The organism is Streptomyces sp. NPDC008137, assembly GCF_042957035.1.
Lineage (GTDB): Bacteria > Actinomycetota > Actinomycetes > Streptomycetales > Streptomycetaceae > Streptomyces.
On sequence record NZ_JBIBHN010000009.1, the window covers coordinates 287,135 to 340,011 of the forward strand.

The 52,877-nt window shown below is 70.1% G+C and carries 47 protein-coding genes and 3 tRNA genes (1 of these 50 cut by a window edge); 30 read left to right on the plus strand and 20 right to left on the minus strand.

What is annotated here, in order from left to right; genetic code table 11:
• From ACFZBT_RS18200 to ACFZBT_RS18220, 5 genes are all read left to right on the plus strand, one after another.
• On the plus strand, nucleotides 1-71 hold the final stretch of the coding sequence (locus ACFZBT_RS18200; RefSeq protein WP_391104326.1) for a DciA family protein. Its footprint begins 475 nt before the window's first position; only the last 71 of its 546 coding nucleotides appear in the window; its start codon lies beyond the left edge, outside the window; it ends in the stop codon at nucleotides 69-71.
• Between the two features lie 399 nt (nucleotides 72-470).
• Nucleotides 471-2,531: a DNA topoisomerase (ATP-hydrolyzing) subunit B gene (gene gyrB, locus ACFZBT_RS18205; RefSeq protein WP_391104329.1), complete on the plus strand. Its 2,061-nt coding sequence runs from the start codon at nucleotides 471-473 to the stop codon at nucleotides 2,529-2,531.
• A gap of 42 nt (nucleotides 2,532-2,573) precedes the next feature.
• Nucleotides 2,574-5,168 (plus strand): DNA gyrase subunit A, encoded by a 2,595-nt coding sequence (gene gyrA / locus ACFZBT_RS18210; protein WP_391104332.1) that lies wholly within the window; start codon nucleotides 2,574-2,576, stop codon nucleotides 5,166-5,168.
• 18 nt (nucleotides 5,169-5,186) lie between these two features.
• The gene (locus ACFZBT_RS18215) at nucleotides 5,187-6,035 is read left to right on the plus strand and encodes a DUF3566 domain-containing protein (RefSeq protein WP_391104335.1); all 849 of its coding nucleotides are present in this window, start codon (nucleotides 5,187-5,189) and stop codon (nucleotides 6,033-6,035) included.
• 124 nt (nucleotides 6,036-6,159) lie between these two features.
• Nucleotides 6,160-6,236, plus strand: a tRNA-Ile gene (locus ACFZBT_RS18220).
• A 158-nt stretch (nucleotides 6,237-6,394) separates the two neighbouring features.
• Here ACFZBT_RS18220 and ACFZBT_RS18225 read toward each other — a convergent pair.
• Complete coding sequence (locus ACFZBT_RS18225; RefSeq protein WP_391104338.1) at nucleotides 6,395-6,721, minus strand: DUF6344 domain-containing protein; 327 nt, start codon at nucleotides 6,719-6,721, stop codon at nucleotides 6,395-6,397.
• A gap of 337 nt (nucleotides 6,722-7,058) precedes the next feature.
• Between ACFZBT_RS18225 and ACFZBT_RS18230 the strand changes: the two genes are divergently transcribed.
• Nucleotides 7,059-7,187: a DLW-39 family protein gene (locus ACFZBT_RS18230; protein ID WP_003999697.1), complete on the plus strand. Its 129-nt coding sequence runs from the start codon at nucleotides 7,059-7,061 to the stop codon at nucleotides 7,185-7,187.
• 170 nt (nucleotides 7,188-7,357) lie between these two features.
• Nucleotides 7,358-8,743 carry a hypothetical protein gene (locus tag ACFZBT_RS18235; protein WP_391104341.1) on the plus strand — a complete coding sequence of 462 codons (1,386 nt, stop codon included), beginning with the start codon at nucleotides 7,358-7,360 and terminating at the stop codon, nucleotides 8,741-8,743.
• 70 nt (nucleotides 8,744-8,813) lie between these two features.
• Here the strand turns inward: ACFZBT_RS18235 and ACFZBT_RS18240 are convergent, their stop codons facing one another.
• The gene (locus tag ACFZBT_RS18240) at nucleotides 8,814-10,334 is read right to left on the minus strand and encodes a protein kinase (RefSeq protein WP_391104344.1); all 1,521 of its coding nucleotides are present in this window, start codon (nucleotides 10,332-10,334) and stop codon (nucleotides 8,814-8,816) included.
• A 303-nt stretch (nucleotides 10,335-10,637) separates the two neighbouring features.
• On the minus strand, nucleotides 10,638-11,186 hold the full coding sequence (locus ACFZBT_RS18245; RefSeq protein ID WP_391104347.1) for a helix-turn-helix domain-containing protein: 549 nt from the start codon (nucleotides 11,184-11,186) through the stop codon (nucleotides 10,638-10,640).
• Between the two features lie 181 nt (nucleotides 11,187-11,367).
• Here ACFZBT_RS18245 and ACFZBT_RS18250 point away from each other — a divergent pair.
• Nucleotides 11,368-11,440 (plus strand) — tRNA-Ala (locus ACFZBT_RS18250).
• 274 nt (nucleotides 11,441-11,714) lie between these two features.
• On the opposite strand, the gene ACFZBT_RS18255 is transcribed toward ACFZBT_RS18250, so the two are convergent.
• Entirely contained in the window at nucleotides 11,715-12,416 is a 702-nt protein-coding gene (locus ACFZBT_RS18255) for a DUF5324 family protein (RefSeq protein WP_391104350.1), read from the minus strand.
• A 354-nt stretch (nucleotides 12,417-12,770) separates the two neighbouring features.
• Here ACFZBT_RS18255 and ACFZBT_RS18260 point away from each other — a divergent pair, with 354 nt between their 5' ends.
• Nucleotides 12,771-13,298 carry a peptidylprolyl isomerase gene (locus ACFZBT_RS18260; RefSeq protein ID WP_391104353.1) on the plus strand — a complete coding sequence of 176 codons (528 nt, stop codon included), beginning with the start codon at nucleotides 12,771-12,773 and terminating at the stop codon, nucleotides 13,296-13,298.
• 218 nt (nucleotides 13,299-13,516) lie between these two features.
• A complete protein-coding gene (locus ACFZBT_RS18265) occupies nucleotides 13,517-14,407 on the plus strand; it encodes a rhomboid family intramembrane serine protease (protein ID WP_391104356.1) in 891 nt (296 codons plus the stop codon).
• Between the two features lie 304 nt (nucleotides 14,408-14,711).
• Here ACFZBT_RS18265 and crgA read toward each other — a convergent pair whose 3' ends face one another.
• The gene (gene crgA / locus ACFZBT_RS18270; RefSeq protein ID WP_391104359.1) at nucleotides 14,712-14,966 is read right to left on the minus strand and encodes a cell division protein CrgA; all 255 of its coding nucleotides are present in this window, start codon (nucleotides 14,964-14,966) and stop codon (nucleotides 14,712-14,714) included.
• A gap of 139 nt (nucleotides 14,967-15,105) precedes the next feature.
• Between crgA and ACFZBT_RS18275 the strand changes: the two genes are divergently transcribed.
• Genes ACFZBT_RS18275 through ACFZBT_RS18300 form a run of 6 tightly spaced genes read left to right on the plus strand, consistent with a single transcriptional unit; the run spans nucleotide 15,106 to nucleotide 19,398 of the window.
• Nucleotides 15,106-15,888, plus strand: a complete 783-nt coding sequence (locus ACFZBT_RS18275) for a DUF881 domain-containing protein (RefSeq protein ID WP_391104362.1) — start codon at nucleotides 15,106-15,108, stop codon at nucleotides 15,886-15,888.
• Nucleotides 15,889-15,908: 20 nt separating this feature from the next.
• Complete coding sequence (locus ACFZBT_RS18280; protein WP_391104365.1) at nucleotides 15,909-16,586, plus strand: class E sortase; 678 nt, start codon at nucleotides 15,909-15,911, stop codon at nucleotides 16,584-16,586.
• A 17-nt stretch (nucleotides 16,587-16,603) separates the two neighbouring features.
• Nucleotides 16,604-16,801, plus strand: a complete 198-nt coding sequence (locus ACFZBT_RS18285) for a hypothetical protein (protein WP_189727378.1) — start codon at nucleotides 16,604-16,606, stop codon at nucleotides 16,799-16,801.
• Complete coding sequence (locus ACFZBT_RS18290) at nucleotides 16,798-17,436, plus strand: aminodeoxychorismate/anthranilate synthase component II (protein ID WP_391104368.1); 639 nt, start codon at nucleotides 16,798-16,800, stop codon at nucleotides 17,434-17,436. The genes ACFZBT_RS18285 and ACFZBT_RS18290 overlap by 4 nt, the downstream gene beginning before the upstream one ends.
• A complete protein-coding gene (locus ACFZBT_RS18295) occupies nucleotides 17,433-18,632 on the plus strand; it encodes a class E sortase (protein WP_391104371.1) in 1,200 nt (399 codons plus the stop codon). The genes ACFZBT_RS18290 and ACFZBT_RS18295 overlap by 4 nt, the downstream gene beginning before the upstream one ends.
• A 13-nt stretch (nucleotides 18,633-18,645) precedes the next feature.
• Nucleotides 18,646-19,398: a class E sortase gene (locus tag ACFZBT_RS18300; RefSeq protein ID WP_391104374.1), complete on the plus strand. Its 753-nt coding sequence runs from the start codon at nucleotides 18,646-18,648 to the stop codon at nucleotides 19,396-19,398.
• A gap of 95 nt (nucleotides 19,399-19,493) precedes the next feature.
• On the opposite strand, the gene ACFZBT_RS18305 is transcribed toward ACFZBT_RS18300, so the two are convergent.
• The 7 genes from ACFZBT_RS18305 to ACFZBT_RS18335 all read right to left on the minus strand — a co-directional run bounded on the left by ACFZBT_RS18305 (nucleotide 19,494) and on the right by ACFZBT_RS18335 (nucleotide 28,945).
• On the minus strand, nucleotides 19,494-20,525 hold the full coding sequence (locus tag ACFZBT_RS18305; protein WP_391104377.1) for a restriction endonuclease: 1,032 nt from the start codon (nucleotides 20,523-20,525) through the stop codon (nucleotides 19,494-19,496).
• A 196-nt stretch (nucleotides 20,526-20,721) separates the two neighbouring features.
• Complete coding sequence (gene pknB / locus ACFZBT_RS18310) at nucleotides 20,722-22,737, minus strand: Stk1 family PASTA domain-containing Ser/Thr kinase (RefSeq protein ID WP_391104380.1); 2,016 nt, start codon at nucleotides 22,735-22,737, stop codon at nucleotides 20,722-20,724.
• 169 nt (nucleotides 22,738-22,906) lie between these two features.
• Nucleotides 22,907-24,385: a penicillin-binding transpeptidase domain-containing protein gene (locus tag ACFZBT_RS18315; protein WP_391104383.1), complete on the minus strand. Its 1,479-nt coding sequence runs from the start codon at nucleotides 24,383-24,385 to the stop codon at nucleotides 22,907-22,909.
• On the minus strand, nucleotides 24,382-25,830 hold the full coding sequence (locus tag ACFZBT_RS18320; RefSeq protein WP_391104386.1) for an FtsW/RodA/SpoVE family cell cycle protein: 1,449 nt from the start codon (nucleotides 25,828-25,830) through the stop codon (nucleotides 24,382-24,384). The genes ACFZBT_RS18315 and ACFZBT_RS18320 overlap by 4 nt, the downstream gene beginning before the upstream one ends.
• A gap of 27 nt (nucleotides 25,831-25,857) precedes the next feature.
• Entirely contained in the window at nucleotides 25,858-27,411 is a 1,554-nt protein-coding gene (locus ACFZBT_RS18325; protein ID WP_391104473.1) for a Stp1/IreP family PP2C-type Ser/Thr phosphatase, read from the minus strand.
• A 138-nt stretch (nucleotides 27,412-27,549) separates the two neighbouring features.
• Nucleotides 27,550-28,062, minus strand: coding sequence for an FHA domain-containing protein (locus tag ACFZBT_RS18330; RefSeq protein ID WP_190199225.1), 513 nt, complete (start codon nucleotides 28,060-28,062; stop codon nucleotides 27,550-27,552).
• A gap of 10 nt (nucleotides 28,063-28,072) precedes the next feature.
• Nucleotides 28,073-28,945 carry an FhaA domain-containing protein gene (locus ACFZBT_RS18335; RefSeq protein WP_391104391.1) on the minus strand — a complete coding sequence of 291 codons (873 nt, stop codon included), beginning with the start codon at nucleotides 28,943-28,945 and terminating at the stop codon, nucleotides 28,073-28,075.
• Nucleotides 28,946-29,428: 483 nt separating this feature from the next.
• Between ACFZBT_RS18335 and ACFZBT_RS18340 the strand changes: the two genes are divergently transcribed.
• From ACFZBT_RS18340 to ACFZBT_RS18360, 5 genes are all read left to right on the plus strand, one after another.
• Nucleotides 29,429-29,512 (plus strand) — tRNA-Leu (locus ACFZBT_RS18340).
• A 1,422-nt stretch (nucleotides 29,513-30,934) separates the two neighbouring features.
• Nucleotides 30,935-31,267, plus strand: coding sequence for a hypothetical protein (locus ACFZBT_RS18345; RefSeq protein ID WP_391104394.1), 333 nt, complete (start codon nucleotides 30,935-30,937; stop codon nucleotides 31,265-31,267).
• Nucleotides 31,268-31,415: 148 nt separating this feature from the next.
• A complete protein-coding gene (locus ACFZBT_RS18350) occupies nucleotides 31,416-32,555 on the plus strand; it encodes a pyridoxal-phosphate dependent enzyme (protein WP_391104396.1) in 1,140 nt (379 codons plus the stop codon).
• A complete protein-coding gene (locus ACFZBT_RS18355) occupies nucleotides 32,555-33,856 on the plus strand; it encodes an MFS transporter (RefSeq protein ID WP_391104399.1) in 1,302 nt (433 codons plus the stop codon). Before ACFZBT_RS18350 ends, ACFZBT_RS18355 begins: the two co-directional genes overlap by 1 nt.
• 97 nt (nucleotides 33,857-33,953) lie before the next feature.
• Nucleotides 33,954-35,174 carry a DUF1015 family protein gene (locus ACFZBT_RS18360; RefSeq protein WP_391104401.1) on the plus strand — a complete coding sequence of 407 codons (1,221 nt, stop codon included), beginning with the start codon at nucleotides 33,954-33,956 and terminating at the stop codon, nucleotides 35,172-35,174.
• A gap of 33 nt (nucleotides 35,175-35,207) precedes the next feature.
• Here the strand turns inward: ACFZBT_RS18360 and ACFZBT_RS18365 are convergent, their stop codons facing one another.
• Nucleotides 35,208-35,855, minus strand: a complete 648-nt coding sequence (locus ACFZBT_RS18365) for a TetR family transcriptional regulator (RefSeq protein ID WP_391104404.1) — start codon at nucleotides 35,853-35,855, stop codon at nucleotides 35,208-35,210.
• A gap of 118 nt (nucleotides 35,856-35,973) precedes the next feature.
• On the opposite strand from ACFZBT_RS18365, the gene ACFZBT_RS18370 reads away from it, so the two are divergent.
• Both ACFZBT_RS18370 and ACFZBT_RS18375 read left to right on the plus strand, forming a co-directional pair.
• Complete coding sequence (locus ACFZBT_RS18370) at nucleotides 35,974-37,539, plus strand: DHA2 family efflux MFS transporter permease subunit (protein WP_391104407.1); 1,566 nt, start codon at nucleotides 35,974-35,976, stop codon at nucleotides 37,537-37,539.
• On the plus strand, nucleotides 37,536-38,972 hold the full coding sequence (locus ACFZBT_RS18375) for a DHA2 family efflux MFS transporter permease subunit (protein ID WP_391104410.1): 1,437 nt from the start codon (nucleotides 37,536-37,538) through the stop codon (nucleotides 38,970-38,972). The genes ACFZBT_RS18370 and ACFZBT_RS18375 overlap by 4 nt, the downstream gene beginning before the upstream one ends.
• A 106-nt stretch (nucleotides 38,973-39,078) precedes the next feature.
• Here the strand turns inward: ACFZBT_RS18375 and ACFZBT_RS18380 are convergent, their stop codons facing one another.
• From ACFZBT_RS18380 to ACFZBT_RS18400, 5 genes are all read right to left on the minus strand, one after another.
• Nucleotides 39,079-39,240, minus strand: coding sequence for a hypothetical protein (locus tag ACFZBT_RS18380; RefSeq protein ID WP_391104413.1), 162 nt, complete (start codon nucleotides 39,238-39,240; stop codon nucleotides 39,079-39,081).
• Complete coding sequence (locus tag ACFZBT_RS18385) at nucleotides 39,237-39,455, minus strand: cation transporter (RefSeq protein WP_391104415.1); 219 nt, start codon at nucleotides 39,453-39,455, stop codon at nucleotides 39,237-39,239. Before ACFZBT_RS18385 ends, ACFZBT_RS18380 begins: the two co-directional genes overlap by 4 nt.
• A 233-nt stretch (nucleotides 39,456-39,688) precedes the next feature.
• Nucleotides 39,689-40,225 carry a winged helix-turn-helix transcriptional regulator gene (locus ACFZBT_RS18390; protein WP_391104418.1) on the minus strand — a complete coding sequence of 179 codons (537 nt, stop codon included), beginning with the start codon at nucleotides 40,223-40,225 and terminating at the stop codon, nucleotides 39,689-39,691.
• A gap of 65 nt (nucleotides 40,226-40,290) precedes the next feature.
• Nucleotides 40,291-42,753, minus strand: coding sequence for an FtsX-like permease family protein (locus tag ACFZBT_RS18395; protein ID WP_391104421.1), 2,463 nt, complete (start codon nucleotides 42,751-42,753; stop codon nucleotides 40,291-40,293).
• A gap of 79 nt (nucleotides 42,754-42,832) precedes the next feature.
• On the minus strand, nucleotides 42,833-43,555 hold the full coding sequence (locus ACFZBT_RS18400) for an ATP-binding cassette domain-containing protein (protein WP_391104424.1): 723 nt from the start codon (nucleotides 43,553-43,555) through the stop codon (nucleotides 42,833-42,835).
• Between the two features lie 159 nt (nucleotides 43,556-43,714).
• Here ACFZBT_RS18400 and ACFZBT_RS18405 point away from each other — a divergent pair, with 159 nt between their 5' ends.
• The 3 genes from ACFZBT_RS18405 (at nucleotide 43,715) to ACFZBT_RS18415 (ending at nucleotide 47,069) form a co-directional block, all read left to right on the plus strand.
• Nucleotides 43,715-44,986, plus strand: coding sequence for a sensor domain-containing protein (locus ACFZBT_RS18405; RefSeq protein ID WP_391104427.1), 1,272 nt, complete (start codon nucleotides 43,715-43,717; stop codon nucleotides 44,984-44,986).
• A gap of 12 nt (nucleotides 44,987-44,998) precedes the next feature.
• Nucleotides 44,999-45,658, plus strand: a complete 660-nt coding sequence (locus tag ACFZBT_RS18410) for a response regulator (RefSeq protein WP_391104477.1) — start codon at nucleotides 44,999-45,001, stop codon at nucleotides 45,656-45,658.
• 157 nt (nucleotides 45,659-45,815) lie between these two features.
• On the plus strand, nucleotides 45,816-47,069 hold the full coding sequence (locus tag ACFZBT_RS18415; RefSeq protein ID WP_391104430.1) for a cytochrome P450: 1,254 nt from the start codon (nucleotides 45,816-45,818) through the stop codon (nucleotides 47,067-47,069).
• 8 nt (nucleotides 47,070-47,077) lie between these two features.
• Here ACFZBT_RS18415 and ACFZBT_RS18420 read toward each other — a convergent pair whose 3' ends face one another.
• Together ACFZBT_RS18420 and ACFZBT_RS18425 are read right to left on the minus strand one after the other, a co-directional pair.
• On the minus strand, nucleotides 47,078-48,001 hold the full coding sequence (locus ACFZBT_RS18420) for an NAD-dependent epimerase/dehydratase family protein (RefSeq protein WP_391104433.1): 924 nt from the start codon (nucleotides 47,999-48,001) through the stop codon (nucleotides 47,078-47,080).
• Entirely contained in the window at nucleotides 47,998-49,041 is a 1,044-nt protein-coding gene (locus ACFZBT_RS18425; protein WP_391104436.1) for a ScbA/BarX family gamma-butyrolactone biosynthesis protein, read from the minus strand. Before ACFZBT_RS18425 ends, ACFZBT_RS18420 begins: the two co-directional genes overlap by 4 nt.
• A 172-nt stretch (nucleotides 49,042-49,213) precedes the next feature.
• Between ACFZBT_RS18425 and ACFZBT_RS18430 the strand changes: the two genes are divergently transcribed.
• The 4 genes from ACFZBT_RS18430 to ACFZBT_RS18445 all read left to right on the plus strand — a co-directional run bounded on the left by ACFZBT_RS18430 (nucleotide 49,214) and on the right by ACFZBT_RS18445 (nucleotide 52,773).
• Nucleotides 49,214-49,876, plus strand: coding sequence for a ScbR family autoregulator-binding transcription factor (locus ACFZBT_RS18430; RefSeq protein ID WP_391104438.1), 663 nt, complete (start codon nucleotides 49,214-49,216; stop codon nucleotides 49,874-49,876).
• 154 nt (nucleotides 49,877-50,030) lie between these two features.
• Nucleotides 50,031-51,434, plus strand: coding sequence for a DUF2252 family protein (locus ACFZBT_RS18435; RefSeq protein WP_391104440.1), 1,404 nt, complete (start codon nucleotides 50,031-50,033; stop codon nucleotides 51,432-51,434).
• A gap of 60 nt (nucleotides 51,435-51,494) precedes the next feature.
• Complete coding sequence (locus ACFZBT_RS18440; RefSeq protein ID WP_391104443.1) at nucleotides 51,495-52,364, plus strand: hypothetical protein; 870 nt, start codon at nucleotides 51,495-51,497, stop codon at nucleotides 52,362-52,364.
• 79 nt (nucleotides 52,365-52,443) lie between these two features.
• Nucleotides 52,444-52,773 (plus strand): rhodanese-like domain-containing protein, encoded by a 330-nt coding sequence (locus ACFZBT_RS18445; RefSeq protein ID WP_391104480.1) that lies wholly within the window; start codon nucleotides 52,444-52,446, stop codon nucleotides 52,771-52,773.
• The last annotated feature ends 104 nt before the right edge of the window (nucleotides 52,774-52,877 follow it).

Below are 52,877 nucleotides of genomic sequence, written 5' to 3' on the forward strand. Positions count from 1 at the left end.
GTGTCCCCACCCGCCGCTACGGCCCCCTGCGCGCCCCGGGCAGCAGTGGTCCTGGCGATACCTACAGGTGACTTACCTCACGTCTCATGGGGTCGGCGGGGCCCTGTCGCAGCCGTTCCGAGCACCCGTTTCCGCCACCGCACACGGTTGCGAACAGCGACCTGACTCCGAAGTAGCCAAGGGTTGACGGCCGGAAGCGCTGAGTGCCTCCGTGAGCCTCTTGGAGCCCCCATCCGCATATCGGGAGTCGGGGAAGACCCGTCGAGGGCGGCACATGCGGACTCAGGTACCGGCAAACCCCCATCAGTGTCAGTGCTACCGGTAGACTGGAGGCAATCCCGCCCCACTCGCTGGGGACCGTCCGGGAAAAGCTGAGCAACGCTGATCAAGGCTTACCAACGCAACATGCCGCAGCCGCTCCGGCAACCCGCCGACGAGCCCGGCTCGTGCTGTGCCAGAAAGGGCGCTTCGTGGCCGATTCCGGCAACCCCAACGAGAACATCCCGTCCACCGACGAAGGCGTGAGCAGCGAGGCGATCACCTCCAACGGCGAGGTCACCGCCTCGTACGACGCCAGTGCCATCACCGTCCTCGAGGGTCTGGACGCGGTCCGCAAGCGGCCCGGCATGTACATCGGCTCGACCGGTGAGCGCGGCCTGCACCACCTGGTGCAGGAGGTCGTCGACAACTCCGTCGACGAGGCGCTGGCCGGGCACGCGGACACGATCGACGTGACGATCCTCGCCGACGGCGGCGTACGGGTCGTGGACAACGGCCGTGGCATCCCGGTGGGCATCGTGCCGACCGAGGGCAAGCCGGCCGTCGAGGTCGTGCTGACCGTGCTGCACGCGGGCGGCAAGTTCGGCGGCGGCGGCTACGCGGTCTCCGGTGGTCTGCACGGCGTCGGCGTGTCCGTGGTGAACGCCCTGTCGACCAAGGTCGCCGTCGAGGTCAAGACGGACGGCTACCGCTGGACGCAGGACTACAAGCTGGGCGTCCCGACGGCCCCGCTCGCCCAGCACGAGGCCACCGAAGAGCACGGCACCACGGTCACCTTCTGGGCCGACCCGGACATCTTCGAGACCACGAACTACTCCTTCGAGACGCTGTCGCGGCGCTTCCAGGAGATGGCGTTCCTCAACAAGGGGCTGCGGATCAACCTCGCCGACGAGCGCGAGTCGGCGAAGGCCACGGCCGGTGCGGACGAGGCCGGCGAGGACGAGAAGCACGAGGTCAAGGCCGTCTCGTACCACTACGAGGGCGGCATCGTCGACTTCGTGACGTACCTCAACTCCCGCAAGGGAGACGTGGTGCACCCCACCGTGATCGACCTGGAGGCCGAGGACAAGGACAAGCACCTGTCCCTCGAGGTCGCCATGCAGTGGAACGGCGGCTACACCGAGGGTGTGTACTCCTTCGCCAACATCATCCACACGCACGAGGGCGGTACGCACGAGGAGGGCTTCCGGTCGGCGCTGACCTCGCTGATCAACAAGTACGCGCGCGACAAGCGGCTGCTGCGCGAGAAGGACGACAACCTCACCGGTGACGACATCCGCGAGGGTCTGACCGCGATCATCTCGGTCAAGCTGAGCGAGCCCCAGTTCGAGGGCCAGACGAAGACCAAGCTGGGCAACACCGAGGTCAAGACCTTCGTCCAGCGCGTCGTCTACGAGCACCTGGCCGACTGGCTGGACCGCAACCCCAACGAGGCCGCGGACATCATCCGCAAGGGCATCCAGGCGGCCACCGCGCGCGTGGCGGCCCGCAAGGCGCGCGACCTGACGCGCCGCAAGGGCCTGCTGGAGACGGCCTCCCTCCCGGGCAAGCTGAGCGACTGCCAGTCGAACGACCCCACCAAGTGCGAGATCTTCATCGTCGAGGGTGACTCCGCCGGCGGCTCGGCCAAGTCCGGCCGCAACCCCGAGTACCAGGCGATCCTCCCGATCCGAGGCAAGATCCTCAACGTCGAGAAGGCGCGGATCGACAAGATCCTGCAGAACCAGGAGATCCAGGCGCTGATCTCCGCCTTCGGCACCGGGGTCCACGAGGACTTCGACATCGAGAAGCTCCGCTATCACAAGATCATCCTGATGGCGGACGCCGACGTCGACGGCCAGCACATCAACACCCTGCTGCTGACCTTCCTGTTCCGCTTCATGCGGCCGCTGGTCGAGGCCGGGCACGTGTACCTCTCCCGTCCGCCGCTCTACAAGATCAAGTGGGGCAAGGACGACTTCGAGTACGCGTACTCCGACCGCGAGCGCGACGCCCTCATCGAGATGGGCCGCAACGCCGGCAAGCGCATCAAGGACGACTCCGTGCAGCGCTTCAAGGGTCTCGGTGAGATGAACGCCGAGGAGCTGCGCATCACGACCATGGACCAGGAGCACCGCGTCCTCGGCCAGGTCACCCTCGACGACGCCGCCCAGGCCGACGACCTGTTCTCGGTCCTCATGGGCGAGGACGTCGAGGCCCGCCGCGCGTTCATCCAGCGCAACGCCAAGGACGTCCGCTTCCTCGACATCTGAGTCGGTCTCAGCTGACCGCACCAGGAAGGACCTTCACCAGCAATGACCGACGAGAACACTCCTGTGACGACGCCCGAGGGTGACGCCCTCGCCATGCGCGTCGAGCCCGTCGGGCTCGAGACGGAGATGCAGCGCTCGTACCTCGACTACGCGATGTCCGTCATCGTCTCGCGTGCGCTGCCGGACGTCCGGGACGGCCTCAAGCCCGTCCACCGGCGTGTCCTGTACGCCATGTACGACGGCGGCTACCGCCCCGAGCGCGGCTTCTACAAGTGCGCCCGCGTCGTCGGCGACGTCATGGGCAACTACCACCCGCACGGCGACTCCTCCATCTACGACGCGCTGGTCCGCCTCGCGCAGCCGTGGTCGATGCGCATGCCGCTCGTCGACTCCAACGGCAACTTCGGTTCCCCGGGCAACGACCCGGCCGCGGCCATGCGGTACACCGAGTGCAAGATGGCGCCGCTGTCGATGGAGATGGTCCGCGACATCGACGAGGAGACCGTCGACTTCACGGACAACTACGACGGCCGCTCCCAGGAGCCGACCGTCCTGCCGGCCCGCTTCCCGAACCTGCTGATCAACGGCTCGGCCGGTATCGCGGTCGGCATGGCGACCAACATCCCGCCGCACAACCTCCGCGAGGTCGCGGCCGGCGCCCAGTGGTACCTGGAGAACCCCGAGGCCTCGCACGAGGACCTCCTGGACGCGCTGCTCGAGCGCATCAAGGGCCCCGACTTCCCGACCGGCGCGCTGGTCGTCGGCCGCAAGGGCATCGAGGAGGCGTACCGCACGGGCCGCGGCTCCATCACCATGCGCGCGGTCATCGAGGTCGAGGAGATCCAGAACCGCCAGTGCCTGGTGGTGACGGAGCTGCCGTACCAGGTCAACCCGGACAACCTCGCGCAGAAGATCGCCGACCTGGTGAAGGACGGCAAGATCGGCGGCATCGCCGACGTCCGTGACGAGACGTCGTCGCGCACGGGCCAGCGCCTGGTCATCGTGCTGAAGCGGGACGCGGTCGCCAAGGTCGTCCTGAACAACCTGTACAAGCACACCGACCTGCAGACGAACTTCGGCGCCAACATGCTGGCGCTGGTCGACGGCGTGCCGCGCACGCTCTCGCTCGACGCGTTCATCCGCCACTGGGTGACGCACCAGATCGAGGTCATCGTCCGCCGTACGCGCTTCCGGCTGCGCAAGGCGGAGGAGCGGGCGCACATCCTGCGCGGTCTGCTGAAGGCCCTGGACGCCATCGACGAGGTCATCGCGCTGATCCGGCGCAGTGACACCGTCGAGATCGCGCGCCACGGCCTGATGGACCTCCTGGAGATCGACGAGATCCAGGCCAACGCCATCCTCGAGATGCAGCTGCGCCGGCTCGCCGCCCTGGAGCGCCAGAAGATCGTCCAGGAGCACGACGAGCTCCAGGCGAAGATCAACGAGTACAACGAGATCCTCGCCAGCCCGGTCCGCCAGCGCGGGATCGTCAGCGAGGAGCTGGCCGCGATCGTCGAGAAGTACGGCGACGACCGGCAGACCAAGCTGATCCCGTACGAGGGCGACATGTCCATCGAGGACCTGATCGCCGAGGAGGACATCGTCGTCACGGTCACCCGGGGCGGCTACATCAAGCGCACCAAGACCGACGACTACCGGGCCCAGAAGCGCGGCGGCAAGGGCGTGCGCGGCACGAAGCTCAAGGAAGACGACATCGTCGACCACTTCTTCGTGTCCACCACGCACCACTGGCTGCTGTTCTTCACCAACAAGGGCCGCGTCTACCGCGTCAAGGGCTACGAGCTGCCCGACGCCGGCCGGGACGCGCGGGGTCAGCACGTCGCGAACCTGCTCGCCTTCCAGCCGGACGAGGCGATCGCCGAGATCCTGGCGATCCGCGACTACGAGGCGGTTCCCTACCTCGTCCTGGCCACCAAGGCCGGACTGGTGAAGAAGACGCCTCTGAAGGATTACGATTCGCCCCGTTCCGGCGGTGTGATCGCGATCAACCTCCGTGAGCAGGAGGACGGTTCGGACGACGAACTGATCGGAGCCGAACTGGTCTCGGCAGACGACGATCTGCTTCTGATCAGCAAGAAGGCCCAATCGATCAGGTTCACCGCGTCGGACGAAACCCTGCGACCCATGGGCCGTGCCACCTCGGGTGTCAAGGGCATGAGCTTCCGCGAGAGCGACGAGCTGCTCTCGATGAATGTTGTTCGACCCGGTACGTTCGTGTTCACTGCCACAGACGGCGGGTACGCGAAGCGGACCAACGTCGACGAGTACCGCGTCCAGGGTCGCGGCGGCCTCGGCATCAAGGCCGCCAAGATCGTCGAGGACCGAGGCTCCCTCGTCGGCGCGCTGGTGGTCGAGGAGACCGACGAGATCCTCGCCATCACGCTGTCGGGCGGTGTGATTCGTACGCGAGTCAACGAGATCAGGGAAACCGGCCGTGACACCATGGGCGTCCAACTGATCAATCTGGGCAAGCGCGATGCCGTGGTCGGCATCGCTCGCAACGCCGAGGCGGGACGCGAGGCGGAAGAGGTCGACGGCGACATCGTGGTCGACGAGACCGCCGAAGGCGCCGCGACCACCGGCACGGACGAGGGTGAGGCGCCCTCGTCCGAGTAGCACGAGGAGTGAGTCAGCGTGAGCGGAGCCACGGGCGCCGGACCGAGCGGTACCTCGACGGGTACGGACACGGACGACGGCGGCCGTGGCTCCGCCGCGCGTGCTGCGGACCCGCACACGACCAACCTGAAGGCGGTCAAGCCGGCCGACAAGGACGACTCGACCTCGCCTGACACGCAGAAATCCCAGGGGGGAAGTGTGACGGACACCCGAGGTCCGCAGACCCAGCAGCACAGTGCTGGAGCGGGCCCGGCCGCATCCGGCGCCCAGCCACAACCGCAGCCCCAGCCGCAGCCCAAGGGGGCCGAGACGGCTTCTCCGCTGCCGGGGGAACGGCAGGCACAGCAGCAGGCCGGGCCGTACCACCCGCCGCAGGCCTATCCGGCACAGCAGCAGGCGGCGGCCGGTGCCGGTGGCGGCGCGGGCGGGGTGGGTGGCGCGGGTGCTTCCGCCGGGGCCGTACGGCGTCCCCGTACGGGAACGCGCACGGTGCCCCGCGTCCGCAAGGCGCGGCTGCGGGTGTCCAAGGCCGACCCCTGGTCGGTGATGAAGGTCAGCTTCCTGCTCTCCATCGCGCTGGGCATCTGCACGATCGTCGCGGCCGCCGTGCTGTGGATGGTGATGGACGCGATGGGCGTCTTCTCGACGGTCGGCGGCACGATCTCCGAGGCCACCGGCTCGAACGAGTCCAACGGCTTCGACCTGCAGGCCTTCCTGTCGCTGCCCAACGTCCTGATGTTCACCTCGGTCATCGCGGTCATCGACGTCGTCCTGGCGACGGCCCTCGCGACCCTCGGCGCGTTCATCTACAACCTGTCCGCGGGCTTCGTCGGCGGTGTGGAGCTGACGCTCGCCGAGGACGAGTGACATGACGCGTGACACGGCTCTTTGACATGGATTGACGTAGTCCCGACAACCGATTTTGGGACTGCCCATGTCGTGCGCTAATCTTCAGGAGTCAGCGCGCGGGACACACCCCGCACAGCGCGGCGGGGCTATAGCTCAGTTGGTTAGAGCGCATCCCTGATAAGGATGAGGCCACAGGTTCAAATCCTGTTAGCCCCACCAGCATGGTGAACCCCCAACCGGTAGCGGTTGGGGGTTTTCTGCGTCCCGAGGGGGGCGTGGCGTGGGCGGGGTAGCGGGACATGAAGAAGCCCGGCTGCTCTGTCGAGCCGCCGGGCCTGTACGCAGGGTCGCCGTTCGGATGGGATGGTCCGGGGATTTCAGCGCTGGAGGGGAGCGAGGTAGTCCGCCATGGGGTCCGACTCCGCGTCGGTGCCCGCGAGCGGGCGGTGGCGGCAGCGGGGGGTCTTGCCGTGGGCCTCGGCCCGGATGCGCTGTTTCATCGTGGGGGGCAGGGCTTTCGCCAGGGATGCGGGAGACGTCGCCGATGCCGTTCGCTGGTGCGGGATGCGCTCGATGTTGCGCCCCGGCTCGCTCTGCGCTACCGCCGGAGTGGCGGTCGTGCTGACGAATCCGAGCTTCGTGCACAGCGCCAGGAAGGCGGTGACGATGGCGGTCCACAGCTTCATGACCTTGTTCCGGGCCATGGCCCCTCACTTTCGGGTCGGGCGATTTGCGTACTTTCCTCATGATGTGTATGAGGGCTGAGAAGTGGTGGACCGACGCCCGTGGCGCGGCGATGTTCCGATGAACACCACTCGGATGGGCGCAAGAGGGGTGAAAATGTGAGGAGAGAGGAGAAGGGGGCCCAAAGTAACCGTCCGTCGGGGTGTGATCACCCTCCGATCGGAGCGGCGAACTCCGCTTCTATCCCGGTTCCCGGGAAGGGAGTTGAGGTCCGACTCAGGTCACCGATCGGTATCGGTCGGTGTGTATAGTCGGGCGCCAGAGGTCCCCTACGTCAACGAAAGACGAGGTCGCGCGGTGAAGAAGCTTCTCCTGGTCGCACTGGCCGCCATCGGCGGGCTCCTCGTGTACCGCCAGATCCAGGCGGATCGCGCCGAGCAGGACCTGTGGACGGAGGCGACCGACTCCGTGCCCACGGGTTCGTGAGTCACGACATCCCAGACCGAGCACACCCCCGGCCGCCTCGCGGTCGGGGTTTTGTGTGTCCTGGAGCCGGCCGTGCGGGCAGGATGGGCCACGGCTCGCGGGTTCATGGTGGTGCGGTCCGGTGACGTGGAGCCCGGTGACGTGAGGTCCGGTGACGTGAGGGGTGGCGCGTGAGGGGACGGTGTCGTACGGCGTGGGGGCGCGAGGGCGTGCGGCGCGGTCGTCCGGTGGTGGCCGTGCGCCTGGGGGGCGTGCGCCTGGGGGTCGTCGGGGTGGTGCTGGGCGCGATGGCTTCCGTGACGCCTGTACCGGCCGCCCTGGCCGCTGCCGGGGCCTCCGGGGAGGCCTCCGGGGCGGCCGCGACGCCGGGCCCGTACGCCTTCGCCGACGGCGCCCGGAGCGTCGACGGGGCGAGGAGCACCGCGGACGCCGAGATCCTGCAGCCCGGCACCGCCTACAAGAGCTCGCTCCCGAGCAGCGGCAAGGTCAGCTACAGCATCGAACTCGACGCCGCGTCGAACGCGTATGTGTCCGTCACCGCCGCCCCCTCCCCCGACAGCACCGTCTCCGTCATCGACGGGCTGAGGGTGTCCGTCCAGGACGCCGAGGGCAACTCCTGCTCCGTCGACACCGCGAGCTTCGGCGCCGCCCGTAGTCCGCATCCGATCGCGGCGTGGGGCATGCGCGAGATCTCGCCGACCAAGGCCCTGTGCCGCAAGGCCGGCACCTATTACGTGTCCGTCGAGCGGGTCGACCCGAAGGGCGAGGGCTCCTCGCCGGACGCCTGGGACCTGGAGCTTCTCGCCATGACGGAGCCGCGGACGGCGAAGGACGGGCCGACCGGCGCGCCCGAGGTGTGGAACTCCGCCACGCCCCAGCCGATCCAGGGGAAGGCCGAGCGCCGCGAGGGCGGTGCGGGGTTCGCCGGGGCGACCCCCCTCGACCAGGGCGTCTGGCGGGACCACATCCGGCCCGGCCAGACGGTCTTCTACGAGGTGCCGCTCGACTGGGGTCGGCAGCTCCACGCCACCGCCGAACTGGGCAGTACGGACTCCGGCGGCACCGGCTACACGTCCGGCGCCCTGGACCTGGCCCTCTACAACCCCGCCCGCGGGCACGTCGCCGATGTGAGCGTCGGCTACGACGGCGATCAGAACGCCGGCAGCCTGCCTCCTCTGCCGCCGGTCGACCACGCCAACCGCAACGCGGCCACGGCCCAGGTCAGCGCCATGCGCTTCGCCGGCTCCTACTACCTCGTCGCGCATCTCGCGGAGAGCGTCGCCGACACCTTCGGGGACGGGCCGTTCGCGATGACGCTGCGCGTCCGGGTGAGCGGAGCGGCGAAGAGCGGGCCCGAGTATGTGGGGGAGTCCGAGCCTGCCGGTGTCTTCGAGGTCTCGGACCAGGAGCGTGAGGCGGCGGCGGAGGGCGTGGCAGGGGGCGGCGACACCGCGATGCGGGCGGTCGCCGTGGGCGGGATCGGCACCGGGAGCGCGCTGCTGGTGGGGCTCGGGGTGTGGACCGTGATGGCCCGTCGGCGGAGCGCTGCCCAGTAGCGCCGGCCCCTCGCCGGTCGCTCGCAGGTTCCTCGCCGGGGCTGATGCCCGCGCGGGACCGGCCGCGGGCTCAGATGCGCGTCAGGGCCCAGAAGCCGACGGCGTAGCAGGCCAGGGCGAGCAGCAGGAGCGGAACCGCCACCTTGGCCGGAGGGCCGGGGCGGCGGCGCTGCCGTACCGCGCGATGCCGGGAAGCGGCCCGGGCGGGTGGAGGGGCCTGTGGGACCTGTGGGACCTGTGGGGCGTGATGTGGGGTCTGGGCGGTGTATGAGGCCGTGGAGGTGCCGGTGGAGTAGTGCGCTGTGGGGGGCAGAGGCTGGCCGGGGTGGCTCGCGTGACCGGAGTACGCCGGTGGGAGCGGCTGGGAGGTGTGCAGCCGGTGGGTGGTGTCGTAGGGGGAGACGGGCGGCTCCGGCGGGTGCGGGGCTTGTGCGTCGTGGGGCCGGGCGTCGGGCGTGGGGGAGGAGGTGCCGGTGGCCTGCGGAGGCGGCAGGTGGAAGCTGCCCGTGTCCGACATGGAGGGCGGCTGAGCAGGGGTGGACGGGGTGGCTGACGGGCCGGGATCCCCGGGGACCTGGCGGGGGTCGCGCTGTGCGGCCTCCTGGCCAGGGGCCGACCTGGCACGGCCGTTGTCGTCCGGCGGCGCCGCGTCCCGCCCGGGGCCGGACGGCTCTCCCCTCCGGTCCGTGCGGCCCAGCCCCCGCGCTCTCTCCAGTGGGCCCTCGGGGGCGAACCCCGGGGGAAGCGGGCCGAGTTGGTCGAAGATCTCGATCAGCTCGTCGTCCGGGCCGGGCTCCGGGAGGAGCTCCGCTGCGGCGGCGAGCGCCTTGCGCGCCCCCGTGGCCGTACGGAACCGCGCCTGCGGGTCCGGCTGCAGCAGCATGGCCACCACCTGCCACAACGGCTCGGGAATGCCCTGGGGCGCACCGGGTGTCCCATGCTCGGCGAAGTACTGGATGAGCGCCTTGCTGTCCGGCTTGGCCCCCTCCAGCAGATACAGCGCGACCAGTCCCGCGCCGAACAGGTCGGCGGGGAAGTCGGGTTCGGCGCCCATCAACTGCTCGGGCGCGAGATAGCCGGGCGTTCCCACCACGAGGTTGGTCTCCGTCAGGCGGGGCTCGCCCAGCCGCATCGCGATGCCGAAGTCCGACAGCCGCAGCCGCGGCCGGCCCGTGCCGGTGGCCTCCAGCAGCACGTTGGCGGGTTTGACGTCACGGTGCACGACATCCTCCGCGTGCACCGCGGCCAGCCCCGCCAGCAGTTGGTCGAGCAGAGTGCAGACGAAGGCCGGGGGCAGGGGGCCGTAGTCCCCGACGAGATGGACCAGGGAACCGCCGGCCACCAGGTCCATGGTGAAGAGGACCTTGTCGTCGTCGGCGGCCCAGCTGGAGGGAGCGAGCACATGCGGGTGGTCGATCCGCAGGGCCTGCTCGCGCACGAAGCGCAGCAGCGAGTGCGCGTCGCTCTGGAGCAGGACCTTGGCGGCCACGTAGCGACCGCGGCGGTGGTCCCAGGCGCGCCAGACGGCACCGACCCCTCCGCGCCCGATCGGGTCGACCAGTTCGTACCGTCCGGCGAAGACCTCACCCATGGCTGTACGTCGCTCCTCCCCCTGCGGCTACCCCCCTTGCTTCCCCCTCACCGGGTGTTGCGACTCCCCGACGAGCGAGACCAATCCCCCGATGAGTGATACGACCCCCGATGAGCGATACGACTCCCCCGTCGCGACCCCCGTTGCGCGGGAGAACCCGCTCGCGCCGACCGGTCCCCCGTGCGTGACACGCCCCCTCGTGTCCGCCCGTGCCGTGCGTTGTCCCCCGTCACGCCGGTCGGTGTCCCCCGTCAGATCACCCCGCTCGGCTGCCGAACCCCCTTCGGCTGCCGGGCGGTGCGATCAGCTCTGGTGGGACTGGTAGTGCGCCACCGCGTCCGAGGTACGGCCGGCGCCGTACACCCGGAGGAACTCTGCCAGTTCCGGGTGGGTCGGGGCGAGGGTCTCCGCGGCGTCGATGATGTCGCCCGCCGCCGCGACCGAGCGCAGCAGCGACTGGATCTCGCGGACCACGCGCTTGACCGTGGGCGCTCCCGAACTGGTCGTCGTCTGTGTGGTGTTGCTCAACACCGAGCCCCCCTGTGACTTCTTGATCTCCTCCATGCGCTCAGTGGCCTCGGCCGCGCTCACGCTGCCGTCCGCGACCTGCCCCGCCAGGTCCTGCAGCAGCTGCACGCGCTGCACGACGGCCGGGTTGCCGATCTTCGCCCGCTGCCCGCTCATCAGCTGCGACAGCATGGGTGCGGACAGTCCAAGAACCCCCGCGAGACGAGCCTGGTTGAGACCAAGATCGTCGATGAGCCTACGGAAGAGCGCCCCCAACGGCTCCCCGTACCAGTTCCGCTGCAGTTCCCGCGCTCTTGCGGTGGCTTCCTGCTGTGCGGCGTCCATTGCGTCTCCCCATCGCTTCCCCATGTACGGCGGTTCGCGGTAGCGAACCACGCCGAGCATCTTACGGAGAGTGGTCGGCGACGGGGACCCCCAATCTTTTTGCGGAATCACGGGGGTGACCCGGTACTCTGGTCTCCGACGCCCGCCGGGACATGCTTCGTCCGGGCGGATGTCTCCTTCCGGGGCCTTAGCTCAGTTGGTAGAGCGCTGTCTTTGCATGGCAGATGTCAGGGGTTCGACTCCCCTAGGCTCCACACGTTGCACCCCTCTGAACTGCGGAAACACAGTCAGGGGGGTGTTTTTTGTCCCCAACCGGTGTCCGAGCAGGCGCGGCAGGTGTTCGACGAGGAAGACCAATGGCTCGCCGCAAGTTGAGTATCTGGGGTGCGAGTGATCCCGGCGACGCCACCTTGAGCCCCGCCGTGCTGTTTCACGTGAAACAGCACGGCGGGACGGGAGACCCTCACGCCCGGCTCTCAAAGCCGGACCTCGAATCTCCCGCCCCGCCGTGCTGGTGCCCGGCGGCCGTCAGGAACGGTCGTCGCGCCGAGCGGCCTCGTCCTCGGCCTGCTTGGCCTCGACCTCCGGGTCCAGGACCGACTGGCCGCTGCCGTCCACGGAGGACAACCGGCCCGACTCGGGAACCTCGGTCGCGGCGGGCGGCTCCACCAGCCAGTCAGGGTTGGCCTGCTTGTCCCACCACTTCCAGGCGGCGAAGGCACCACCGGCGAGAGCACCCAGAATCGCCAGCGTCTTCACGGCGCGGCCGGCCCTCGCCCGACGTTCCTGCTTGCGGACCAGCTTCTGGATCTCCTTCGACGAGACCTGACCGCGCAGCGCGGCCATCGCGGCCACACTCCGGGCGGCGGCCTCGGTCGTGACGGGCCCGGCCGCGGCCATCGCCTGCTCAAGCCTCGGGCGGGAGTAGTCCGCCGCCTGCTTCGCGGCCTTGCGCGTACGGACGGCGGCTTCGTGGGCGGCCTGGTCGACCTTCGGCGGCACATGGGTACGGGCCTGCTCCAGATACGGCTGCACATGGGCGCCGTACTGAACGCGTGCCTGTCCGGCGGCCTGGGTCACCTTGGGTGCCAGCCGTACGCGTGCCTCGTGTGCGTAGTGCGTTGCCCTGTCCTTGGCCGTGTCGGCGTAGGGCGCCACCACTTCCGCGGCGTGCAGCACGCTGTCCTTCGCCGAACCGGTCGCGGCGCGCACGCTGTCGATGCGGGTCACGGGTTCCTCCTCCTCGGTGGCGTACGGTATTTCGACTTTCCACCCTTTTACGGATCATGCCTCCGGGAGCGCCGCCAGGCATGCGCGGACGGGCATCCGGGTCACGGGAAACGGCCCCGGGCCCTCTCGGGCCGAAAACCGATCACGTGCAATAGCGGATGAATCGGGGGCAACAGGAGCTTGTCGTCGACAATGCCACGGATCGACGTCGAGCGCCCCCGCCCCGGGACTACTCGACTGGATTTCCGCAACCGATCGGCCCGGTTCCCCCCCCGGCGAACGGAGGTCAGGCGACGTGGAGCGCCGTCCATGCGAGGATCAGGGAGTCACGGAAAGACAACGGAAGGCAGGATCGTGGCTGAGCAGCTCTACGCCACCCTGAAGACCAACCACGGCGACATCGAAGTCCGGCTTCTGCCGAACCACGCCCCCAAGACGGTCAAGAACTTCGTCGAGCTCGCCCAGGGCGAGCGGGAGTGGACCCACCCCGAGACGGGGAAGAAGTCCACGGACAGGCTCTACGACGGTACGGTCTTCCACCGGGTGATCAGTGGCTTCATGATCCAGGGCGGTGACCCGCTGGGCAACGGCACCGGCGGTCCCGGCTACCAGTTCGAGGACGAGTTCCACCCGGACCTGCGCTTCGACAAGCCCTACCTGCTGGCGATGGCCAACGCCGGCCCGGGCACCAACGGCTCGCAGTTCTTCGTCACCGTCTCCCCGACGGCATGGCTGAACCGCAAGCACACCATCTTCGGCGAGGTCACCGACGCGGCCAGCCAGAAGGTCGTGGACACCATCGCCGCGATCCAGACGAACCCGCGCACCGACCGCCCGGTCAACGACGTGGTCATCGAGTCGGTCGTCATCGAGACGCGCTGAGCACGAAGGCCCCCACAGGGGAACCAATCGCCCCGCTCATCCGTAAGGATGAGCGGGGCGGGGCTTTTCCCACCACGGCTTTCACGACCCACGGCAGGACCCACGGCAAGACCCGCGGCAGGACCAACGGCCACCGGGTCTCAGGACCAACGGCCACCGGGTCTCAGGACCCACGGCTTCCACCACAGAACCACGGCTTCCACGACATAGGGGATCTCATGGACGACCAGGCTGCGGGCAGCCCGCAGGACGCCCACAGCGTCCCCATGTGCTACCGCCACCCGGACCGCGAGACCGGCATCCGCTGCACCCGCTGCGAGCGCCCGATCTGCCCCGAGTGCATGGTCAACGCCTCCGTCGGATTCCAGTGCCCCGAATGCGTCCGCACCGGCTCCGGCACAGGGCACTCGCCCACGGCCGCCATGCCCCGGACGATGGCGGGCGGCGCGATCGCCTCCGACCCCCGACTGCTGACCAAGATCCTCATCGGCATCAACCTGGCGGTGTTCATCGCCGTGCAGGTCCGCGAGTCGATCCTCACCGACATCGTCCTGCTCGGCGCCTGGCCGCCGGCGCCCTTCACACCCACCCAGGGCGTGGCGGGAGGCGAGTGGTACCGCATGGTGACCTCGATGTTCACGCACCAGGAGATCTGGCACATCGCGTTCAACATGCTCAGCCTGTGGTGGCTCGGCGGCCCGCTCGAAGCGGCCCTCGGCCGTGTCCGCTACCTCGCGCTCTACCTGGTCTCAGGTCTCGCGGGCAGTGCCCTGGCCTATCTGCTGGCCTCCCCGAACACGGCCACGCTGGGCGCCTCGGGCGCGATCTTCGGCCTCTTCGGCGCCACGGCCGTACTGATGCGCCGGCTCAACTACGACATGCGGCCGATCATCGCGCTGCTGGTGATCAACCTGATCTTCACCTTCAGCCCGGGCTTCAACATCTCCTGGCAGGCCCACATCGGCGGTCTCGTCGCCGGTGTCGTCGTCGGATACGCCATGGTCCACGCCCCCCGCGCGCACCGTGCACTGGTCCAGTACGGCACCTGTGCGCTGGTCCTCGGCGTGGTAGTCCTGCTGACCCTCCTGAGGACGGCCCAGCTCAGCTGAGCGTGATGCTGAGCGTGAAGCTGAGCGCGACGCCGGACGTGATGTTGTCCACAGCGGGTGGCGAATCTTGTGCACACGGTGCGGGAACACATGTGCCCCCTGTCACCGGCCTGCGTTTCTGCAGGTCAGGCAGGGGGCGAACAGGTTTTCGAACTGCGGTACTTCCGTCGTACTGGCGTCAACACTCAACGAGTTATCCACAGATCGTCTTTTCTTTTCCACCTGTGGATAACTCCTGTGGATAACTCAGCGAACAACCCTGGGTAGAGCTGCGGGCAGAGCCGCGGTCACCGTTCGGCGGCCGTTACTTCCACTGGGTGGAGACACCGAATCCGGCGGCGATGAAACCGAAGCCGACCACGATATTCCAGTTGCCCAGCGAGTCGATGGGCAGCGAGCCGTCCGTGACGTAGAAGACGACGATCCAGGCCAGGCCGACGAGGAACATGGCCAGCATGACGGGCGCGACCCAGGAACGGTTGGTCAGCTTGATGGCCGCTGCCTGCTTCGCCGGCGGCGGCGTGTAGTCGGCCTTCTTGCGGATACGTGACTTCGGCACGAGGGTCTCTCCTGTCGATGCGCTGCGTGGCCGCGCAGGGATCTGGGTCTGGCTCGGGGCAGCGTAAGGGGACTCTGAGTGCTCCCCCGGTCGTCCGTTAGCGTAGTGCTTCCGTGGCGCCGAAGGAGATAAGGGTACGTTGAGCAATTCTGCCGACTCCCCCGGGACGGGATCCACCCCTGAGCGCGCGCGCCGCTTCCGGCCCGTGCGCATCCTCACGGCGGCCGTCTTCGCTCTCGCGGGGCTCATCTTCTTCACCAGCTTCAACACCGCCAAGGGCACCAACATCCGTACGGACAGCTCCCTGCTGAAGCTGTCCGACCTCATCCATGAGCGCAGCCGTGAGAACGGCGAGCTGGACGAGACCAACGGAGCCCTACGCAGCGACATAGAGGCGCTCGCCGAGCGGGACGACGGCAGTTCCAGGGCGGAGGACCTCAAGCTCGCCGCCCTGGAACAGCGCGCGGGCACCCAGAAGCTCAAGGGCGACTCGCTGACGGTCACCCTCAATGACGCCCCGCCGGACGCCACCGCCAAGCTCCCCGGCTATCCCGAGCCGCAGCCCGACTTCCTGGTCATCCACCAGCAGGACCTCCAGGCCGTGGTGAACGCGATGTGGCAGGGCGGGGCCAAAGGCATCAAGGTCATGGATCAGCGGTTGATCTCGACCAGCGCGGTGCGCTGCGTGGGCAACACCCTGATCCTCCAGGGTCGCGTCTACTCGCCGCCGTACAAGATCACGGCGGTGGGTGACCCGGGCAAGCTGCAGAGGGCGCTCGCGGCGTCCCCGGCGATCCAGAACTACATGGTCTACGTCAACGTGTACGGGCTCGGCTGGAAAGTCGAGGAGAACGGGCCGGTGACTCTTCCCGGCTACTCGGGCACAGTGGATCTGCATTACGCGAAGCCCGTGGAGGAGTAGCCAGGCCGGGGGAGCTGCCGGTGCGCGTGATCGTCAGGACCGTCAGCGAACTGTGCGTCACCGTCGGCAGCGTGATCGTGCTGTTCGTCGTGTATGTGCTGTTCTGGACCGGTGTGAAGGCCGACCATGTCATGGACGACCAGATCGAGCTGCTCGAGAAGGAGTGGTCGAAGACCCGTCCGCCGGCCGACGGCTCCCCGGCGAGTCCGCAGAGGCCCGCGCCTTACGCCAAGGGCAAGCCCTTCGCGATCATGTATATCCCGCGTCTTGGTTTCACGTGGAACAAGCCGGTGCTCGAAGGAACCGCGACCGGCACGCTGAAGAAGGGCTTGGGGCACTACGCGGACACCGCCCAGCTGGGGCGGAAGGGGAATTTCGCGGTCGCGGGTCACCGTCGTACCTACGGTGATCCGTTCAAGGACTTTCCCAGGCTGCGGCGCGGCGATGCGGTGGTGCTGACCGACGGCACGACATGGTTCACGTATCGGATCGACAAAGGCCCGTACAAAACAGTGCCCTCGGACATCGAGGTGATCGACCCTGTTCCACGTACTTCCGGGTACACGCGTCCGGGCAGGTACCTGACGCTGACGACGTGCGAACCGGAATGGGGGCACAGTCATCGGCTGATCGTCTGGGCGCACCTGGACTCCACCCAGCCTGTGGAGGCCGGGAAACCTGAGGCGTTGCGCCGTTAGTCTGGTGGCTGTACGGCGTGGGTCTGGTGCCGTGGTACGACGGAAGGGACGGCATGTACGGCTGGGTCTGGCGGCATCTGCCGGGGAACACGTGGGTGAAGGCGCTGATCTCACTCGCCCTGGTCGTGGCCGTGGTCTACGTCCTCTTCCAGTTCGTCTTCCCGTGGGCGGAACCGCTGCTGCCCTTCAACGATGTGACGGTGGACAACCAGTGAGCGCGCGCATTCTCGTCGTCGACAACTACGACAGCTTCGTCTTCAACCTGGTCCAGTACCTGTACCAGCTGGGCGCCGAGTGCGAGGTCCTGCGCAACGACGAGGTGTCGACGGCGCATGCCCAGGACGGCTTCGACGGTGTTCTGCTCTCTCCGGGTCCCGGCACTCCGGAGCAGGCGGGTGTCTGCGTGGACATGGTCCGGCACTGCGCCGCCACGGGTGTCCCGGTCTTCGGTGTCTGCCTGGGCATGCAGTCGATGCAGGTGGCGTACGGCGGTGTCGTGGATCGGGCGCCCGAGCTGCTGCACGGCAAGACCTCGCCGGTGGAGCACGCGGGCAAGGGCGTGTTCGCGGGTCTGCCGTCGCCCTTCACGGCGACGCGCTACCACTCGCTGGCCGCCGAGCCGGCCACGGTGCCGGCCGAGCTGGAGGTCACGGCCCGGACCCGGGACGGCATAGTGATGGGCCTGAGGCACCGGGAACTTCCGGTCGAGGGTGTGCAGTTCCACCCCGAGTCGGTGCTGACCGAGCACGGGCACCGGATGCTGGCCAACTGGCTGGTGGAGTGCGGCGACCAGGGCGCGGTGGCGAGGTCGGCCGGGCTCGCCCCGGTGGTGGGCAGGGCCACGGCGTGACCGCGCTGCGCCCCGAGCGCGAGTCCGACACCTCGTACGGGCAGCAGTCGTACGGGGCGCGGGGTGCGTTCGAGGACTGGTCGGGTTCGGGGGCGTACGGCGCTTCCCCGCAGCCACCACCGCAGCCGCAGCCGAACCCGCAGCAACAGCCGTACATGTCAGATCCGTACACGTCAGAGCCGTATGTGCCGGAGCAGGAGCCCGATCCGTACACGGCGTCGTACGAGCCTCTTCCCGAGGAGCCGTACCTGCCTCCCGTCGACGACGAGACGGTGGCGCTGCGGATACCGGATCCGCCGCCCGTGGCCGATGACTCCCTGACGGGCTCTCCGGGCTCCTCGGGCCCGCGCCGGGACGGAGCGGCCTCGGGCGGCCGGGCGGCCCGCAGAAAGGCCGCCAAGCGCCGTCACGGGCGCCATGGCGGCGCTCCGGACACCCGCTCCGCTCAGGAGGAGCCGACCCGGGAGGGGCGGCGGGCGCCGCTGTCGCGGGTCGAGGCGCGGCGGCAGGCGAAGGCGCGCAAGCCGGGCGCGGCGGTCGTCGCCAGCCGGGCGATCGGTGAGGTGTTCATCACGACCGGCGTGCTGATGCTGCTGTTCGTCACGTATCAGCTGTGGTGGACGAACGTGCGGGCGCACGCGCAGGCCGGCAAGGAGGCCAGCAGCCTCCAGGACGACTGGGCGAACGGCAAGCGCAACCCGGGGGCCTTCGAGCCGGGGCAGGGCTTCGCCATCCTGCACATTCCGAAGCTGGACGTGGTCGTGCCGATCGCCGAGGGCACCAGCAACAAGGGCGTCCTGGACCGGGGCATGGTCGGGCACTACGCGGACGGTGCGCTGAAGACCGCGATGCCGGGCGACAAGAGCGGCAACTTCGGGCTCGCGGGTCACCGCAACACCCATGGAGAACCGTTCCGGTACATCAACAAGCTCACGCCGGGTGATCCGATCGTCGTGGAGACGCAGGACGAGTACTTCGTCTACAAGATGGCGTCGATCCTGCCGGTGACCCCGCCGAGCAACACGAGCGTCCTGAAGCCCGTCCCCACCGGGTCCGGCTTCACCGAGCCCGGCCGTTACATCACGCTGACCACGTGCACGCCGGAGTTCACCAGCAAGTACCGGATGATCGTCTGGGGCAAGATGGTCGAGGAACGGCCGCGCAGCAAGGGCAAGCCGGATGCGCTCGTCAGTTAAGGGCAGATGACCAGTGGCAGCGACCACCGACACGGACCACGAAGAGCACATCGGCGCGCCCGCGTCGCGGCCGGCCGCGGTACGCCGCCGGCCCGGCCCGATCGCCATAGCGGTCGGTGTCTTCGGCGAACTCCTCATCACCGCGGGCCTGGTGCTCGGTCTGTTCGTCGTCTACTCGCTGTGGTGGACGAACGTCGTCGCCGACCGCGCGGCCGGCAAGCAGGCCGACAAGATCCGTGACGACTGGGCCCACGGCCGGGGCGGCCCGGGTGCGCTGGACACCAAGAGCGGCATCGGCTTCCTGCATGTGCCCGCGATGAGCGGCAGCGAGGTGCTGGTCGAGAAGGGCACGTCGAACAAGATCCTGAACGATGGTGTCGCCGGTTACTACACCGACCCCGTCAAGTCGGCCCTGCCGATGTCGGGCAAGAACGGCAACTTCTCCCTCGCCGCGCATCGGGACGGCCACGGGGCCAAGTTCCACAACATCGACAAGATCGAGAAGGGCGACCCGATCGTCTTCGAGACGAAGGACAAGTGGTACGTCTACAAGGTCTACGACATCCTTCCGGAGACCTCGAAGTTCAACGTCAAGGTCCTGTCCAAGGTCCCGAAGGAGTCGGGGAAGACCAAGCCGGGCCACTACATCACCCTGACGACCTGCACGCCGGTGTACACGAGCACGTATCGCTATGTCGTGTGGGGTGAGCTGGAGCGGGTCGAGAAGGTGGACGCGGACCGGACGCCGCCGAAGGAACTGGGCTGACCGTCCTCCCGTGGGGAGGCTTTTCGCTAGCATGACGGAGGCCCGAAGCCGCAACCTTTTCTTGCGGCTTCGGGCCTTTGTGTCGTGGTGCGGTGCTACTCGAGTCCGTTCAGTGGCGCCCCGGCGCTCCACTCCTCCAGCAGCCCGCGGTGTACGGCGGTGATGCCGCTCTCCGCCGCGATGTTCAGGGCGTCGCGGGTGAAGGGGCAGGTCGCCACGAACAGGGCCACTTCGGAGTCGTGCAGGACCTTGGCGGCCCCGATGAACTTCTGGATTTCGGGGCTGGTGATGGAGAGGTGAGGCGCGAACCTCTTGCACTGGACGACGACGCGCCGCCCGTCGGCCGTGAGCGCGGTGATGTCGACGCCCCGGTCCCTCGCGCCGCCTTGGACCACGACGTTGGTGCAGCCGTCGCGGCGCAGCAGCTCGGCGACGCGTTCTTCGAACTCGCGTCCGTTCATGGCGTCCATGGAGGCCATGACTCCGGCGAGGGGGCGGTCTTCCCGGGGGCCTTCCAGCCGCTGCAGCCGGGCGTTGTGCTGCCGGAGCCGCTTTTCGATGCGCTGGACGCCTGCCCGTAGAGCGATGAGCTCTCGTTGGTGTTCGCTCGAGGTTTCGATAAGGGCGTTGAACATGGGGACGACGGTTTTGCCCAGGATGTGGGTGATGCGCTGGTCGATGCGGTCGTCGAGGGAGGCGGTGTCGGCCGGGGCAGGGTTTTCCACAGGCTGTGTGCGTGCCAGGTACTCCATGTCGAGGAGGTACACACGCACCTGACGTGCGACTTCGCTGTCGCGGAGGAGCATGGCGATGTTGAGGACGGCTCGGCGGGAGAAGAGGGCGAGGGAGCGGGTGCGGGACTGGATTCCACTGAGGTTCTTGAAGGACCTCAGTTCTTCGCCGGTCAGCAGGCGGTAGCCGTTGGCTTCCAGCTCGGCTCGGTGATCCTTGACAAGGGACTTGATGGCTTCGAGACCGACCTCGAAGTACGTCGCCACCATCGCCGTCGTCACATGCGTGCCGTCCGGCAGCAGCGACAGTGCCTTGACCCGGTCGAGCACGTCCGTGCGGTCGCGCACGCTGCAGCGCAGAGACTGCGATTCCAGCAGGGCCATTTCGTTGATCATGAGCTGTCCTTCGACTCGGATGGCCGGGGAGGATTCTCGATTCCTCACCCCACCCGGTGAACGAGTCATGAAATGTGAAGACACGATCGAACGGCGTGTGAGTTTGCGAGGCGGCTGCGCGCCTGACATGCGTCAGGGCCCCGGCTCCCTCAGGAGGGGAGCCGGGGCCCTTACGTGGGGGACGACGTCCCGGCGATCAGTCGTCGTTTCGGCCGTCGAGGCCGCCGAAGATGCCGCCGTTGCCGTTGCCGCCGTTGTTGTTGCCTCCGACGCCGACGGTCTGGAGGGTGACCGTCGTGGCCGCCGGGTCGTCGACCTCCTGGTTGCCCTGGGGGTCCTGGCCGGCGACGAGGGCGGTGTCGCTCTGGTCGCTGCCGTTCGCGAACTGGATGTTCGTGAAGCCGGCCGCCGCGAGCGCCTGCTTGGCCTGGCCGACCGTCTGGCCGACGACCTGGGGCACGCGCGCCTTCTTCTGTTCCTTCTTGCCGATCTGGATGTTGACCGACGAGTTCTTGTCGACGGAGGAACCGGCCTGCGGTGTGGTCTGGATGACCTTGCCGACCTGGTTGTCGTCCTGGGTGTCCACCTCGGTGCAGTTGCCGACCAGGTCGTTGGCCGTCATCTGCGCCCTGGCCTGGTCACAGCTCTGGCCGAGGACGTCCGGGACGGTGGACTTCGCCTCCGCCTTGGCGATGGTGAGGGTGATCGTGGATCCCTTCTCCACCTCCTTGCCCAGGTCCGGGTTCTGCTCGAGGACGGTGCCGGGGTCCTCCGGTGACTCCTGCGGCTTCGTCTCGACCTTGAACTGGTACTTGTCGCTCTCCAGCGTCGCCCTGGCGTCGTCGATGATCTTGCCGACGACACTGGGCACGGCCACCTTCGGCGCCCCGGTCGACACCACGAGGTTGATGGTGTCGCCCTTCTTGACGTCCGTCCCGGGCTGCGGGTTCTGCTCGCAGACCTTGCCCTTGCTCTGGTTCTCGCAGGGCTTGTTGGTGGTGGCCACCTTGAGATCGCTGTTGTTGGCCTGTTTCCTGGCGTCGTTCACCGTTTCGCCGATCAGGTTCGGCGCGGCAACCGTGTCGTTGCCGACCCCGTTGCCGCTGAACGCCCAGCGTCCGATCAGGATCGCGCCGACCAGCACGAGGATGCCCGCCGCCACCAGCAGGATGGTGGAGGTGTTGGACTTGCGCTGCTGGCCGCGGCGCCGGTCGGGGCGGTCGTCGTAGCCGTAGCCGCCGTCGTCCGGGTTCATGGGGGGCAGCATCGACGTGGCGCCCGCGCCGGAGTCCGCGCGCAGGGCCGTCGTCGGCTGGTCGTCGGGGTAGCCGCCGTAGCCCACCGAGCCCATCGCGGCCGTGGCCGCGACCGGCTGGCCGTCGAGGCAGGCCTCGATGTCGGCGCGCATCTCGTCGGCCGACTGGTAGCGGTAGTCGGGGTCCTTGACGAGGGCCTTCAGCACGATCGCGTCCATCTCGGGCGTGATCTCGGGGTCGAAGACCGACGGGGACTGGGGCTCTTCGCGTACGTGCTGGTACGCGACGGCGACCGGGGAGTCGCCCACGAACGGCGGACGGACCGTCAGCAGCTCGTAGAGCAGACAGCCGGTCGAGTAGAGGTCGGAGCGCGCGTCGACCTGCTCGCCCTTCGCCTGCTCCGGGGAGAGGTACTGGGCGGTGCCGATGACGGCCGAGGTCTGGGTCATCGTCATGCCGGAGTCGCCCATGGCGCGGGCGATGCCGAAGTCCATGACCTTGACCTGGCCGTTGCGCGTCAGCATGACGTTGGCCGGCTTGATGTCGCGGTGGACGATGCCGGCTCTGTGCGAGTACTCCAGGGCCTGGAGGATGCCGATGGTCATCTCCAGCGTCCGCTCCGGCAGCAGCTTGCGGCCGGAGTGCAGAAGCTCACGGAGCGTCGAGCCGTCCACGTACTCCATGACGATGTACGGGATCGACACGTTGTCGATGTAGTCCTCGCCCGTGTCGTAGACCGCGACGATCGCGGGATGGTTGAGCGAGGCGGCCGACTGGGCCTCCCGGCGGAACCGGGCCTGGAAGGAAGGGTCGCGCGCGAGATCGGCGCGCAGCGTCTTCACCGCCACGGTGCGGCCGAGGCGGGTGTCATGCGCGAGGTAGACCTCCGCCATGCCACCACGCCCGAGCACCTGGCCCAGTTCGTACCGGCCGCCGAGGCGACGCGGCTCTTCCATAGCTACCTACCAGCCCTCTCCGTCGGTCCCGACCGGAAATCTTGTACGGTCGGAGGCTGCCGTCCGGGCCTACCGTACCCGGCTCGCTTTGTGTGACCTGGCCAAGCCCGTCAGCCGATACAGGACCGGTATCGCAACGTGCACCGATGTGAAGCAGGCGTGAGCGGGGTCACTTCTTGCTGTTGATGACCGCCTCCATCACGTTCCTCGCGATCGGTGCCGCGAGGCCGCCGCCGGAGATGTCGTCCCGGACGGCGTTGTCGTCCTCGATCACGACCGCCACGGCCACTGGCGCGCCGCCGTCGCTGTCCTTGGCGTAGGAGATGAACCACGCGTAGGGGTTCTCGCTGTTGTCGACACCGTGCTGGGCGGTACCGGTCTTGCCGCCCACCTTGACGCCGGGGATCTTGGCGTTCTTGCCCGTGCCCTCTTCGACGACCGTCTCCATCATCGACTGCAGGATCTGGGCGTTCTCCGGGGACATCGGCTCGCTGAGCTCTTCCGGTTCGGTCTTCTCGACCGGGTCGAGGCCGGGCGACTGCAGTTCGTCGACCATGTACGGCTTCATCAGCTTGCCGTCGTTGGCGATGGCCGAGGACACCATGGCCATCTGCAGCGGGGTCGCGGCGGTGTTGAACTGGCCGATGGAGGACAGGGCGGTCTCCGACGGGTTCATGCCGTCGGAGAAGACCGAGGCGTTGGCGCGGACCGGGGTGAACTGCTCCTCGGTGAAGCCGAACTTCTTGGCCATCGCCAGCATCTTCTCGTTGCCGAGGTCGGAGCCGATCTTGCCGAAGACGGTGTTGCAGGAGTACTGCAGGGCCACTCGCAGGGTCGCGTCCTTGCAGGGGATGTTGCCCTCGTTCTTCAACGGGGTCGTGGTTCCCGGCATGGTCCACGGCAGCGGCGTCTTCGTTTTCTGGTCCGCCTCCGAGTACAGCCCGTCCTCGAGCGCGGCGGCCGCGGTGAGCACCTTGAAGGTGGAACCCGGCGGGTAGGTCTCGCGCAGCGCCCGGTTGAGCGTCGGGTCGTCGGGGTTGTTCTTCTTCTCGAGCTTCTGCCAGGCCTTGGTGTCCGTGGTCGTGGAGTTCCCGGCGAAGGTCGACGGGTCGTACGACGGGTAGGAGGACAGTGCCAGGATCTTGCCGGTGGACGGCTCCAGAGCCACCACCGCTCCCTTTGCGCCCTGCTTCTTCAGACCGTTGTACGCGGCCTTCTGCGCGGCGCCGTTCAGCGTGGTGACGACGTTGCCGCCCTCTTGCTTCTTGCCCGTGAGCATGTCGAGGGTGTTGCGGAAGAAGAGCCGGTCGTCGTTGCCGGTGAGGATGCCGTCCTCGAGGTTCTCCAGCTGGGTGGCGCCGAAGGCCTGCGAGGCGTAGCCGGTGACCGGCGCCCACATCGCGCCGTCCTTGTAGGTGCGCTTGAACTTGAAGTCGCTGCCCGACGTTTCCTTGGAGCCGGTGATCGGCTTGCCGTCGACGATGATGTCGCCGCGCGGGGAGGCGTACCGCTCGATGATGACCCGGCGGTTCTGCTTGTCGGTGCGGAGCTCGTCGGCCTTGACGTACTGGATCCAGTTGTCGCGGATGAGCAGGGCCAGGACGAGGAGACCGCAGAAGATCGCGATCCGGCGCAGGGGCTTGTTCATGACGGGCGGACCACCTGGGTCATCTCGGCGTCGGGGTTGCTTGCCGGGGCGGGGGCCGGGCGGCGTGCGGTGTCGCTGATGCGTAGCAGGATGCCGATCAGGGCCCAGTTGGCGATCACGGAGGATCCGCCGTAGGCGACGAACGGCAGCGTCATACCGGTCAGCGGGATGAGGCCCATCACACCGCCGGCCACGACGAAGACCTGGAGGCCGAAGGCGCCGGACAGGCCGATGGCCAGCAGCTTGCCGAACGGGTCGCGGGCCGCGAGTGAGGTGCGCACGCCCCGCTCGATGATCAGGCCGTAGATCAGCAGGATCGCCATGACGCCCGCCAGGCCCAGCTCCTCGCCGAAGGTGGCGAGGATGAAGTCGGAGTTGGCGGCGAAGCCGATGAGGTCGGAGTTGCCCTGGCCGAGGCCGGTGCCGAGGGTGCCGCCGGAGCCGAAGGCCCACAGGGCCTGCATGGCCTGCTCGGAGTGGACGATGCCGTCCTGGACGCCGGCCCGGCTGAGTTCGAACTCGCGCATCGGGTCGAGCCAGGCCTGCACACGGGTCTGGATGTGGGGTTCGAAGCTCGCCACGCCGACGGCGCCGACCGCGGACATCAGCAGACCGAAGACGATCCAGCTGGTCCGCTCGGTGGCGACGTACAGCATGATGACGAACATCCCGAAGAACAGCAGGGATGTACCGAGGTCGGTCTCGAAGACGAGGATGAGGATCGACATCACCCAGACGACCAGGATCGGGCCCAGGTCGCGGCCACGCGGCAGGTACAGGCCCATGAAGCGGCGGCTGGCCAGGGCCAGGGCGTCCCGCTTGACCATGAGGTAGCCGGCGAAGAAGACCGCGAGGGCGATCTTCGCGAACTCGCCGGGCTGGAGCGTGCCGAGGCCGGGGATCTTGATCCAGATCTTGGCGCCGTAGACGTTCGCGCCGAGGCCGGGCACGAGCGGCAGGATGAGCAGGAACAGCGCTCCGGCCATGGAGATGTAGGTGTAGCGCTGCAGGACGCGGTGGTCCTTGAGGAAGATCAGCACGGCCACCAGCAGGGCGACGCCCATCGCCGAGTACAGCAGCTGGCGGGGTGCCGCGTCGGCGTAGTTGCTGAGTCGCTTCGACTGGTCGAGCCGCCAGATGGCGACCAGGCCGAGCCCGTTCAGCAGTGTGGCCAGCGGCATCATCAGCGGGTCCGCGTACGGCGCGAACTTCCGTACGACGAGATGGCCGACGCCCGCGAGCAGGCCGAGGCCGAGGCCGTAGCTCAGCAGGCCCGGCGGGACCGAGTCATTGAGGGCCAGCCCGACGTTGGCGTAGGCGAAGACCGGGATGACGACGGCGAACACCAGCAGCGCGAGTTCGGTGTTGCGCCGGCTCGGGGCACCGATCGCGCCGATCGTGGACGTGTGGTGCGTCGGCGAGTTCGACGTATTCGTACTGCTCATCGTGTGACAGGGCCTCTCACGGCTTGCCTACTGCTTACCGCACAGCGAGACGACCTTCTGCTCTTCCTCCGAGAGGCTGGGGCCGGGGCTGGGAGTAGGTGCGGTCGTGGACGGGGGCGTGGACTTCTCAGGCGCCGACGGTGAGCCCGACGGGTTCGACGGGTTCGGCGTCGGTGTGGCCTTGGACGTGAAGGAGGCGGGAGTGGTTCCCGTGGTGCCCCCGGCCTCGCCTTCGCCGGTCTTGGCGTTGTTCCGGCTCTCGGCGTCGCGTCGCTGCGTTTCCTTCTTGCACGCGGAGGCCTGAACCGACAGTTCCTGGATCTTCGACTGGGCGTTCTTCAGTCCGCCCTCGGCGATGGTCGCCTTGACCAGCTTCTGCTGGTAGGGCGGCAGGTACTTGAGTTCGATCTCGGGGTGGTCCTTCTCGACCTCCGACAGCGATACCCAGGCCAGATCCTGGTTGATGCCCCGGTACAGGGCGACGTGCTCGTCCTCGGCGCCGACGTAGTACTGCGTCTGCGTCCAGCGCCAGCCGCCGTAGAGACCGCCGCCGATGACGGCGAGCGTGAGGGCGCCGTAGAAGGATCTTTTGAGCCAGCGGCCTTTGCGGCGCGGCTTGACGAAGTCGTCGTCGCCGTAGTCCAGGCCGGTCGCCGGGATGTAGTCGGTGGTGTCGCCGGAGCCGGGCGGGCCGAACTCGCCTCCGCCGCCGTGCCCGTGTCCCTGGCGGCCGAGGCCGGAGGCGCGGCCGGCGGGGGTCTGCATGATGCCGTTGTCGTGCAGCTGGTGCTGGTTCTCGGCGACGGCGCCGACCACGACCGGGGTGTCGGAGAGCTGGCCCGCGAGGGTGTCGCCGGTGTCCAGGTCGAGGACGTCGGCGACGATCACGGTGATGTTGTCGGGGCCGCCGCCGCGCAGTGCCAGCTCGATCAGGTTCTGGACGGTGTCCTGGGGGCCCTGGTAGCTGGCGAGGGTGTCCTCCAGGGTCTGGTGGGACACCACGCCGGACAGGCCGTCGGAGCAGATCAGGTAGCGGTCGCCGGCGCGGACCTCGCGGATGGACAGGTCCGGCTCGACGTGGTCGCCGGAGCCGAGCGCGCGCATGAGGAGCGAGCGCTGGGGGTGGGTCGTGGCCTCTTCCTCGGTGATGCGGCCCTCGTCGACGAGGCGCTGCACCCAGGTGTGGTCCTGGGTGATCTGCGTGAGGACGCCGTCGCGCAGGAGGTAGGCGCGGGAGTCGCCGACGTGGACGAGGCCGAGGCGCTGGCCCGTCCAGAGCAGGGCGGTCAGGGTGGTCCCCATGCCCTCCAGCTGGGGGTCCTCCTCGACCATGGAGCGCAGCTGGTCGTTGGCGCGCTGTACGGCGGTGCCGAGCGAGGTGAGGACGTCGGAGCCGGGGACGTCGTCGTCGAGCGCGACGATGGTGGAGATCGCCTCGGAGGAGGCGACCTCGCCGGCCGCGGCGCCGCCCATGCCGTCGGCGATGGCGAGCAGGCGCGGGCCGGCGTAACCGGAGTCCTCGTTGCCCTCCCGGATCATGCCCTTGTGCGATCCGGCGGCGAAGCGCAGTGACAGACTCATGCGCACCTCGCCCGTCGGCTCCGGGTACAGCCGGTCGTGTCGAGCCACACTGCCCACCCTCCGGTCGGGAGCGCGCGGGGGCCCGGGAGGCCCGCCACCGCGTGCTCGCTCCGCTCGCGCTCATTCATTGGTGTAGCACTACTTCCGCAGCTCGATGACGGTCTTGCCGATGCGGATCGGCGCGCCCAGCGCAATCGGTGTGGGAGTCGTCAGCCGGTTCCGGTCCAGGTACGTGCCGTTGGTGGAGCCGAGGTCCTCGACGATCCACTGGCCGTCGCGGTCCGGGTAGATCCTGGCATGACGGCTGGACGCGTAGTCGTCGTCCAGCACGATCGTCGAGTCGTGCGCCCGGCCCAGGGTGATGGTCTGGCCCTGGAGGGCGACCGTCGTGCCGGTGAGGGTGCCCTCGGTCACGACGAGCTTGGTGGGGGCGTTACGGCCGCGCCGTCCGCCGGCGGGCTGCTGGCGCTGTTGCGGCGGCGCCTGGCGGGCGGCGGCCTGCTGCTGCCGGCCGGCCTCGCGGCGCGATCCGCGCTGCGTGACACGCGTACCGAACAGGTCGCTGCGGATGACCTGCACGGCCACGATCACGAACAGCCACAGTACGGCCAGGAAACCCAGCCGCATGACCGTGAGGGTCAGCTCTGACATTGCCCCCGCTTCACCCTTCGGCTTGCCGGTAAATGATGGTGGTGCTGCCCACGACGATCCGCGAGCCGTCGCGGAGCGTAGCGCGGGTGGTGTGCTGCCCGTCCACCACGATGCCGTTGGTGGATCCGAGATCCTGGATCGTCGAGGGCGTTCCGGTCCGGATCTCGCAGTGCCGGCGGGAGACGCCGGGGTCGTCGATCCGCACGTCGGCGTCGGTGCTGCGGCCCATCACGAGCGTCGCGCGGGAGATCTGATGGCGTGTGCCGTTGATCTCGATCCAGTGGCGGGTGCGTCCGCCGGCGGCCGGGGCGGCCGGGGGCCGCTGGCCGCTCGCGGGCTGCGGGTAGCCGTAGCCGCCGGGGCGGCCGCCGGGCGGCGGCGCGGACGGCATGGGCGGGGCGCCCGAGGGCGCGCCGGCGGCCGGCGGGTAGCCGTAGCCACCGCCGCCGCGTCCGCCCTGCGGGGCGGCGGGCGCGCCGCCGCCTCCCGGGCCGTCCTGCTGGCTGCTGGAGGAGGCGAGCGTGCGGCTGCGCACCCGGTACAGGCCGGTGTCGAGGTCGTCCGCCTTCTCCAGGTGGACCTTGATCGGGCCCATGAAGGTGTAGCGCTGCTGCTTGGCGTAGTCGCGCACCATGCCGGCGAGCTCGTCGCCGAGCTGGCCGGAGTAGGGGCTGAGCCGCTCGAAGTCCGGTGTGCTCAGCTCGACGATGAAGTCGTTGGGCACGACCGTCCGGTCGCGGTTCCAGATGGTGGCGTTGTTGTCGCACTCGCGCTGGAGCGCTCCCGCGATCTCCACGGGCTGGACCTCGGACTTGAACACCTTGGCGAAGGTGCCGTTGACCAGACCTTCGAGACGTTGCTCGAACTTCTTCAGGACTCCCATGGGGCACCTCCTCCGTGGCTGCCGTCCTGTGCACTGCCCTGCGGGCCGCTTGCCGGGTACTGCTGGTACTGCTTACTGATCGTATCCACGCGCCGCTCGATCGGCTGGTTCCCCCTGTCGGCCAGGCCGACGGGTGTCGACGCATGACGAAGTTCCCTGTGGAGCTCGTCTTCGAACTCCTCCGGTGGTACCGCTGCGCGTCACCGCCTCGCGTACCCCTGCCAAGGATCGTAGAGGCGGCCGTGGACCAGTGTCCCGCACCGGGCTGTGGACCCGGACCGCCTCCTGGGGAGAGAAGGGGTACCGGTACGAGGTTGATACGTGAATCAGTGCGTGTTGATACGTGGCCAGGGCATCGAAGGTTCGGGGGCGGGTCTGCCTGCGGGGAGAAGGGATGTGAACCCACCCCGTCCTGCGTGCTAATGTTCTGGGTGTCGGAAGGCGCCAGCCCGCAAGGGACAGGAGCCCAGGACACACCCAAATGCGCGGGTGGCGGAATAGGCAGACGCGCTGGATTCAGGTTCCAGTGCCCGCAAGGGCGTGGGGGTTCAACTCCCCCCTCGCGCACAGTGAGAACCGATGAAACGGGTCTCTGCCGGTGACGGAAGTCACGGCAGGGGCCCGTTTCTCGTTCCCTGGCGCCTGTGGGACATCACACAGACTGGTCAGGACGCACAGCAGGCCCCCACCCGTGAGCTATCTCACGGGTGGGGGCTGTCTTCGTTGTGCTGCTGAGCTGCGGCCGGGTTGATCTATGCCGCTGGAGCCAGGTGGCCGGTCGGGGTCCAGCTCCTCGGCTGTTTCTTCGGGCGGCGGTGGTGGGTGCGTCGGCGGGGGCGCTCGCCACCGAGCGACAGTGTGTCCAGCCACTTTTTGATCTTGCGGCGGTTCGCGTGGGCGAGCTGGAAGGCGAGCAGGATCGTTTGTGCCGCGATGCCGCGATGCCGCGATGCCGCGGATGCGGCGGGAGCCTGCGGATCGCGACATCAGTCGGCGGATTTTTCGTTCCGGACGCCGTTGTACCGCGGTACTCACCGGGCTCCGGTGAGGACCGCGTCCGTCTGCTGCGGCCCGATCGGGTCGTGGAGGTGAAAGGCCGAGGGGCACCGTCGTGCTGACGTTGCCCGCGCGCGCCGACGCCGCCTCCAGGCTCCTCCTGCACACTCGCCGCAGCGAACAAGCCATCGCCTGGCGAGTTAACCCGGTGTTTCCGCACTGATGGTCGATCACTGCCGACGAGCCGCTAGGATCACGGCATGGTTACGGCCCGGTCGCCTTGGCGCACAGACGGGACCCGCCTCGAAGCGGGTCCGTTGTTGCGCGTGCTGGCCATGGCCGTGCTTCTGTTCGGCGTCCTGGTGACACATGGCGTGCATGTGGAGAGCGTCCAGGGACACCTCTCCACCAGTGCGACGACTCCCGCCGCAGCGTGGGACGAGCGCACTCACCACGCAGCTGCCGAGTCCGTGCCGCAATTCGCCGCGGAAACCGACGATCACCCCGGCGGGCACGATTCGTCACATTCTGTCGAGCAGTGTGCATCAGGGCAGCCCCAGCAGGGTTCTGTCCTGGCAGTGCCGTGCACAGCGGCGTCGGTTCGCGCATCAGCTGATGCCGATGCCTCGGCCATGCGGGCGTCTGCCGTCGGTCGGCCCGTCGACGGTGCGTCACCAGTGGCTCTGAGAGCAGCCGCCGTGGTGCAGCAGGTCTAGGAGTTCGGGGACTCCTCCAACCGGCCTGCCGGTGTCACCGGTTCGGCTGGTACCACGCGACGAGCTTTGTACCCCGTGCTCATGATGGGGCGTCACGTTCGTCGAAGCCGTCCTGCCCACCCATGTCTGCGCCTCACTCCGGTCTTGCCGGAGGCCGGGGCAGCAGCGCGGAGGACCTGTGCCGACACAACCCCGTATGCCCGCGCATGCCTCATGGAGCCCATGTGGCTCATCGTCGTGGCGCCGATTCGTCTCGGCGATCCGTGCCGCGCTCGTGATGGCGCTCGTGCTGTGCGCCGTCATGCACGGTGTGCCCGACGAGACGCACGCACCGGTGTCCGTGCCTGCCGCGCCTCCGGTGGTCGCCACGGGCGGGGAGCCTCATGAGCCCCACAAGCACCACGAGGCCGAGGACTGCGTGGCGGACGCGATCGTCCGTACCGCGGCCCAGTCGACGGAGGATCTTCCCCTCGCCGTGCTGGCTGCGGCCGTACTCGTCGCCGTATCCGTGGCGATGGCAAGACCCCTCGTACGGCATGCATCCCGCAGACGCCGCAGGGCCCGTACCGGCCGCGTGGCGCTCGTCCGTACTTCGCGGTGGCGAATTTAGATCACTCGCTCGCAGCCGATCGACCCATCGGCTGCCGCGTGCCCATGACAGGAACGCGGACCCACGGTCCGCCACTGCGCCATGGGGCGCGAGATGAACCCGCACGTGCATTCATCTGCATTCATCGAGCGAGAGTGACAACACAGACATGCAGTCATTGACCAAGGCCGCGGTCGACCCGGGCCGGACCGCCCTGTCCGGACTGGTGGGCAACACCCCGATGCTGCGGGTGTCGGAGCCGCTGGCCCCGGCCGGGCGCGGCTTCTGGGCCAAGCTCGAGGGCTTCAATCCCGGCGGTATCAAGGACCGTCCGGGTCTGCACATGGTCGAGCGGGCCCGCGCCCGTGGCGACCTGCGGCCCGGCGGACGGATCATCGAATCCACCAGCGGCACGCTCGGCCTGGGGCTGGCGCTGGCCGGCATGGTGTACGGGCACCCGGTGACTCTGGTCACCGATCCGGGGCTGGAGTTGTCCATGACCCGGCTGCTGGCGGCGTACGGCGCCCAGGTCAACGTGGTCTCGGAGCCGCATCCCACGGGCGGCTGGCAGCAGGCCCGCCGCGAACGCGTACAGCGGCTGCTGGAGCAGCATCCGGACTCCTGGTGCCCGGACCAGTACAACAACCCGGACAACGTCGCCGCCTACACCCCTCTGGCTCTCGAACTGGCCTCCGAGATGGGCCACATCGATGTGCTGGTGTGCAGCGTCGGCACCGGTGGCCACTCGGCGGGTGTCTCGCGTGTCCTGCGTCAGCTCTACCCGGAGCTGACCGTCGTCGGCGTGGACACGACGGGCTCGACGATCTTCGGTCAGCCCGCCCGGCCCCGGCTGATGCGAGGCCTCGGCTCCAGCATCTACCCTCGCAATGTCGCCTATGAGAACTTCTCCGAGGTGCACTGGGTCGCCCCGCATGAGGCCGTGTGGACGAGCCGTCAACTGGCCGCGTCCCACTACGCCACCGGCGGGTGGAGTGTCGGCGCGGTCGCCATGGTGGCCGGCTGGCTGGCCCGGACGATGCCCGCCGACGCGCGCATCGTCGCGATTTTCCCCGACGGTCCGCAGCGATATCTGGGGACGGTCTACGACGACGACTACTGCACCGCCCACGGCTTGCTGAACTCACCCCCGGCACCCGAACCGGAGCTGATCGGGCGCCTGGACGAGAAGGAAGTCACCTGCTGGACCCGGTGCACCACCGTGGTCGACCCCCTCACCCTGCAAGGCGCGGACCAAGACGTCGCCGAGGACGCTCCGGGCATCGAGGCCGACTCCGCGGAGGAGGACTGATGAAGGGGCTCCTCACTCAGGTTCGGTCATACGACCGAAGTGTCCAGCTGTTGATGGTCAACCAGTTCACCATCAACCTCGGCTTCTACATGCTGATGCCCTACTTGGCCGCCCACCTCTCCGGCACCCTCGGCCTGGCCGGCTGGATCGTCGGACTCGTCCTCGGCGTACGCAACTTCAGCCAGCAGGGCATGTTCCTGGTCGGCGGCACGCTCGCCGACCGGCTCGGCTACAAGCCGATGATCGTCGCCGGATGTGTGCTGCGCACCCTCGGCTTCGCGACACTCGGGCTGGTGGACTCCCTGCCCGCGCTGCTCGCCGCGTCCGCGGCCACCGGGCTGGCCGGGGCACTGTTCAATCCGGCCGTACGCGCCTACCTCGCGGCCGACGCCGGGGAACGCAGGGTCGAGGCGTTCGCCCTGTTCAACGTGTTCTACCAAGCTGGCATCCTGCTGGGTCCGCTGGTGGGCATGGTGCTGACCGGGGTGGACTTCCGCATCACCTGCCTGGTCTCGGCCGGCATCTTCGCACTGCTGAGCGTCGTACAGATCCGCGCGCTGCCCGCCCGGCGGGCCGAGGACACCAAGCGGCAGGACAACGCGGGCAGCCAGGGCGTGCTCGCCCAGTGGCGCGGCATCATCGCCAACCGGCCGTTCCTGCTCTTCTCCCTCGCCATGATCGGGTCGTACGTCCTGTCCTTCCAGGTCTATCTGGCGCTGCCGCTGGAGGTGCGGCGGCTCGGCGGCGACGGGGAGTCCGGTACGACGGCGGTCGCGCTGCTCTTCGCGGTCTCCGGGCTGAGCACGATCCTCGGCCAGACGCGGGTGACCGCCTGGTGCAAGGCGCGCTACGAGCCCGGGCAGGCACTCGTGCGGGGGCTGGCCGTCATGGGCCTGGCCTTCGTACCTCTGCTACTGGCCACCGCCATTCCCGTACCGAAGTCCGGCATCGGACTGTGGCTGCTCGCGGCAGTGCCGCCGACACTCGCCGCGCTGCTGCTGGCCGTCGGCACGATGATCGCCTACCCGTTCGAGATGGACACCATCGTCCGCCTCTCCGGTGACCGCCTGGTCGCCACGCACTACGGGCTCTACAACACGATCTGCGGCGTCGGCATCACCATCGGGAACCTGGGCACGGGGGCCGCGCTCGACGCTGCCCGCGCGGCCGGGATGCCCGCGCTGCCGTGGATCACGCTGTCCGTGCTCGGCCTGGCGTGCGCTGCCGCGCTGTACGGCCTGCATCGCACCGGCCGGCTGGCGGCGCCGCCCGCTTCCGAGCCGTTGACCGCCACCGTCTGACCCACCGGCCCCCGGCCTTCCGGCCCTCCGGCCCAGGGGTGGGGCACCGCACGGTGCCCCACCCCTGCTGGGCCCTGCCGTCACCCAGGAGTCTTCGATGCCCGCCCTTGCCGCGCCCTTTCCCCAGCCGACGCCCTTGCAGCTCCGACCGTTCCGGGCGGTGCGCTACGACCCGGACCGAGTCGGCGACCCTTCCGATCTTCTCGCTCCGCCCTGCGACGACCTCGACCCCGCCCGGGCCCGCGAGCTCCGGCGCCACCCTCACCACGTGGCCCGACTGCTGTACGCCGACGCACCACAGGGCGCCGCCCGTGAACTGGGGCGCTGGCTTCGACGCGGCCTGCTCCGCCGGGACGAGCGACCCGCCCTGTACGTCTACCAGCAACAGCGTGGTGCCCGGATTCTTCAGCGCGGCCTCATAGGTGAGCTGTTGCTGCCGCGCCAGGCAGGTCAGCTACTGCCGCATGAAGACGTCTCGGCCCATGTGGTTCGGCAACGGGCTGCCCACATTTCGGGCCTGCGCGCCCAGCTGGAGCCGCTGCTGCTGGCCCACCGGTGCACAGAGTCCACAACTGCGCAGGTCACCGAACGCGTCACTCGTCGCGCGCCGGTCACCGTGGCCCGGATCGGGGACGTCACCCACAGCTTGTGGGCCTGCGACGACGTGGGGGAACTCGCGCTCGTCGGCAGTGGCCTGTCCGCCGGTCAGGCTCTTGTCGCCGACGGTCACCACCGGCACGCCGCCTGTCTCGACCTGAGCGCAGACGCGGCAGGCCCGTGGCGCCACAGTCTCGCCCTGCTGGTCGACGCCGATAGGTACCCCCTGCGGCTCTCCGCCATCCACCGAGTGCTGCCGGCACTGGAACCGGAGAAGGCAGCACGCGCCGCTGCCGAAGTGGCCCGGGTGCTGCCACTACCAGCAGGACCGCGTCCGCCCGGGCCCGGCGAACTCATCCTGGTCGGTGGAGGACAGGCGTGGATCATCACAGAACCCGACTCCGGCGCCCTGCACGACGCCCTTTCCGGCCATCCCAGCCAGTGGGCGCAGCTGCCCGCGGCCGTCAGCGATCACTTGCTGCTGCGCCATGCCTGGTCCGTACCCGACCTGCCCGGAGCTGTGATGCATCTTCACGACATCCGCCAGGCCACTGAGGCCGTGTCCGCACCCGGCAGCGGCAGCGCGCTCCTGCTGCCCGTGATCAGCGAGAGCACCGTGTGGGAGCTGGCCGGTGCCGGAGTGCTGTTGCCCCGGAAGTCCACTTCGTTCGGTCCCAAGCCGGCGGCCGGTCTGGCCATGCGGGTGCTGGGACTGTCGTAGCGCCGCTCCCGTGCCCAGGACACGGAAGGGCCGCTACGTCTCCCGCGGGCCGTAGTTGCCCAGGAACATGTCGACGCCGCTGGTGATGAGGCGGTCCGTCAGGTCCTCGTCGATGTGCGTGCCGTAGGAGCTGAACACCATGTGGGGGAAGACCAGCAGCCCGTAGAACTGGATGATCGCCACCTGCAGGTCCGGGATCTCCAGGCGGCTCTGCTCGGTGAGGGCGCGCAAAGCGCCTGCGACGGCTGGGTGGTGGCTTTCCGTGCCGCGGTGTCGCCAGGCCTCACCCAGCTCGGGGAAGCGGTGGAGTTCGGCGGCGACGAGGTTGCGCAGGGCGGTGACCTCGTGGTTGGTGCGAACCGCGTGGACCCAGGTGCGGGCCGCCTCGACGAGGGCGGCCCGTAGGTCCGCGGCCTCGGACAGGCCTTCCAGCGCGGCCGAGGAATCCCCGGCGAGCGGCTCGTCGAGTGCGCTCGTGATGACGGCCGTGAACAGGGCTTCCTTGCTGCCGAAGTGGTTGTAGACGGTCACTTTCGACACGCCTGCCTCGGCAGCGATGGCGTCCATTCCCACGCCGAAGCCATCCCGCAGGAACAACTCGCGAGCGGCCCGCACGATGGCCTGCCGCTTGAGCTCCGCGCGGGGACCGCTCGGCGGCTGTTTGACGCTGTCCACGCTCATGACCTCGACCTTAGCACCATCTGAACTGTACGGTTGAGTTCATCTGAACTGAACAGTATGGTTCAGTTCGGCGCGGTCGAGCAGGACTGTGCATGAGAAAGGGGACGTCGTGCCTTCCGTGACTCAACCGGTAGCCGCCTCGCCGCGGACCGTGGACCCGCCGGTCCGGCGATGGCTCACCCTCGCCGTGGTGAGCGTCAGCCTGCTGGTCGTCGGGCTCGACACCACCGTGCTGAACGTCGCTCTGCCCACGCTCGTCGGCGAACTCGGTGCCTCCACCAGCCAGTTGCAGTGGATCGTCGACAGCTACGCGCTGATGTCCGGCAGCTTGGTGCTGTTCTGCGGCAGCCTGGCGGACCGGCTGGGGCGCAAGTGGATCTTCATGTCCGGCCTGGCGCTGTTCACGGCGGCGTCCGTGGTCGCCGCTTACGCCGGATCCGTCACCGCGCTGATCCTCGCGCGCGGAGCCATGGGCGTCGGCGAGGCACTGATCATGCCGGCCACGCTCGCCGTCATCGGCAGTGTCTTCCCGCGCGGTGCGGAACGCACCAAGGCGATCGGCATCTGGTCGGCGGCGGTCGGGGTCGGGACGGTGATCGGGCCGATGGTGGGCGGCTGGCTGCTGAGCCATTACTGGTGGGGATCGGTCTTCCTGGTCAACCTCCCCATAGGCATAGCGGGCCTGATCGCCGCGGCCCTGCTGGTGCCCGACTCACGCGCCCCCGAGAGCGGCCGCCTGGACCCGGCCGGCGCCCTGCTCTCGGTCGTCGCCGTGGCGAGCGTGCTGTGGGCGGTCATCGAAGGGCCCGACCGCGGCTGGAGGAGTCCCGCCGTACTGACCGCCTTCGCGGCGGGTGTCCTGCTGCTCACCGCCTTCGTCGCATGGCAACGCCGTGCTGTCTCCCCGATGCTGCCGCTGCGGATCTTCCGGCACCGTGCGCTCGCATCCGGTGACCTGCTCGTCCTGCTGGGAGCGTTCGCGCTGATCGGCACCTTGTTCGTGGCCGTACAGCACTTCCAGTTCGTGCTCGGACACAGCCCCGGGCAGACCGGTGTGCGGCTCGGTCCCGCCGCGCTCGCGCTGCTGGTCGCGGGGCCCCTGTCGGGCGTCCTCGCACCGCGCCTCGGCATGCGCATGGTGTCGGCCACCGGACTCGCCCTGCTGTCCGGGTCCGCCGCGGTTCTCGCCACCACCGGGCCGGCGGACGGCTACGGCCGGGCTCTCGTCTCGATGCTGCTGCTGGGTGCGGGCGCCGGGTTCGTCATCACCGTGACCAGCGATGCCATTGTCGGCTCCCTGCCCGAGAAGGACCTCGGCGTGGGCTCTGCCACCAACAGCGCCGCCATCCAACTCGGCGCCGCAACGGGGGTCGCGGTCATGGGCAGCCTGTTGTCCGACCGCTACCGCGAAGGCATCGACACTCTCACTGCCCCTGTTCCACAGAGCCTGCTCGAGTCGGCCAAGGAGTCCTTGGGCACCGCGCTCGCCCTCGCCGGGCGAATCCCTGGTGAGGCCGGAGCCTCCTTCGCCGAAGCCGCCCGCCGTGCCTTCGTCGACGGCATGGGACCGGCCATGTTCGCCGGGGCCGGTGTCACAGCGGCCGGCGTACTCCTCGCCTTTGTCCTCGCGCCGTCCCGCGACGCGGACGCCACCGGAATCCCGCCCCAGAAGGACTCGTCATGACCCACTCCCCAGCCGGTGCGCCGCACACGGCCGATCACGCCCCTCACCCGCACGCCGACCCGCGCCGCTGGGCAGCCCTCGCGCTGATCTGCCTCGCCCAGTTCATGCTGATCCTCGACGTCACCGTCGTGAACGTCGCCCTGCCCGACATGGCGGCCGACCTCGGCCTCGGCCGCGAGACGCTGACCTGGGTGGTCACCGCCTACACCCTCTGCTTCGGCGGTCTGATGCTGCTCGGCGGACGCCTCGCCGACGCCCTCGGCGCCCGCCGAACCCTGCTTGCCGGTCTGGCGCTCTTCACCACCGCTTCGTTGGTCACGGGTCTTGCCCAGAACGCACCCATGCTGATCGGCGGCCGAATCGGCCAGGGCGTCGGCGCGGCCCTGCTGTCCCCGGCCGCGCTGTCCATCGTCACCACGACCTTCCACGGCACCGAACGCAACAAGACGCTCGGCGTCTGGGCGGCCATCGGCGGCACCGGCTCCGCGGCCGGTGTGCTCCTGGGAGGTGCCCTGACCGACGGACCGGGCTGGCCGTGGGTCTTCTACATCAACGTGCCCGTGGGGCTCCTCCTGCTGGTCGCCCTTCCCGCCCTCGTACCGGCCCGTGCTCCACGGCCCGCAGGCCTCGACATCCCCGGCGCGCTGCTCGTCACCGCGGGCACCGCCGCCCTGATCTACGGCCTGGTCAAGGCGGGCGGCGCGGGCTGGGCGGACGCCGCAACCCTCGTGCCGCTGGCCGGCGCGGTGGTCGCCTACGCGGCCTTCGCGGCGGTGGAACGGGCCAGCCGGGCCCCGCTGACGGACCTGAGGATGTTCACCAGGCGACCCGTGCTCGCCGGAGCCTTCCTGATGCTCATCGCTACGGCCCTGCTGATCGCCTTCTTCTTCCTCGGATCCGTCTATCTTCAGCACATCCGAGGCTTCAGCCCGCTGCGCACCGGTTTCCTGTTCCTGCCCGTCGCCGTGGCCACGGGCATCGGCGCCCACCTCGGCTCCCGGCTCGTCGGCCGGATCGGCAGCCGCCCGACGGCCGTCGCGGGCATGGCCGTCGCGGCCGCCGGAACCATCCCGCTGACCCGGCTGTCGGAGAGCGGCAGCGTGTACGCCGGGCTCATGCCGGGCTTCGTGATCGCCTCCCTCGGCCTCGGTGCCGTATTCGTCACCGCGACCACGACTGCCCTGGCCATGGTGGAACACCACGAGGCGGGGCTCGCCTCCGGAGTCGTCAACACCTTCCATGAGGTGGGTGGTTCGATCGGCGTCGCCGTGGTCTCCACCGTCGCTGCCTCCGGCTTCGAGCGAGGATCGACAGCCGGCTTCGGGGACGCGTTCACCGTGTGTGCCGTGGCAGCCGCCGCCAGCGCCATCGTGGCCCTGGGCCTCGTGCCGCGCGGCAAACCGCAGTCGACGGGCGGGCCGCACGTGCACTGACCAGGGCAGGTGGCAGCCCGAGAACAACCAGCCCTGGATGGTCGGCCGTGTGCCGGAAGTCGTCACAGCTCAGCCGTGGGACAACTCCCGGCCGCGGCCCCTTGGCTCAGAGCATGCGGGCGGTGCCGCCGCACGCGCACGTCTTGAGGGCCCGTGCTGCTCCGGGGTCCGTGATGCGGGAAGCCGCGGCCTGGAGAAGTGCCGCGGCGGTGAGCCTGACGACGGGGTGACCGATGGCCCGGCGCAGCAGATCCGCCCGCCGGTTCACTGGCCTTCACCGCCGGCGAGCTCGTAGCCGGCCTCGTCGACCGCGGCCGCGACGGCGGCGGCATCCAGCGGCTGCTCGCTGGTCACCGTGACCTTTGCCGACGGCAGATCCACCTGGACGTTTTCAACGCCGGGAAGGCCGTTGAGTTCGGAGCTGACGGCCTGGACGCAGTGATCGCACGTCATGCCCTTGACGTCGTACACCTTCTGAACCATGTGCTTGCTCCCTTCCCATGAGGACTTCATGATACCCCCAGGGGGTAATCAGGCTTCTGGCCCGCAGTGAGAACCGATGAAACGGGCCCCTGCCGGTGACGGAAGTCACGGCAGGGGCCCGTTTTTCGTTTCCGCGATCCCTGTGAGGCATCACACAGCCTGGTCAGGCCCACGGTGGGCCTCGTGCGTGGACTGTCTCACGGGTGCTGGGTGGTCGCTGTGAGCCGGGCCGGTCAGGGCGAAGTCCCGGATCCGGTCTCCCCCAGTGTCCGTCCCGGGGCGAAGCGTTCCCGTACGGCGGGGTCGTTCAGGAGGCGGGGTGGGTAGCCGGGGCCGGTGCGGGCGGTGAGGTGCCGGGGGTGCAGGGGCTCGGCGCAGGAGGAGCAGACGACCCGGGCCCGGGTGTCGTGGTCGCAGGGCGTGTGGTGCAGGACCACCGGGGGGCCCTCGTCGCCGGCCAGCCAGCGGTCGCCCCAGGCGTTGATCGCCGCGAGGACGCCGAAGAAGTCGCGGCCCTTGTCCGTCAGCAGGTACTCGTGGCGCACCGGGTCGGTCTGGTAGGCGCGGCGTTCCAGGAGGCCCTCGGACTCCAGGCGGCGCAGCCGGTCGGTGAGGGTGTTACGGGCGATGCCGAGCGTGCCGATGAAGCCGTCGAAGCGGGACTCGCCGTAGAAGACCTCGCGCAGCACCAGCAGGGTCCAGGCGTCGCCCAGGATGTCGGCGGTGCGGGCGATGGAGCAGGGCCAGGTGTCGAACGAGGTCCGTCGCATGGCTCCAGCCTATGGGGCTCATCCGTGTTGGTCTCATGATGAGATCCACCTCTCCTCGGGGGGCTTCATTCGCGTACGCCGGCCAGTTCCACGGGGCGGCGGCGCAGGGCGAGTGCCGCGGGGAGCGTCGCGGAGACGACGGCCAGGAGCGCGCAGGCGGCCGCTGTCGTGCCCAGGGCCTGCCACGGGAGGGTGAGGGCGGGCCGGACCGAGAGCAGTGCGAGGGCGCTCCACATGCCGGCCAGGTTGAGGGCCGCGGCCAGGAGGCCGAGGAGCGTGCCGGCGGCGACGACCGTCAGGGACTCGGCGGCCGTCAGGCGCAGGACCTGCCACCGGGTGGCGCCGGTCAGCCGCAGCACGGCCAGGTCGCGGATCCGGTCGGAGGTGGCCATGACCGTGGTGTTGGCCACGGAGATGCCCGTGTAGAGCAGGGCGATGCCGAGGACGAGCAGGAGGCCGAGGCGGGTGGTGCGGTTGGTGCCGGGGGCGGTGGCATGGAGCCATTCCTGCCGGGTGAGGACCTGCCCGTTCCCGGTGCCGAGCGCCTGGTGCAGGGCGGTGGCGACGGCGCCCGGGTGCGCGCCGTCGGCCAGGGCCACGTCGACCCGGTCGGGTGTGGCGCCCGGGGCGTTGCGGGGGGTGACGTAGACGCCGTTGTCGCCGGTGCCGGTGGTCATCACCGCGGCGATCCGAAGGGTGCGCGGTGTGCCGTCGCCGAGCCACACCCGGACCCGCTCGCCGACCCGGTGCCGCTGCCACTCCTCGTTGACGATGATCGAGTCGTCGTCGAGGGCGGACGGCTTTCCGGCCGCGAGCGGCAGGTGGGTGGTTGCCGCGAGGGGGCCTGGGGCCGCGGCTCGGGCCTCGGAGCGGACGAGGGCCACGCCGTCCTCCAGGACGTGCACGGCCGTCGTGGACGTGGGTGACACCTCGGCTCCCGGTACCGCCCGCAGCCTGCGGAGGGTCGCGGCGTCGAAGGCCGTTCCGGCCGCCGGGGTGACGACGAAGGCGGCGGTGGTGCGGTCACCCGCCTCGGTGGACTTCGCGGCGTTGAGGGTCGCGGTGGCGCCGAGCAGGGAACCCGCGAGGGCGACCGTGACCAGGACGGGGGCCGCGAGCGCGGCGGTGCGGCGTACCCCGGCGGCGGTGTTCTCGCGGACCAGCAGGCCGCCGGCACCGGGCAGGAGGGCGGGCAGCCAAGTCAGCAGCCGGGTCAGGGGGCGCAGAACGAGCGGTGCGAGCAGGGCGGTCGCGGTGATCAGCAGCATCGGGCGGCTGATGTACGTCTTGCGCTGGAGGAGGTCGCCCGGGGCGCCGGTCAGGGCGAGGGCCAGTGTCACGGCGGCCGTCAGGAGGAGGGCCGTGCCGCACAGCAGGCGGCCGGGCGTCAGTGTGCTGCCGTCGGCCGAGGCCTGGCGCAGTGCCTCGGTGGGGGCGGTGCGGCCGGCCCGCCAGGAGGCCGCGGTCGCTCCGCCGAGGGCCACGAGCAGGCCGGTCCAGAAGGCCGCGTGGTAGGGCCAGGTGTGGTCGCCGATGGTGAACCAGGCCGGGGCGAGGCCCTCGGCGGCCACCCGGCCGGCCAGCAGCGGTGCCCCGTAGGAGCCGAGGGCGCAGCCGGCGGCCGAGGCGAGGACGCCGACGGCGAGGGCCTCGGTGAGGACGCTCCGGCGGATCTGGCCCGGGGTCGCTCCGGCGGTGCGCAGCAGGGCGAACTCCCGGCGCCGCTGGGCGACGGCGAAGGCGAAGGTCGACGCCACGACGAACACCGACACGAAGGCGGTGACGCCGCCGGCGGTGCCGAACAGGGAGTTCATCGCGGTGAGCGCCTCGCCGTCCCGGCCGGGGTCGGCGTCGGCGAGGCGGCGTGCGTTCCCGGTGAGGACCTGGGCGCTGTCTCCCGCGGTCTTCCGTACGGCCTCTCGTACGGCCGCCGGATCCGCCGTGACCGCCAACTGGTGCACGGGAGGGGACAGTTCGGCGGCGCGGGCGTCGGTGAAGAACACGGCGTTCTCGAAGCCGCGGGAGGTCAGGGTGCCGACGACGCGCACGGTGCCCCGGTCTGTGCGCAGTTGCCGGCCGAGGTGGGCCCAGTTGCCGGTGACGGCCGCCTCGTCGGCGGTGCGGGGCGCTCGGCCGGTGGCGAGGTCGTAGGGGGCGAACGCGGCGGTGGACCAGGGGTGGCCGACCAGGCCGGTGGGGGTGTCCGCGGCGCGTACGGGGAAGGAGCGGTCCGCGACGACGGGCCCCAGTTCGCGCAACTCCTCGATCGCCGCGGCGGGTACCGGGCGCGGGTGGGCGAGCCGGGACGTGCGGTCGCCGATCGGGGTCGGTACGCGCAGGGTGTCCTGGCCCTTGACGACGACCGGGGCGGCGGCGAAACGCTCGGGGCTCCGCTGCGGGGCGGTGGCGGAGGAGGCCAGGGCCAGGCCCGTCACGGTGAGCAGGGCCACGCCCAGGGAGAGCGCGACGAAGCTGCCGGTGAAGGAGGCCCAGCGGGTTCGCAGGGTGCGCAGGGCGATGCTCAGCACGGGAGGGCCTCCGGGCGGGGTGTGCGGGCGGTGGGGGTCTTCGGACATGGCGTGCGCGGGGCGATGGTCTTCAGGCGGGTCACGCGCACGGCACGGCCTCCAGGCGGGTCATGCGCGCGGCGACGGTCTCGGCGTCCGGGCCGGTCAGCTCGCCGTGGACGCGGCCGTCGACGAGGAAGAGCACGCGGTCGGCGTGCGCGGCGGCGACCGGGTCGTGGGTGACCATGACGATCGTCTGGCCCTCGTGGTCGACCATGTCGCGCAGCAGACCGAGCACCGCGCGGCCGGTGCGGGTGTCCAGCGCACCGGTCGGCTCGTCGGCGAACAGCACCTCGGGGCGGGTGATCAACGCCCGGGCCAGGGCGACGCGTTGCTGCTGGCCGCCGGAGAGCTGGGACGGCCGGTGCCGGGCCCGGTCGGCCAGGCCGACCCGCTGGAGCGCCTGACGCACCCGGGTCTTCGGGACGCGGCGGCCGGCCAGGCGCAGCGGCAGGGCCACGTTCTGCTCGGCGGTCAGCGAGGGCAGCAGGTTGAACGCCTGGAAGACGAACCCGACGCGCTCGCGGCGCAGCAGGGTCAGCCGCCGCTCGCTCAGGCCGGTCAGTTCCGTGCCGCCGACGGTGACCGAGCCGGAGGTGGGCCGGTCCAGGCCCGCGGCGCACTGGAGCAGGGTGGACTTGCCGGAGCCGGAGGGGCCCATGACGGCGGTGAAGGTCCCGGCGGGGAACGACAGCGACACCCCGTCGAGTGCGGTGACGGCTCCGTACGTCCTGGTGACCGAGTCCAGCTGGATGGCGTTCATGTGCCTGCCTCACGTCGATTGACCGGGCTCCAAGGACATCGCGTGGAGGCCGGCCGGCACAGTGCGGCGGGACCTAGACCTGGGGTAGGGCCAGGCATACCCCCGGGCCTCCGCCTGAGCCCATGGCCTGGCACCCGGCCGGCTTCTACGGTGATCCCCATGCACCCTCGGAACGTATGGCAGGCCCTGTCCCGCCCCGGCTACGCGCTGTCGGCGTGGCCCTGGCGGTCGGCCGGGTATCTGCTCAGCGGCACGGTGACCGGAGTCGTCGTACTCGTGGGCATCGTGCTGTCGGCGGTCGCGGGCGGGGTGCTCGCACTGGCGCTGGTGGGGCTGCCGCTGCTGCTGTGCACGGTCCTGGCGGGTATCCCGGTGGCGGCGCTGGAGCGGCTGCGGCTGCGGCTGGTCGACCCGGAGCCCGCGCCCGATCCGCACGAGCCGCCCGGCGACCCGGGCCTGCGGGCCTGGCTGACGACCCGGCTGCGGGAGCGGGCCACCTGGCGGGAGTTCGGCCACGCCCTGCTGTTCGCGGGGCTGTTGTGGCCGGTCGACGCCCTCGCGCTCGCGGTGGGCGTGGTGTGCCCGTTGTCCGTGGTCGCCACGCCGGTGCTCCTGGCCGCCTTCGGTGAGGCGAAGGTGCTCAAGGTGTGGCTCGTCACCACCTGGCCGGCCGCCTTCGGGTTCGCCCTCCTCGGGCTGGTGCTGCTCGTCCTGGGCGCCTATCTGCTGGGTGTGGTGGCCGGGGCCCGGGCCGGGCTGACGCGGCTGCTGATCGCGCCGCGCGAGGCGGACCTGGGGGCCAGGGTGGTCGAACTGGCCCGGTCCCGGGTGCGGTTGGTGGACGCCTTCGAGGCGGAGCGGCGGCGGATCGAGCGCGACCTGCACGACGGGGCGCAGCAGCGGCTCGTCGCCCTGACGATGACGCTCGGCCTGGCCCGTCTCGACGCGCCGCCCGGCCCGCTGGCCGACCAGCTCGCCAAGGCCCACGAGGAGGCGGGCACGGCCCTCGCGGAACTGCGCGAGCTCATCCACGGCATCCACCCCAAGGTCCTCGCCGACTACGGTCTCGAGGCCGCGGTCGCCGACGCCGCCGACCGCTCGGCCGTGCCCGTGGACGTCGACCTCGAGCTGCCCGGGCGGCTCTCGCAGGCCGTCGAGGCCGCCGCGTACTTCGTGGTGTGCGAGGCGCTCGCCAACGTGGGCCGGCACAGCGGGGCGAGCCGGGCGCGGGTGAGCGGCGGGCACCGCGACGGCCGGCTGTTCCTGCTGGTCCGCGACGACGGGTGCGGGGGTGCGCGGGCCGGTGCGGGCAGCGGACTGACCGGACTCGCCGACCGGGTGTCGGTGCTCGATGGCAGACTCTCCCTGTCCAGCCCGCCCGGCGGACCGACCCTGCTGCGTGTGGAGATCCCCTGTGAGCCTGCGAGTTGACCGGCCGTGACGCTGCGAGTCGAACGGCCGCTGAGGGTCGTCCTGGCCGAGGACAGCGTGCTGCTGCGGGACGGGCTGGTCGGGCTGCTCGGCCGCTGCGGGCACGAGGTCGTCGCCGCCGTGGGGGACGCCGAGGCGCTGGTCGCGGCGGTCGGGGAGCACGCGCCCGACGTGGTCGTGACGGACGTACGGATGCCGCCCGGGTTCCAGGACGAGGGCCTGCACGCGGCCGTGCGGCTGCGCCGGGAGCGGCCCACGCTGCCCGTCCTGGTCCTCAGCCAGTACGTGCAGCGCCGGTACGCCGCCGAGCTGCTGGACTCCGGCGACGGCACCGGCGTCGGCTACCTGCTGAAGGACCGCGTCGGCCAGGTCGAGGAGTTCGTCGAGGCCCTCGGCGAGGTGGCCGACGGCGGCACGGTCGTCGACCCCGAGGTCGTACGGCAGTTGCTGCGCCGCCGCCGCGACCCGCTGGAGCGGCTCACCCCGCGTGAGCGCGAGGTGCTGGCGCTGATCGCGCAGGGCCGGTCCAACGGCGCGATCGCCCGCGAACTGGTCGTCTCCGAAGCGGCCGTGGGCAAGCACATCTCCGGCATCCTCATGAAGCTCGACCTGCCGCCCGCGGACGAGACCCACCGCCGGGTGCTGGCGGTGCTGGCGTATCTGCGGGCGTGAAGATCGCGCGTAGGGATCGGGCGTAGGGATACCGAGACCGGTCCTCCCCTGGCCGACACTCTGTGAAGCAGTGGCCAAAACAAACCGGATGGCAAGTTTTTTCGGTGGCCGGATCGCACCATGGTTCCCCAGCCTCTGGACCAAGGAGCGAAGTGTCATGGCACAGCAGGCCTGTCCCTTCCTGACGATCGACCCGTCAGGCCAGGACCTCTACGGAGAGATAGCCCGGATCCGGACCCAAGGACCGGCCGTGGAAGTGGAACTCCCCGGCGGTGTACGGGCGTGGTGGATCAACGGTCTGGAGCTGAACAAGCGGCTCCTGACCGGGCCCGAGACGAGCAAGGACGCCTTCCGGCACTGGCCGGCCTGGATCAACGGGGACATCTCCAGCACCTGGCCCCTCGCGATCTGGGTCTCGGTGCGCAACATGGTCACCGCCTACGGCACCGACCACACCCGGCTGCGCAAGCCGATGGCCGCCGCCTTCACCAAGCGGCGCGTCGACGCGCTCCTCCCGCGCGTCCAGGAGATCGTCGACCGGGCCCTGGACGACCTGGAGCGGATACCGGAGGGCGAAGTCGTCGACCTGCGGGCGTCGTTCGCGGCGTCGGTGCCGCACGAGGTGGTGTGCGAACTCTTCGGCGTACCGCCCGGCGAGGACGGCCCGCGCGCGGCCCTGTACCGCATCATCGGCCGCTTCTTCGACACGGCGATCTCCCTGGAGGACGCCCAGGCGAACGGGGTCGAGCTGTACGGCACGCTCACCGCGTTCCTCCAGGACAAGCGCGAGCACCCGGCCGACGACCTGACGACGGCTCTCATCGCCGCCCGTGACGAAGGCAGCCTCAGCGAGCAGGAGTTGATGGACAACCTGATCCTGCTGCTCACCGCGGGTTTCGAGACGACCGTCAACCTCATCGACAACACCGTGCACAGCCTGCTCGCCCACCCCGACCAGCTCGAACTGGTCCGCTCCGGCCGCGCGACCTGGGAGGACGCCCTGGAGGAGTCGCTGCGCCTCGAGGCGCCGGGTGCCATGTCGGGCCTGCGGTACGCCGTCGAGGACATCGAGATCGAGCCGGGGCTGACGATCCCGAAGGGCGATCCGCTCGTGGTGTCCTTCGCCGGCGCCGGACGCGATCCCGAGCGGCACGGCCCGGACGCCGAGCGGTTCGACCTCACCCGCGCCACCAGCCGCGACCATGTCTCCTTCGGCCACGGCGTGCACCACTGCCTGGGCCGTCCGCTGGCCATGGCCGAGGCGACGGCGGCCCTGGCGTCGCTGTTCGACCGCTTCCCGCGACTGGCCCTGGCCGACCCGTCCCGTCCGCCGAAGCGGCTGCGCTCCATCATCTCGACGGGGCACGAGGAACTGCCCGTACTGCTGCACGGACCCCGTCCCGTGGAGTGAGGAGTCGGTCAGGGAGCCGTCCGGTCTGCGAGGTACGAGCGGTACCAGGGGGCCGCCCTGGTGAAGGCTGCTTGGAAGCCCTCGCCGGGCGGGCAGTCGAGGTCTTTCCAGAAGGCGTCGTCCTCGAACCAGTGGTCGACCGTGAGCATGCCGAGGTGATGGAGGGCGAGCGGTGTCCCGGCGGCCCGTTCCAGGGCGGTGGCGACGTCCACCGAGGCATCGGCGCCGGGCACCTCCAGCCGCTTGCTCACGGCGCCGAGCAGGTCAGCAACCGCGACCGGCTCGGGGTGGTTGACGTGGTGCACACCGCCGCCGTGCGCCGGGGACAGGGCCGCCGCCACCACCGCACGGCCCAGGGTGGTGACGTCGATCATCGACTGGAGCGCCTGGCAGCCGGTCAGGGTCGCCGACAACTCGCCCAGCAGCCAGACCAGTCCGGGCACGACCCAGCGGTCGCCCTCGCCGTGGATGAGGTGCGGCCGCAGCACCAGGCCGCCCGCGTCGAGGACGTGCCGTTCGGCGGCGGCCCGGGTGCGGCTGGTGGCCGACGCGGGCGCGATCGGCACCTCCCCGGGGCGTACGCCGCGGAAGGGGCCCCGGCCGTACACGGCGGCCGTGCTCACGTACACGATCCGGCCCACTCCGCAGCGCACGGCCTCCTCGACCAGGGCCTTCGTGCCCACGTCGTTGACGGCTTCCAGGGTCTCGGCGTCGCCGCTGATCCGGGTGGCGCAGTGCACCAGGACGTCGGTGCCCGCGCAGACGCCGCGCAGGGAGGCCGGGTCGCCGAGGTCGCCGTGGACGGATGCGGGGCCGGTCGGTGTCCGCCGGGACAACCGCCGTACACGCACACCGGGTTGCCGGTGTGCGGCGGCGGCCACCTGGCCGCCGACGAAGCCGCTCGCGCCCGTGATCAGAAGGTCGGCCGTCACGACGGCGACGGTACCCGGGAGGGCCGTGCGGAGGTCAGGGTCGCCGTGAAGACGGACTCGCCGTCCTGCCGCCCGCAGACCCGTACGGTCACCTCCTCCGCGTCCGTGCCGAGCACCTCGGTCTCCAGCCGGCAGGGGCTGTGCAGCTCGGCGTACCGGGCGAAGGTGGCCGTCATCGCGCGGGGCAGGAAGGGGTGCTGACCTGTCACGGCGGTCGCGGCCTGGCGGGCCGCCTCGAAGAGGGCCATGCCCGGCACATGGTCGTTGGGGCGAGGGAAGAGGACCGGGTGCCGGGTGTCCACGCGCAGCAGCCAGACCCCGGGGCGCTCGGCGGGGGCGAGGACGACGTCCTCGGCACGGGAGCGGCCGGCGAGCGCGGGCGCTATGCCCGCCGGCAGCGGCACCGGAGTCCCCAGGGCCGCCAACTGCCGTTCACGCAGGCGGCGGTAGGCGAGCGGCGAGGTGCAGCCGGTGCTGCCGGTGCCGCGGGCGACGAAGCGTCCCGCGCGGCGGAACTCCATCGTGGTCCGCATGCTGCTCAGGGTGCGGCCGCGGCGGCGTATCTCGGAGCACACGACGTCGATGTCGACCGGTTCGGCCGCCTCCGACAGCGGGAGCGCGGACGGGTCGGCGAAGACCGTCAGGTCCCACATGACGAAGTGGGTGTCGGGCGGGGCGCCGTACTCGGCGTGGGCGAGCACCATCGAGGCCTGCCGCAAGGTCTCGCCCACGATCATCGGGTCCTGATGGCGGTCGTCGACGGGGCCGAAGAAGGGGTGGTCGGCCGGCCAGTGCGCGGTGAAGCGGAAGCGGGTGTCGGAGATTCGGCGCCACCGGGCGGGGAAGACGTCGGTGTCGCTGGTGCGGTGGGCGAGGGTGGTGGTGACGGCGCGATCGGTGGTGCGGGGGGTGGTGTGGGGATGGGGCTCGCGCTCGGTTTGTGGCGCGTTCTCGACGGCCGCAACGGTTGCGTTTGCCGGACGGGCCTCGCGTCCGGTCTGATCGTCCGTGGGTGCGCTTAAAGGGCCTGTCTGCGGCATGAGAACCCCCAGGATCGCCTGCCTGACTGCGGTCGGTATGTGATGTTGTCGTTTGACTAACATACGGACGAGCCGGTTTTTTTCAATGGGTGAGCCAAGCCGCTGGGACAGGCTCTCGCGCCCCCGCTGCACAGTGACTTCACAGGGATCGACGGAGATCAGGAGGCACCCGATGGCGCGACAGGAGCGCGCGATCCGCACCCGGCGGACCATCCTGGAGGCGGCGGCGGCCGTCTTCGACGAACGCGGCTACACCTCGGCGACCATCGGAGAGATCCTGGACCGGGCGGGCGTCACCAAAGGCGCGCTGTACTTCCATTTCGGCTCCAAGGAGGAGCTCGCGGTGGGGATTTTCGAGGAGCAGCTCGCGATCACCCTCCCCCCGCAGTCCAGCAAGCTCCAGGAACTCGTCGACTCCGGTCTGGTGCTGGCCCGCCGGCTGCGGTCCGAGCCGCTGGTGCGGGCCAGTGTGGGGCTCGCCCTCGACCAGGGCGCCATGGACCTGGACCGCGCACAGGCCTTCGGAATGTGGTTCGACCAGAACGTGCAGCGGCTGGCCGAGGCCAAGGAACAGGGCGAACTGCTGCAGCACGTCGACGTGGCGGAGACGGCCGAACTGCTGGTCGGCAGCTTCTCGGGGGTGCAGCTGCTGTCCCAGCTGCGCTGCCAGCGCCGGGATCTGGAACGCCGGGTCGTCGTGATGTTCGAGCACTTCCTGCCGAGCATCTGCGTGCCCGCGGTGCTGGCACGGATCGATGTCTCGGTGGGACGGGTGGAGCGGGTGCTCGCCGAGGCGGAGGTGGCGGAAGGCCGGGTGCTGCCCGCTCCCGCGTGAGGTGTCCACCGCCGGGAGTTGTCCACAGCCCGGGAGTTGTCCACAGGGTCTGACGCGTTTCAGCCGCCCGGATGTACGGTCGGCACGAGTTGATGTTCGTGCGCGTGCGGGGGAGGCGGTTGGGATGACCAGGGCTGGTGTGGGGTCCGAGGGTATGGCAGGGGACGGGGCGGACCGTCGGCTTCCGAGGGTGCGCGGCTTCGCCGAGTGGCCGGCCGAGGGTTCGCCGAAGGACGAGGGCAAGGCCCTGCGCAAGCGGATCCCGCGTAGTGCGCACTCCCTCCTCGACCTGGACGCGTCCCGGCCCGACGCGGTGAGCGCGGTCGAGGAGTCGGGCCGCGGCAGGCTCCCCGAGCTCACCCCGATCCGGGTCGGCCGCATGGCCGCCACCCCGTTCGCGTTCCTGCGCGGCTCGGCCGGCCTGATGGCACACGACCTGGCCCGCACCCCCATGACCCGGATCCGGGCCCAGATCTGCGGCGACGCCCACGCGGCGAATTTCGGCCTGTACGCCGACGCGCGCGGCGGCCTCGTCATGGATCTGAACGACTTCGACGAAACGGTGCACGGCCCCTGGGAGTGGGACCTCAAGCGCCTGGCGACCTCCCTGGTGCTCGCGGGCCGGGAGGCCGGAGCGGGCGAGGACCGGTGCCGCAAGGCGGCGTTCGACGCGGTGGGCGCCTACCGCCGCACCATGCGGCTGCTGGCCAAGCTCCCGGTGCTGGACGCGTGGCACGCCATCGCGGACGAGGAGCTCGTCTCCCACGCGGACGCCCATGACCTGCTCGGCACCCTGGAGCGGGTCTCCGAGAGGGCCCGCCACAACACGAGCGGGCGCTTCGCGGCCAAGTCGACGGAGGCCACACCGGGCGGCGGGCGCCGGTTCGTCGACGCCCCGCCGGTGCTGCGGCGCGTCCCGGACGCGGAGGCCGCGGCGGTCGCCGCCTCCCTGGAGGAGTACGTCGGCACCCTGCCGGAGGACCGCCTTCCGCTCCTCGCCCGGCACTCGGTGCACGACGTGGCGTTCCGCGTCGTCGGCACCGGCAGCGTCGGCACCCGGTCCTACGTCGTGCTGCTCCTGGACCACCGGGGCGAGCCGCTGGTGCTCCAGGTGAAGGAGGCGAGGTCCTCGGCGCTGGTGCCGCATCTGGCGACGGCCGGTTTCGAGGCGCCCCAGGCCCAGCACGAGGGCCGGCGGGTCGTGCTGGGCCAGAAGCGGATGCAGGTCGTCAGCGACAGCCTGCTGGGCTGGACGACGGTCGACGGCCTCCCCTTCCAGGTCCGCCAGTTCCGCAACCGCAAGGGCAGCGTCGATCCGGCCGCGCTGGCCGCCGACGAGGTAGACGACTACGGCCGGATGACCGGCGCGCTCCTGGCCCGGGCCCACTCCCACAGCGCCGATCCTCGCCTCGTCGCCGGGTACTGCGGCAAGAGCGAGGAACTGGACGAGGCGATGGCGGGATTCGCCGTGGCTTACGCGGACCGGACCGAGGCGGACCACGCGGAGCTGGTGGCGGGGGTGCGGGCGGGGAAGGTCGCCGCGGAGCTGGGGGTGTGACCCCTTGAGGTGCTTCCGGCGCGTGGCCGCCCGGGGCGCGGTGTGGCCTAGGCTGGTCGGGTGACGACCCCGGAAGCTGAGCAGGGCGGTGGCGGCGCCGATGAGGAACGGGTGACGCCCGAGGGCGACGCGGCCCGCGCCGAAGGTGACGCGGCCCGGCCCGAGGAGCGGCTCGAGCGGGCCGTGCGGGCCGCCGAGCAGGCGTTGATCGAGTACGAGATCGCGGTGGAGACCTTCCGCGTCGAGGTCGAGAACTTCTCCCGGCTGCACGAACAGAAGCTCGGCCCGCTCTACGCCCGGCTGGAGGACCTGGACGCCCGGATCCTGGAGGCCAGGGCCGCCCGCAGCGGCGACCCCGACGACCTGCGGCGTGCGGAGGAAGCCCGGTCGCGGCTGGCGCCGATCCCCGGTGTCGAGGAGCTGCTGCACGGCTGGATGGACGACAGCGGCCTCTTCCCGGAGGCCGTGGCGATGCTCACCGACCAGGCGGTCCGGCCCCCGCAGCGGGTCCGCCCCAGCGAGGAGGCCCGCAAGCTCTACCGGGACCTGGCCCGCAAGGCGCACCCGGACCTGGCCCAGGAGGAGAAGGAGCGCGAGCGGCGCGAGGAGTTCATCACCCGGGTCAACGCCGCCTACGCCCGCGGCGACGCGGCGGAGCTGCGCGAACTCGCCGAGGAGTGGGCCAGGGGGCCCGAGCTGAAGCGGGGCCCGAGCCGCGCCGAGGAGCTCTACCACCGCCTGGAGTGGCTCGCCCAGCGCAAGGAACTGCTCGCCCTGCTCGCCAAGGAGCTGGAGGAGAGCGCCATCGGCCACATGCTCCAGCTGGCTCCCGACGACCCGGACCGGCTGCTGGACGAGATCGGGCAGCAGCTGCGCACCCAGGTCACCGAGCGGGAGACGGAGCTGGCCACGCTGCTCGGCGAGGGCTGAGCCGCTGGGGCTGAGCCGCGTCCCGTCCGGCCCGTGGGGCGGGTCGGGTAGCGTCGGAGGCATGAGTTTTGGAGCTGGTGTGCCCACGGTCGAGGTCGGGGACCTCAAGGACGGCGACTTCCTGCTGGACGTCCGGGAGGACGACGAGTGGAAGGCCGGTCACGCCGAAGGGGCGCTGCACATCCCCATCAGTGAGTTCGTCGCCCGGTACGGCGAGCTGACCGAGGCCGCCCCGCAGGACGGTCGCGTCCATGTGATCTGCCGCTCCGGCGGCCGGTCCGCCCAGGTCACGATGTACCTGGCCCAGCAGGGCGTCGACGCCGTGAACGTCGACGGCGGCATGCAGGTGTGGGAGGCGGCGGGCCGTCCAGTGGTGACGGAGGACGGGCAGCAGGGATTCGTTCTGTAGCGCCTCCCGTCTAGGGCCTGTCGTTTGGATCACGGCGCAGGGAATCGGCAGCACTTCTTCGACGCCGGTGAGCGGGGCCTGGTGCGTGCAGCTGCAAGGCGGAG

Bases quoted from the DNA above. Each gene is read 5' to 3' on its own strand.
- ACFZBT_RS18355 (WP_391104399.1), top strand. From the start codon at position 32,555: ATGAAGGGGCTCCTCACTCAGGTTCGGTCATACGACCGAAGTGTCCAG.
- ACFZBT_RS18415 (WP_391104430.1), top strand. From the start codon at position 45,816: ATGGCACAGCAGGCCTGTCCCTTCCTGACGATCGACCCGTCAGGCCAG.
- ACFZBT_RS18265 (WP_391104356.1), top strand. From the start codon at position 13,517: ATGGACGACCAGGCTGCGGGCAGCCCGCAGGACGCCCACAGCGTCCCC.
- pknB (WP_391104380.1), bottom strand. From the start codon at position 22,737: ATGGAAGAGCCGCGTCGCCTCGGCGGCCGGTACGAACTGGGCCAGGTG.
- ACFZBT_RS18425 (WP_391104436.1), bottom strand. From the start codon at position 49,041: ATGCCGCAGACAGGCCCTTTAAGCGCACCCACGGACGATCAGACCGGA.
- ACFZBT_RS18305 (WP_391104377.1), bottom strand. From the start codon at position 20,525: ATGATCAACGAAATGGCCCTGCTGGAATCGCAGTCTCTGCGCTGCAGC.
- ACFZBT_RS18345 (WP_391104394.1), top strand. From the start codon at position 30,935: ATGGCGCTCGTGCTGTGCGCCGTCATGCACGGTGTGCCCGACGAGACG.
- ACFZBT_RS18430 (WP_391104438.1), top strand. From the start codon at position 49,214: ATGGCGCGACAGGAGCGCGCGATCCGCACCCGGCGGACCATCCTGGAG.
- ACFZBT_RS18360 (WP_391104401.1), top strand. From the start codon at position 33,954: ATGCCCGCCCTTGCCGCGCCCTTTCCCCAGCCGACGCCCTTGCAGCTC.
- ACFZBT_RS18240 (WP_391104344.1), bottom strand. From the start codon at position 10,334: ATGGGTGAGGTCTTCGCCGGACGGTACGAACTGGTCGACCCGATCGGG.
- ACFZBT_RS18375 (WP_391104410.1), top strand. From the start codon at position 37,536: ATGACCCACTCCCCAGCCGGTGCGCCGCACACGGCCGATCACGCCCCT.
- ACFZBT_RS18385 (WP_391104415.1), bottom strand. From the start codon at position 39,455: ATGGTTCAGAAGGTGTACGACGTCAAGGGCATGACGTGCGATCACTGC.
- ACFZBT_RS18225 (WP_391104338.1), bottom strand. From the start codon at position 6,721: ATGGCCCGGAACAAGGTCATGAAGCTGTGGACCGCCATCGTCACCGCC.
- ACFZBT_RS18325 (WP_391104473.1), bottom strand. From the start codon at position 27,411: ATGAGTCTGTCACTGCGCTTCGCCGCCGGATCGCACAAGGGCATGATC.
- ACFZBT_RS18335 (WP_391104391.1), bottom strand. From the start codon at position 28,945: ATGGGAGTCCTGAAGAAGTTCGAGCAACGTCTCGAAGGTCTGGTCAAC.
- ACFZBT_RS18390 (WP_391104418.1), bottom strand. From the start codon at position 40,225: ATGCGACGGACCTCGTTCGACACCTGGCCCTGCTCCATCGCCCGCACC.
- ACFZBT_RS18435 (WP_391104440.1), top strand. From the start codon at position 50,031: ATGGCAGGGGACGGGGCGGACCGTCGGCTTCCGAGGGTGCGCGGCTTC.
- ACFZBT_RS18365 (WP_391104404.1), bottom strand. From the start codon at position 35,855: ATGAGCGTGGACAGCGTCAAACAGCCGCCGAGCGGTCCCCGCGCGGAG.
- ACFZBT_RS18245 (WP_391104347.1), bottom strand. From the start codon at position 11,186: ATGGACGCCGCACAGCAGGAAGCCACCGCAAGAGCGCGGGAACTGCAG.
- ACFZBT_RS18400 (WP_391104424.1), bottom strand. From the start codon at position 43,555: ATGAACGCCATCCAGCTGGACTCGGTCACCAGGACGTACGGAGCCGTC.
- ACFZBT_RS18350 (WP_391104396.1), top strand. From the start codon at position 31,416: ATGCAGTCATTGACCAAGGCCGCGGTCGACCCGGGCCGGACCGCCCTG.
- ACFZBT_RS18405 (WP_391104427.1), top strand. From the start codon at position 43,715: ATGCACCCTCGGAACGTATGGCAGGCCCTGTCCCGCCCCGGCTACGCG.
- ACFZBT_RS18315 (WP_391104383.1), bottom strand. From the start codon at position 24,385: ATGAACAAGCCCCTGCGCCGGATCGCGATCTTCTGCGGTCTCCTCGTC.
- ACFZBT_RS18320 (WP_391104386.1), bottom strand. From the start codon at position 25,830: ATGAGCAGTACGAATACGTCGAACTCGCCGACGCACCACACGTCCACG.
- ACFZBT_RS18330 (WP_190199225.1), bottom strand. From the start codon at position 28,062: ATGTCAGAGCTGACCCTCACGGTCATGCGGCTGGGTTTCCTGGCCGTA.
- gyrA (WP_391104332.1), top strand. From the start codon at position 2,574: ATGACCGACGAGAACACTCCTGTGACGACGCCCGAGGGTGACGCCCTC.